Source organism: Gilvimarinus sp. 2_MG-2023 (assembly GCF_030547685.1).
GTDB lineage: Bacteria > Pseudomonadota > Gammaproteobacteria > Pseudomonadales > Cellvibrionaceae > Gilvimarinus.
On sequence record NZ_JAUOQM010000048.1, the window covers coordinates 464,340 to 522,010 of the forward strand.

The following is a 57,671-nucleotide window of genomic DNA, read 5'->3' on the forward strand; positions in this document are numbered from 1 at the left end:
TTTCGTTTAAATAGGGGCGAATTGAATCCGGCACATTGGCTTCCGTTGCACTCATTACACTCTTCCTTCTTTGGCTAGCGCCCGCATTTTCAGCTATTTTGGAGCTCAAAAAATGGGGTCAGATGAAACTTATGACAATTAGTTATGTTAACCACTCTACAGCGTGATCTTGAGATCTTTTGTAGCCAGCTCCTTTACTTGGTCAATTAAATCTGCCACATTCTTTTTGCATATTGAATAATGAGAAAGAAGCCGTTCGAAATAATCGCGTTTATCTTCTCCGCCCTCGTAATCCTGCTCAATTTCCCGTTCATACAACTCAAATTTTAAGGCAATAACTTTATCACGGATACCACTCAAATTTGGGTGCAAGTATATTGACTTCAACACAAACAATTCGTCTAGATGTGAGATGCTATCTTTTGCACTCTCGAATAGTCGCTGTCGATTTTCAGTTGACTGCTCGTTATCATATTTCTTTTTAAAAGCCTCCTGCTCTCCTTCAATATATTCTTGATAGGAGCGAAAGTACTCTTCTTCTCCGGGTAGTTCATAAGGACAACAGGGTATATTTGTTTCTATAAAAACGAAATTACCTGAATACTCATGATAATAAAAATAGATTATTTCTAAGTATCTATTAACCACATATAAACCAGCGATCAACTCTTCATACGCCGATCGTTTTGTTTCCCAGATCTGTTGCTTGACCCAGTACTTCTCTCCCAATTCAATTTTAATTTTTTCTACTGCTTTCGTGCTCGCTCTAAGCTGTTCCAGTGCAATATTAAAGTCTTCTTTTGAAGCTAAATTTTCAAGACGCTTTTTTACATACCACCCCAAAGGCGCCACAATAAGAGCAGTTAAAAGAGCTGGAAAATATTCCATATAATTTACATCCATTAGGTACCCCTTCATATTCAGACAGTGAGAACATAAATTTGTATATCATGCATGAGCATTATCACGCCTTGAGAAAAGGTCAGGAACACGTCACAAACTTTTGATTTTTAAGCGATTTACTTATTTATTAGTTCCAGGAAGGGAGAGCAAAGCGTGCGTGCGCATTATCTCGCACACGAGAGTCTTATTATCTAACCTTCCGATTTGGTTAAGACACTGACTATAAAGGTTTTTTTATATATTGAAAACCGCAAAGCATGCACACAGGTGTGGGCAAGCGTGCGAAGCCAACAATTGGGGTTGAGCGTCTGATGAAAAATGAAAGCCTGATGTCTGATGAAAGTCTGACGTCTGACGCCTGATGTCAGATGCAAAAACAAAACCCACTACGAAGTCCCCTCCCCCATCTCATCCAGCCGAATTTGAGTTAATTTTGTGGGTTAATTGCACATGGAGGTGCAATTAAGGAAAAACGCTGGGAAGCGATTTTTTCCGACCCTCAAAATTGGCTTGAATTCAGGAACCCGAATAGCTGCATGGACGTAGTGTATTAGAGCAACGCAGGAGCAGTTGCCGAGGGCTGAGATGTGCGAGGTTGATTTTGACGTGAATGGATTCACTAATGTCGTGGGCGCATGGAAGCGCAGGAACGACCGGGTACTTCTTTGCTCACCAAAGAAGTACCTCGCCCGCCCGGCGACCGAGGGCAAAAGGTTAAAATACAGTCTGATGTCTGACGAGAACTGAAGGTCTGACGTCCGACGTCTGACGCAAAAAAAAGCCCCTTCAAAAAGGGGCTTTTTAGAAAAAACACTAACCGTTACGGATTCCCGTAACTCATCAACCGCTCATAGCGCTTCTCAAGCAACTCCTCAATCGGAACCCCAGACAAACGATCAAGCTGATCGGACAAACGCAGACGCAGGTTATCGGCCATGACATCAATATCGCGATGCGCACCGCCCAGTGGTTCAGGGATGGTTTCATCGACAATACCCAGCTCTTCCAGAACACTGGAGGTAACCCCCATTGCCTCGGCAGCCAGCGGCGCCTTGTCGACGGTTTTCCAGATGATATTGGCGCAGCCTTCGGGCGAGATGACAAAATAGGTGGAGTATTGCAGCATGTTGAGGTGGTCGCCCACGCCAATAGCCAAAGCACCACCGGAGGAGCCTTCACCAATAACGGTACAGATAATCGGAGTTTTTAAACGTGACATGACCGCCAGATTTTGGGCGATGGCCTCACTGATGCCGCGCTCCTCACTGTCGATGCCAGGATAGGCCCCGGGGGTGTCGATCAGAGTTAGCACTGGCAGTTTAAAACGCTCGGCCATTTCCATCAGGCGCAGCGCTTTTCGATAGCCTTCAGGTTTAGGCATACCAAAGTTGCGGGCAACCTTTTCGCTGACGCTGCGGCCCTTCTCTTCGCCGATAACCATAACCGGCTTACCATCTAAACGGGCAACGCCGCCGACAATGGCCTGATCGTCACCGAAGTGACGGTCGCCGTGCAACTCGTCCCAATCGGTAAAGATCCGCTTAATATAGTCGGTGGTATAGGGGCGCTGAGGGTGACGAGCCACCTGCACAATCTGCCACGGGGTCAGATTGCTGTAGATGCTTTCGGTCAGCTTAGTGCTTTTTTCCTTCAGCTTGGAGATTTCATCGGTAATGTTCAGGTCGTTATCATTGCCGACAAGCTGCAGCTCTTCGATTTTGCCTTCGAGAACGGCGATGGGCTGTTCAAATTCTAGATAATTCAGATTCATAATTGTCAATGAAGCCTTGTCGGGCCACCGTAGCAGCCCCAGATTTAATCGGTTTTAGGCCGCATAAGATACGCGAAATAGCGTTAATAGTCGACCCTTGGCGCATTTATCAACAGCCAGCCTCAACAAGCCGCCCACCGCCTTAGCTTTACGTACAAAGGTGTGCATAAATTATACAAAACAGGGCGCACCGGTCCTGCCCTGGCCGACCCATCGAAATAGCTCTGCTTTATAGGTAAACCGATTAACCCACTAGCGGTCTTCCCGATCGCGTCGCTCGCCCATACCGCGCAAGTAGCGCGATACAACCCAGTACCCCACCAGTAAAAAAGCCACCAAGGCAAAGCTTGCGATGGAGAAGTGAATATGGTCGGACACATCACTGCTGTGATGTGGATGTGCTTGCGCCACGCAGGTCACCAATAAGGTCATTAAGCCGGCAGCGATTTTTATTACAGTGTTCATAAAAACTCCTAACATCAAATATAAGGGCAATAGGTTAAAGCTTAAGCCGATAACATGCCGGCTTGCTCAATAAAGGCAATCACATCGGCCACACCGGTTTCGTCTTTTAAATTAGTAAAGATAAAGGGTTTGTCACCGCGCATTTTTTTCGCATCGCGATCCATTACATCGAGATCGGCGCCCACCAACGGTGCCAAATCAATTTTATTGATGATCAATAAATCGGATTTGGTGATGCCCGGCCCACCCTTGCGGGGAATTTTATCGCCGGCCGATACGTCGATGACGTAGAGGGTTAAGTCGGACAATTCTGGGCTAAAAGTTGCGGCCAAATTGTCGCCACCGCTTTCAATTAAAATAACATCCAGCCCCTCGTGGCGGCGCTGCAATTCGGCCACGGCGGATAAGTTCATGGAGGCGTCTTCGCGGATCGCTGTGTGCGGGCAGCCGCCGGTTTCAACCCCCATAATACGATCGTCTTCCAGCGCTTTGTGACGCTGTAAAAACTCCTGATCTTCGCGGGTATAAATATCGTTGGTGATAACCGCGATGTTGTATTTATTTTTTAAATGCGCGCACAAGGATTTTACCAATGCGGTTTTGCCCGAGCCTACCGGGCCACCAATGCCCAGTCGTAATGTGGGTTTTTGCATAACAGTTCCTAAATTTACTCTTTTAATAAGATTAGAATTATCTCGCGTTACGATCTAAATAATCGCGAATATTGTCTTTCGTGCAGGCTGGAGGCGAGCGCCACGCCGGGCAAACTTTGCCCCAAAAGCTCATCGGGCACATCACTTGCCCCTTTACACACCGCTGGAATATGGGGCAATAATGCCACCAATATTTTTTGCGCCTGTGTTTGCCCCAAAGGCACTATTTTAGTCGCCGCGGCCACTTGGTTTTCCAGCCAACTCCACACAAAACCTTCGGCCAAATCTTCGATGGCAATATTCCAATGCACGCCGGCCAATGCAAACTGACAGGTAAAACTGGGCGTGGCGCGATAAAGGTTAATATCCGCTTGCGCTACTTCTAGTGATTGCAATAAACGGTTTAGGGCAACGCCTAGCTGCTCGTCTTCCAACAACAGTTCGCGGGTTTCGCGGCAGGCGCGCAGGTAATCGTTAAGCCGATTAATCTCGTCAATATTATTAGATTGCCAGGCGGCGTAAAAGCGGTGCAGCAAGGGCAAATCCAAAGTCGCTAAAGAACGCTGCATCAGTGACAGCATCCAATCTTCCAGCTCGTTTTGCTCCTTGAGCCAGCCGCTGTCAATGGCGTACTCCAACCCTTGCGAATAGGCATAGGCACCGACCGGCAGCGCTGGGCTCACCAAGTGCATTAAATGCAATAGCGCCTGGCCCGCCATTTATCCGACGGCCTCATCATGGCTATGTGAATGGTCGTGGCTGTGTCCGTGTCCGTGTCCGTGTCCGTGTCCGTGTCCGTGTCCGTGTCCGTGTCCGGAGCCATGATAGGCACCGTTTTCAGGGTGAAATGGCAATTGCGCAACGTTTATCGTCAACCCGAGTCCGTACACCATATCATCCAGAACATGATCGTGCTGGTAGCGCAGAAAACCCGCGCCAATTTGCAAGGGCACATGCCGGTTACCCAAATGGTATGCGGCACGCATTAGGGCCAAGGCGTCATTCGACTCCACCTGGCTGACGTTTTCATTGGCAGCAACGATTTGCACTAAGGTGCCATCGCGACACTCCAGCACCTCGCCATCGGCCAAAACGTGGCCGCGCTCTAAAAACCAGCCGAGGGGTTGTCCGCAGCGAGTTTGACAGCGGTGACGACTTTTTTGCCGCTGCTCAAAGGTCAGCTCGGCTGTGGGCATAGTGGGCTCGGGCTGGCGCTCGACAATATGAAAAGCTTCTAGCATAAAAACCTCTAAAACAAACTGTAGCGCTGAGCCAAGGGCAACTCGGTGGCCGGCTCGCAGGTTAGCAACTGGCCATCGGCCCGCACTTCGTAGGTTTGCGGGTCGACTTCCATATGGGGCTGATAATCGTTGAGCACCATACTCGATTTGGTCACCGAACGGCAGGCTTTAACACCAACCAAACGGCGCTCCAACTCCAGCGAACCTTTAATACCTGCCTCTATTGCGGCCTGACTGACAAAAGACACCGAGGTGCCGGTACAGGCCTTGCCGTAAGCGCCAAACATGGGCCGGTAATGCACCGGCTGCGGAGTTGGGATGGACGCATTGGGGTCGCCCATGGGCGCTGCGGCAATGGCGCCACCTTTAATAATCAGCGATGGCTTGCTGCCGAAAAACGCCGGCTTCCACAACACCAGATCAGCCAGCTTACCCACTTCAATTGAGCCCACTTCGTGCGATATGCCGTGTGCGATGGCTGGGTTAATGGTGTATTTGGCTAAGTAACGTTTTACTCGAAAGTTATCAACGCTGGAGGTTTCACCTTCCAGGGCGCCACGCTGTTGCCGCATTTTGTGTGCGGTCTGCCAGGTACGGCACACTACCTCACCCACTCGCCCCATGGCTTGCGAGTCGGAGCTGATCATGGAGAAAGCCCCTAGATCGTGCAGAATATCCTCGGCGGCGATGGTTTCTTTGCGAATACGCGAATCGGCAAAGGCGACATCTTCTGGAATGTTAGGGTCCAGGTGGTGACATACCATCAGCATATCCAAGTGTTCGTCGATGGTGTTGACGGTATAGGGCCGAGTCGGGTTAGTGGACGATGGCAAGACGTTGGACAGACCACAGGCTTTAATAATATCCGGCGCGTGACCACCGCCAGCACCTTCGGTGTGGTAAGTGTGAATGGTGCGGCCGCCAAATGCGGCGATGGTGTCTTCGACAAAACCCGATTCGTTTAAGGTGTCGGTATGAATAGCCACCTGCACATCGTACTGCTCGGCGATATTCAAACAGTTATCAATCGAGGCCGGCGTGGTGCCCCAGTCTTCGTGCAGCTTTAGGCCGAGCGCACCGGCGCGCACCTGTTCTTCCAGTGCCAGTGGCAAGCTGGCGTTGCCTTTACCGAGCAAGCCGATGTTCATCGGAAAGCTTTCCACCGCTTGCAACATTTTACCCAAGTGCCAGGGGCCAGGGGTACAGGTGGTGGCGTTGGTGCCCGTCGCCGGGCCGGTTCCGCCGCCAATCATGGTGGTCACACCACTCATTAATGCTTCATCGATTTGTTGCGGACAAATAAAATGAATGTGGGCGTCGATGCCACCGGCAGTAAGGATCTGCCCTTCACCCGCAATCACCTCTGTGCCTGGCCCGATAATAATATCCACGCCCGGTTGTATATCCGGGTTGCCCGCTTTGCCAATCGCTTCAATGCGGCCGTTTTTCAGGGCGACATCGGCTTTAACAATGCCCCAGTAATCCACAATAAGCGCGTTGGTAATAACGGTGTCGGGGGTGTCGGCGCAACTGGCCTGAGACTGACCCATGCCGTCGCGTATCACTTTACCGCCGCCAAATTTAACCTCTTCGCCGTAGATAGTGTGGTCTTTTTCCACCTCAATCCACAGACAGGTATCCCCCAAGCGCACTTTATCGCCCGTGGTGGGACCAAACATATCGGCGTAAGCCTTGCGATCTATTGTAGCCATGTTTTAAAGCCCCCCCATGACGTCGCCACGGAATCCGTAAATGATTTTATCGCCGCTCACCGCTACCAATTCAACCTCGCGCTCTTGGCCGGGCTCAAAGCGCACGGCGGTACCGGCGGCAATGTTTAAACGAAAGCCACGGGTGCTATCGCGATCGAAAGTCAGCGCTGGGTTCACTTCAAAAAAATGATAGTGCGACCCCACCTGTATGGGGCGATCGCCGGTGTTTTCCACCATAACCGTGACCGTTTCGCGGTCCGGGTTCAGAGCAATACTGCCCTCGGCAATTTGATATTCTCCTGGAATCACAAGCGCCTCCTAAACAATGGGGTTATGGACGGTTACCAACTTGGTTCCGTCGGGAAAGGTGGCTTCAACCTGTACCTCGTGCACCATGTCGGCAATACCATCCATAACATCTTCACGGGTTAGGATTTGCCGACCGTAATCCATCAACTCCGCCACGGTTCTCCCGTCGCGGGCGCCTTCCATAATCTCGGCACTGATCAGGGCGATGGATTCCGGGTAGTTCAACTTTACCCCGCGCGCTTTGCGCCGCTCAGCCAAAAGCGCTGCGGTAAACAGCATCAACTTATCTTTTTCTCTCGGATTTAATTCCACCGCTCTCTCCCCTGTATTATGTATGCCAAATACGAGGCTCAACCGCCTCGCGACCACAAACCTCAGGCCGGATTGCCTGCCAAATGTGAATAAAACCTTTGCGACATTCATAGGCACTGGGGCCTATATAACGCGCGATAAATAAATCTTCTTTTTGGGTTAAACCCCAATTGGGTTGACTGCCGCTGGCGGCTTGGTTGAGCTCTTCAAGCAATTGATCCACCAAATCGCGACTGGGGCTACCAGAAGCCACCAAGGTACCCAGACTGCCGGCGCCATTAAGGCCCCAGGGTTGCTGCATAAACGCATCACCACCGGTAATATGGTTGCGCTCAATTAGCCGGGGCACGCCATCTACCCACACCTCTAAATCCTGATGCACGCTGCCGGTATCAAACACCTCCTGACAAGCCGGGCGCCCCAGACAAGCTATATCCCACGCGATAAACGTAGCCCCAAGTGCGGCGGTTAACTTGGTGTGTAGCCGTGCGTTAGCCCCATTAAACACAATGGTTTCTTGTGGCAACCATTCCAAATGTCCGTTCTGGGCCACAGTAATATCAATGTGTTGCGATTGCGTGGTGGTACTATCACTGTGCTGTAAACCCGCGAGCGAGTAGACCTTACCCGCGGAGGGCGTGGTGACCAGAGCGGCAGCACCACTTTCGGCACCGAGAGAAATATGCAGCGCATCCCCCACCACCAATCCACCGGGCGGATGCAATAAATACACATGGGCACAGTCGCCCTCGGGGTAAAAGGGGCGCTGAATTCTCAACGGGCCATAATGCTGCGCCCGGGTGACCGCTGTTTTACCGGCCCTGTGCGCAAAGCGCAGCGCGAGACTTGCCTGCCAGGAGCGCGAGACACGAGTGGTGTCCACAGCGCCGGCAGGCTCCGCGACTTGTCGATGTGACGTAACTGAGGTCAATGGCTTAACTCTAATGTTTTTACTCGGGCGCTCGGGGCATACCGCGCCAACTTTTTTCGCGTTTTATCAATCCAGTGTGGCTAATCCGCCGACATTTGCCCCAGACATCAACAAGAAGCATGCCAAAGGCTCAAGGGGCCACACAGCCCACGGCCACAGGGGCCGGACAAGTATCTTACACCGTAACGCCAACAATCAATGCACCGTTATTGATCACGATTTCGGTTTTGCCCACGAGTGTGCCCCATTTTAGAACAGCGTGCGCTATTGATACCAAGCCTTAACACAAAATAGAGTACACTTAAGTAAAACCCGTGCACGGTTACCGCTAGCAGGCTTTTGAATGCTCAGCGAGACCTGCGGGACTTTCAGGCTGTCCCGTAGTCGTTGTTGCCACTTCTCGATGGGTTGACGCACCTACAAAGCGGCGCCTAGATTACGAACCAGCCAGAAAGTGTTCATAAATCTGTGTCAACTCCCTAAACTGTGCAAAGCAAAACACTAGATGACAACTGTCTTGTAAAGATATCTGTTTTGACCTCTGCCATGCTCTTGAGAATGCAAACCAATGAACGGACAAGACGGCTTACTGACCCCGCTGAACACTATGATGATGCAATCCTGATAAAATAACGCTCGCCTGCCTTGGCATACAACCACTCCTTGATTTTATCTACAAAGCATAAACCTACCGCATCAAATCAGTAAAAATAAATCTTTCACTTTTTTAAAGGTGAAAGATTTATTTTCGGGATCTCAGGCATTTTTCTTTTCCCCTAAGAAACTCCAAAACCTCAAAAGACTCATCAATTTTTAAATCATAGCCAGAATTCAAATAAAACTCTTTATACTTTTGATGCCTATAGAACACCCTCATCGCCCCCAGACCCAAATAATACTCATGAATACTTTTTATATAATTAAAAGGAAACCCCACGGACCTATTTACTCTATCAAAATAAAATCCAGGAAAAAAATAATTTCCTTCGCAATCATCATAATACGAAGAAACTTTGTCGGAACACAAGGAAGCATACTCACTTAAAACCAGAAGATCATTAATAATCCCATCATCAAAAAAATCATCCTCCTCAATAAATTTAAGACCTGCGTCTTTAATCTCTAAAACATACACTTCGTGCTTATCAATGCAATCTGAGTAAACTTTAAATGACTCAGAAAAACACAAATTAGGAATAACATATAAAAATATAACAATATAAGGTTTCACTAGAACCACCTACTATGCTTTCTTTAGCTTTGGAACACCTGAAACAAAACAACATACAGGAGGCTTTTCATACGGATTACCATCGTCAACGGCCACATAATATTCATTAGACATCCTATCCTCTTCATTTTTCCAAATTGTAGCGGTCAACTAAAACTCCTTTTCCCGCTTGTCTTATTTTTTGCTTTGGTTACAAATTCCAACTCGATCTTTTTTGCAGAATACACCAACGGCAGTATTGCAATAAGAAACATAATATATTTTAATAATTCCGGAGCGTCTTTCGCACATCCATAAACATAATCTAAGACCTCTATAACTAAATAAACAAAAACTAGAGATGCCAGCATCATAAGGACGGCTTTTACTTTACCTACATTTCGATAAATAAACTTCATTTCCACCCCAAACATTAACAAGATTCACAGGCCAACGTACTATTTAAGGCTGCATTGCTCGAAGCATTTGACAACCCTTTAGGCTCCTGGATAGCTCCGCCAAACAATCCAGATCCAAAACTAGCCCCTCCGTTTGCTCCTGCCGCGCCAGTAATATACCCTCCAACAGCTCCGGAGACTCCCCCTTGCAAATTGTCTATTCCAACTCAGCCGCTGTTGCCAAGTGCGTGCATAACTGGCAGTGGATCCAACCAGGGACAAGGCGTCAGCTCGACTCTCGCTCTATAGCTCGACCAAATGTAATCGCGCGCGCTTTCTACCATTTCCGCCTTTACTGGGTTTAACTCCACATACCGGCAACACTGGAGCAGGTATGAATCCGTCTCAATTGGGCTTATTTTATAGCGACTCTCCCACAGTGAGCCGGTTCGCCCTTCCATTTTGTTGACAAATCGGGTTTGTCTGCCAGCCAAGCGATTCATCAACCCGCCAATATCTCCGGGGCGGTCATTGGCACCGACTATCAGGTGTACATGGTTCGTCATCAAGCAATAGCTGTAGACTTGCAAACCAAAATAAGTCTTCCATTCCGCCAAGTTTTCCAAATAGTACTCATAGTCACGATCCTCAACAAAGACCACCTGACGATTATGGCCCCGCTGCACAATATGGTGGGGCAACCCCGGCACTATCACCCGCGCCCGCCTTGGCATATAGCCCCCTCCTTAAACCCAACTTCCAACTCCACTGGCCCCAGCTGCATACATCACTAGAAAAAATAAATCTGCCCCCTTTTTCCAACGATATGATGGGGCAATCCTGGCACAATCACCCTCGACCGCCTTGGCATATAAACCACTCCTTGACTTTATCTACAAAGCATAAACCTACCGCATAAAATTAGTAGAAAATAAACCTGTCACCTTTTTCTTTTGGCCGCCTTTCTCTGAAGGCATTTTTTTTATCTTTAAGAAAGGTCAAAACATCTAGCGCCCCCTCCAACTCCGAGTCATAATTGGAGACCAAATAATAATTCTTATATTTATCATGTCGGTAAAATATCTTCATCCAGCCTAAATTTACATAATGAAAATAAATATTCTCCATAAATCGCATAGGAAAATTAACAATTAAATCAACCCTACCCAAATATAAACTTGGGGAAAAATATTTATTTTCACAGACATCATAATATATAAAGGTCTCACCTTCACAAAACGATACACTGCCCCTCAATGATTTGAAATATTCAGGCACATTTTCTTCAAAAAAGTCATGATCACTAATAAATCTAGAACCAACTTTCCTAACCTCTAAAACAAGATCTTCGTGCCTCATTATACATTCATCGTACACATCAAAATCCTTAGAATAGGATAGGCCGGAGACCAAAATCATCAAAAAAAACAAAATTATTTTCATTACAAACATTACCCACTCCCCCACTTACTTATTGAAACACTTGGAATAAAAATACAAACAGGAGGACTTTCATATGGATTTCCACCAGCGACCTCATCAAGAAAAACATCTGATATTACGTCTTCCTCTCTTCTCCATATAGATACAATATCAGACTTACATTTTTCAATATCTTCTTCACAAACCAATTTCTCATATTTCTTTAATTCTTCTTTTGTTCTTTCTAAATTCTTTTTCTGCTTCTTTTCTTTATCCGCCATAAGTTCGTCAAACCATGCGTCACGATACGATCGCCCGTCCGAATGTCTTAAAGCACGACTTTTGAAAACACAATGAATATAAATAGAGACTTCAACTACAGTTACCCAAGCAGTCAAACCGCTCGGATCAACCCAAACAATAGGACTCCCGTTCCCATAAGAAAAACATTAACCCTACCACCCAACCCAATCGGGTCCCTCTGCAAATACCGCCCAATCCCCGAATCATAATCCCGAAAATAGTTATGATGCAGCCCACTCTTCCCATCAAAATACTGCCCCGGAAACCACAAATTATTAGTCACATTTTCAGTAACAATCTCCACCTCACCAAACGCGCTATAACGCGCCTCCCACACCACTTCACCGCTGGCGTTAACCATCCGCTGCGGCGTACCCAAATAATCATTCTGATAGTAATACACCGGCCCATTTCGACGCTGAAACAACGGTTCGGTCATCCAGGTGCTGTAAGGCGTAAACTGGTACTCGGCAATAAGATTACCCTGTCCATCATACTCAGCCGCCAGACCTTCATCGTTATACAGGTACCAAGTAGTCTGGCCGTTAACAGTTTTCTTGATGCGCTGGCCTAACGGGTTGTAATCGTATTCACCCACGATAGCGCCGTTCTTTTTAACGGCAATTAACCGCTCCTCATGGTTGTAAATATATTCTGTGGTTTCACTACCGGTTGTTTTGGTGACGGTGTGGCCATTGGTTTTATAGGTGAAAGTGGTTCTCACACTGTTTATGTTTGGCTCACCCAGTGACTGAGGCTATTGAAGGTAGCCGTGATTTTCACGAACAACTAACAGGGGGTGGGATTTTAGAAAGGATTTATGTCGTATCTCTGAGAAATCCACCAAGTAGGGATAATCAGGACTAACTGTAACTTGATGCTCAGACGTCTGCAGTGCCAAGTCTTGCTTCTTACAATAGCTTTTAAAACCCCCTGCGACAGAGGCAAACAAGCACCACATCCCAGAAGCACTTACCATGGACGCCATTCCGATTGGGCGCAGCTCTTCCTTAAAAAACTTCATACATATTCCCTGTTTTTATTTAATATCCAGCAAAAACCTTATATAACTTTCCTGTTTCAAGAGGTGAATCCTACCTTTGCCTGTGATAGGTTTCAAAAAAAGGAGGCGGCCTTGTGACATACCTCACACTACTTGCGCGGTCCGCTTTCATTCAACGGATCAATTCGGATTCACGACTTATTGGCCAATTGATGCGCTGGGCGAACCACTATCGAGCACGCTTCTGGCTTCGCTCGCGCCCCATTTTAGACCAACCTACTCTATTGATACCAAGCCTCAACACAAAATAGAGTACACTTAAGTAAAACCCGTGCACGGTTAACGTCAGGTGCCCGACCCTAGAATACGATCAGTCTGAGCTGTAGAGGACGCGATGCCAAATACTCAATTACCCTATCAACACGCCCACCAAGAAAACGGGCAGTACGACACCATAGACGCTATAGTCTCTCCCCAAAACCAACTCAATATACTCTCTAAAACCGAGGCCTCTCGTTTATTGGACGCCAGCCAGGGCGGCCTGTACACGCTGTTTCGCAGCTGTGCCCTGGCTGTACTCAATAGTGGCAACACCCTGGATGACGGTAAAGAGTTGCTGGAGCGCTACCCCGACTTTGCCATTCGGGTCATTCAGGAAGAGCGCGGCATTAAGTTGGAAGTAAATGGGGCTCCCAGCAGCGCATTTGTTGATGGCAAAATGATTCACGGTATCAGTGAGCATTTGTTTGCCGTATTGCGCGATGTGTTATTTGCCAGCGGCGAACAAAAGTTATTGTCTAGCGAGCAAACCAAGGCCCCTGCAGCGATTACCGACGCGGTGTTTCATATGCTGCGCAATGCCAAAATCATCCGCCCCAAGGTCGACCCCAATATTGTGGTGTGCTGGGGCGGCCACTCGATCAGCGTGGGTGAGTACGACTACACCAAAAAAGTGGGCTATGAAATGGGCCTGCGCGGCTTGGATATTTGCACAGGCTGTGGCCCGGGCGCCATGAAAGGCCCCATGAAAGGTGCCACCATCGGCCACGCCAAACAGCGCCTGGGGGTTGGCCGCTATATCGGCATTACCGAACCGGGCATTATCGCCGCCGAAGCGCCCAATCCCATCGTCAACGAATTGGTGATTATGCCGGATATTGAAAAACGCCTGGAGGCGTTTGTGCGCAGTGGCCACGGCATTGTGGTATTCCCCGGTGGCGCCGGTACGGCCGAGGAGATTCTCTACCTATTGGGCATTTTACTGCACCCAGACAACCAGCAACTGCCCTTCCCCCTAATATTTACCGGGCCCGAATCGGCCCGCAGCTACTTCGAACAAATCGACAATTTTATTGGCCTGACTCTAGGGGCTGAGGCGCAAAGCCGCTACACCATGATTATCGACGATCCGGCTGCGGTAGCACGCCATATGGTTGAGGGGATGGGCGAGGTTCGGGCATTCCGTAAAGACACCGACGATGCTTATTACTTTAACTGGCAGCTAAAAATTGCACCGAATTTTCAACTGCCGTTCGAACCCAGTCACGAGAATATGCGCAACCTCACCTTGCAGCCACAACTCCCTAAACACGAGCTGGCCGCGAACTTGCGCCGCGCCTTCTCGGGCATTGTCGCCGGTAATGTAAAAGATGCCGGCATTCGCGCTATTGAGGAACACGGCTTATTTGAGATCTGTGGTGACGCTTCCATAATGGGCCCTGTAGATGAGTTGCTGGATGCTTTCCAGCAGCAAGGGCGAATGAAGTTGCCGGGCAGTAATTACGTCCCCTGCTATCAAATCATTCGATGATGGCATCAAAATCCACTTTGTAGGAGATGTCTCACAAAAAGTAACGTCATACACCACTGTTCGTCGTCACGAGGTTTGGCGATACTGTTTAACACAGGGACGTTACACGGATGACCAAGGGGCCAGGAAGGTTCACAGGATGTTAGCTACGGACTAGCCAGGGAAAATAAAATTTAATAGGGAACGACAACGGATTTGTCTTATCGAGCAAACCAACACCCAAGTGTAGGAATCTCGAATAAACCACCGCGACAGGGGTTTAAATAATTTTTAGGCAGGATGCCAAGCCGCAGGAAGCGGACTTATAGGGAGAAACGGCCAAGGATGCCGACACGAACAAGGATTGGATATCGTTCACCAAAAGGTCCACTTTAGTGGGCCTTTTTTTTCGCCCCACTTTTAACCACGGCCTCGACACACCCAAGTAAAACCATGTAAATGCTTAAAATGCCACTACCCACCACACTGACACCACTTTCGCCTCTCATAGTGAACGCCCATAAAAAAACCAGCTCGAAAGCTGGTTTTTAACGATCTAAAACGCTAATGCTCAGAAGTTGTCTTGCAAATACCGCTGAGCCAGACGCGATGCATCCGCATTGCTGGCTGCGACAATATTTAAAAGTTCTTCTGCGCGGGCGCTATCGCCCTGCAAGTGGTAGACCTTACCAAGCTTAAACTGTGCGTCAGACACTTTACGACTATCGGGAAATTCAGCCAGTAAATCGCCAAACCAACGCTGCGCCTCGGGCAGGTTATTCTTTAACAGGTAGATTTCACCCAGCCAATAATAGCTATTACTGGCGTATTCACCGCGTGGATACGCTTGCAAGTGACCTTTAAAAGCCTCAATAGAAGCGTCTATTTGCCGCTGCTTAAGTAAATCGTAAGCCGCGCCATAGACATCCGCTTCGTTGGCATCAGAGACTGTAGGGGTCTGTGAGAGCGCCGAAGGCGCCGTCACGGGCATGCTGAGCGGTGCTTTCCCGAGCTCAGACTGGCCGTTTGCTTGTGTAGATTCACCCGATGTGTTTGTCATTGGATTAGCAGTCACTGCAGATGCACCACCGGTTGAACCACCTGTGGTTAACGCACTGATGCGCTGATCCAAATTCAAATAATCATCCAACCGTTGTTGCTTGAGCCGTTTAATCTCAAACGATTGCTCCTCCACCATACCGCGCAGGTTCATAACCTCTTGCTGCAGGGTTTGTAGTTGGAAAAATAACTGTTCGGATTGCTCAGTCGCTTGCCCCGATGATACCGGTGCACCTCGAACGGGAGACGATACAGACTGCGGCGAAGAGTCAATCACTTGCACCTGCGCCACAGCCGCTGTACTGACAGCGGCCGCGATTGCGGCCGCCAACAACAGGGTATTTTTCATACCGCGACTCTTAGTAGTCGATTTCTACACGACGGTTTTTGCCCCATGCAGACTCACCGCTACCCATAGAAAGAGGACGCTCTTCACCGTAGCTGATCACTTCCAGGTTACCGCGGCTTACACCTTGCAGAACCATAAAGTCACGAACCGCATTGGCACGACGCTCACCCAGGGCCATGTTGTACTCGCGCGAGCCGCGCTCATCAGCGTGACCTTCTAAACGTACAGCAGTATCAGTACCGCGCAGCTTCTCAGCGTGCGCCAGCAGCAGTGAACGCGATTCTGGCAGCAGTACCGCCTGATCAAAGTCGAAATAAATAACAGTTTCTAAGGCTTCCATAGACTCTTCAGAGCCATCAGCCGAGCCCAGCGAACCACTACCAGAAGTACCGGTTGTTACACCACCGTTAGCATCTGCACCAGCAGCGTCTGAATCTTTAGTGTCTGTGCTAGAACAGCCCACTAAGAACGCCATTACAAAGGCTAAAGTCAGACCCTGTTTCATTGCTTTAGTAATCATGTTTGACTCCGATCAAGTTGTTGATTTTTTGGCTTACTAAACGTTTAAAAAAACGGTGACCAAGCAGGCTCCCTTACATCACCCTGCTTGGATGGCAAACGATACTTCGTGCCTGCGTCGAGCGAGACCGCAGCCAGTATACCTTTTCCCCCAAATCGTGTCGCGTACAGCAACATAGCCCCGTTAGGTGCTATAGTAGGCGATTCATCCAGGTTTGTCTCGGTCAGTATACGCAAGGTGCCTGTGGTCAGGTCTTGAGCGGCGATATGAAACACACCTCCGCGCTGATGCACCATGACCAAAGTCTTGCCATCTCTCGAAACTCGCCCGCGAGCGTTGTACTCGCCGTCAAAGGTTAAGCGTTCTACCCGCCCGCTGGCAAGTGTCACTTTATAAATTTGTGGTTTACCACCTCGATTTGACGTAAAAACCACCCCTTTTCCGTCTGAAGTCCAGCTCGGCTCGGTATCAATAGCGTAATGATTGGTGATTCGGGTAAACCGGCGGCTGTTTAAATCCAGTGTATATACCTCAGGATTTCCGTCTTTTGACAGAACCATAGCCATTTTTGTGCCATCTGGAGAAAAGCTTGGAGCGCCATTTAGACCGGTAAAGTTGGTTAATTGCTCGCGCTGCCCAGTGGCTAGATCTTGCATAAAGATAGCCGGACGGGTGGTCTCAAAAGACACATAAGCCACTTTGCGACCATCAGGTGACCAGGTAGGCGACAACAGTGGCTGGTCAGACTCCAGCAATTGTCTCGGCCGAGCGCCGTCGGCATCGGCCAACATCAGGCGGAATTTATCCTCGCTGCCGGTATTTTGAAAGGCTTCAACATAGAGCACCTGTGTGGCAAAAGCGCCGCGAATACCGGTGATTTTCTCGTACACTTTATCGGAGATATGGTGGGCTATATCGCGTAACTGGGCGGCGCCACCATCCACCTTACCAGCACTTACCACTTTGCGCTGAGCGAGAATATCGTATAAATGATAAGTGACATAATAGCGGCCGGCTTCCTCTTTAATATCGCCAATCAATAGAAACTCGGTGCCCATCACCCGCCAATCGCGGTAAAACACATCGGCCTCAGAGCTGGGAAAAGACAGCATACTGGTACGGGGCACAGGGTCAAATTGGCCACTGCGCTCCAGATTAGAGGAAATAATTCGACTGACATCTTCCGGCAATGGCTGGCTACCACTCCAGCCCATAGGCACCACGGCAATACGAGTGGGGTTGTCTACCCCCTGAGTAATTTCAATGGTCAGCTGGGCCTGGGCGGCCGACACAAAACAAAAAAGTAAAAGTGATACAAGTTTTCTCACAGTCGCAAGTCCTTGGGGTCAAATACCAGTTTCAATTGACGGAAATTTTCTTCAAATAATGTAGGTGGCATATTGCGCAACTCGCTAAAGCGATCAATACGTCTTACCGCCTGCTCAGCGGAGCGATCAAAAGCGGCATTACCGCTACTGCGCACCACAGTAACATTAACCACCTGTCCGGTGGGCACTAACTGTATCAAGAGCTCGACTTTCATGCCACGTCGCGCTGAGGGTGGCCGGCTCCAGTTTTGCTCGATGCGCGACGAGATCATATTGACGTAACTTTGCGTCTGCTGGGCTGCCAACTGCGCCTGGCGCTGCTGCTCTTCTTTGCGCATGGCGTCGTCTAGTCGCTCCTCGGCAATACGCTCTTGGCGTTCACGCTCAGCTTTTGCCTTAGCGGCGTCTGCTTCGGCACGGCGCTTAGCTTCTAGCGCCTGCTGACGTTTGCGCTCGGCTTCTTGGTCGCGTTTTTTCTTGGCCTCAGCTTTGGCTTTGCGCTCGCGTTCAACGCGGCGCTGGCGAGCGGCCTCCTCTTTCGCTCGCTTAGCGGCCTCGGCACGCTGTTGTTCAAGCTCGCGCTTTTTGGTTAGGTCAATCACATTGTTCTTTTTTTGTGCAGGTGCTTTAGTATCTTGCGCCTTAAGCTCTACCAGTTTGGCCTCAACATAACGAGGCTTAAATACCCGTGGCGTTGGATCAGAGGTACTTTCCCAGCCCAGAGTAATACCAGCCAACAGCAGCGCATGTAAAAACACACTGACAATGGCAGCAATGACAAACTGGCTCTGATTATTCATAGGGCATCTAACATTTATTGTGGCGGCTCAGTGACCATGCCCACCGAAGGGGCACCAGCATTTTGCAGCTCCGTCATCAGCTTGATAACCACACCATAATTCACGGCCGTATCACCCCACACCAGCACTGGCGTGTCAGGCTTTTCGCCCAAGACTTTAGACACCATTGCGGTAATTTGCTCCAGCGGCTTACCTACTTTAGGATCGCCACCAAGCTCTACGTAATAGTTGCCGTCTTTATCCACCGACACAATTAAGGGCTCATCGTCTTTGTCGTCCATCGGTGCCGACGGTGCCTGCGGCAGATCAACTTTCACCCCTTGCATTAACATAGGCGCGGTGACCATAAACACCACCAACAGTACCAACATCACGTCGATGTAAGGCACCACGTTGATTTCCGCCATGGGTTTCTTTTTTACTTTGGGTCCGAATGCGGCCATTAGACTACCCTACTTAACGGTTGTTCGAGGTTCACGACGAGACTTGTTTGCTGTGCACCTGGCGGTGCAATATCGAGGAGAATTCCTCGGCAAATGTCTGGTAGTGATTTTCCATCGACTCGGCGCGGGCCGAGAAACGGTTGTAGGCCAGCACTGCGGGAATCGCGGCGAAAAGACCCATGGCAGTTGCCACTAGCGCCTCGGAAATACCGGGCGCCACCGTTGCCAAGGTGGCCTGATGCACATTGGCCAAACCGCGGAATGAATTCATAATGCCCCACACGGTACCGAACAAACCGATGTACGGGCTAACCGAAGCGACACTGGCTAAAAACGGCAAGTTGGTTTCGAGCTTTTCTTCTTCGCGGGCTAACGCCACACGCATAGCGCGCTGACAACCTTCCATGACCGCGTCGGAGTCGGCGCTGCTTTGCGAGCGCAAGCGCATAAACTCTTTAAAACCGGCCCGGAATATATTCTCCACCCCGTCGACAGCGTTATTGCCATTGCTTTGTCGGTAGAGCTGGTTCAGGTCAATCCCCGACCAAAACTTTTTCTCGAAAGCGAGAAATTTAGCGCGAGCCCGACTTTGGTACATCCCCCGTTGAATGATCATCACCCAAGAGACGACCGAGGCTAAAAACAAAATTGCCATGACCAGTTGCACCAGCAAACTGGCGTTGGCGATTAACCCCCAAATAGATAAAGAGTGTTCGTTCGGCATAGCGACTCAACTTTTGTCAGTGATTGTATTGGTAGCCAACTGCTCACGCATGGCGGCAGGCATGGCACAAGGTTTCATGGTTTCTGGTGCAATACAGGCAATGCGTATTAGACCTGCGCACATCAATTCGTTCCCTTTGAGTATACGTTGGCGGAACACTACATTGGTGCGCGCCAGCTTTTCAATTTCGGTGGTGACACTTAGCAAGTCATCAAGCCGGGCCGAGCGTTTGTAATCCACCTCGGCGCGATGCACAACTAACAGCTTGCCATCATCCAATATGGCGGGCTTATCATAACCGTATTGGCGCAAAAATTCAGTGCGCGAGCGCTCCATAAACTTGAGGTAGTTAACGTAATAGACGATACCACCGGCGTCGGTATCTTCAATATAAACACGCACAGGAATGGAGAAGATGTCCGAGGTCACGAAGGGTCCTTAAATCGATCCGGTGTGGGCACGCCAAAATGCTGGTAAGCCAAGGCGGTTAAAGTGCGCCCGCGCGGCGTGCGGCTGATAAACCCCTGCTGAATCAGGTAGGGTTCAATCACATCTTCAATAGTGCCCCGCTCTTCGCCAATAGCGGCAGCGAGAGAATCCACCCCGACCGGGCCGCCGGCAAAGTTGTCCATTAAAGCGGCCAACAGGCGGCGGTCCATATGATCAAATCCGCGCACATCTACATTAAGCATATTGAGCGCTTTGTCGGCCACATCACAACTGACACGTCCGTCGGCCTTAATTTGAGCGTAGTCGCGCACCCGGCGCAGTAATCGGTTGGCAATACGCGGGGTACCACGCGAGCGCTTGGCCACTTCGGCCGCACCGGCCTGATCCATCTCCACCCCGAGCAAACCCGCCGAACGGCCGACAATGTGAGTCAGATCAGCGATATTGTAAAATTCCAGACGCTGTACAATACCAAAGCGATCGCGCAGTGGTGAGGTCAGAAGTCCCGCACGGGTAGTGGCACCCACCAGAGTGAAAGGCGGTAAATCCAGTTTAATTGAGCGCGCTGCTGGCCCCTCACCAATGACAATATCCAGCTGAAAATCTTCCATCGCCGGATACAAAATTTCCTCAACCACGGGGCTTAAGCGATGGATTTCGTCGATAAAAAGCACATCACCAGGCTCTAGATTGGTCATAAGTGCCGCCAAATCCCCGGCTTTTTCCAGTACGGGACCAGAGGTGCTTTTGAGGGCTACGCCCATTTCTTGAGCAATAATATTGGCCAGCGTGGTTTTACCCAATCCGGGGGGGCCAAACACTAAGGTGTGATCAAGCGATTCCCCGCGCTGATGAGCCGCCTGAATAAATATTTCCATTTGCTCACGAACGACAGGCTGCCCCACGTATTCGGCCAGAGATTTAGGGCGAATGGCGCGGTCTATTTGTTCTTCCTGTGGAATCGCATCGGGGGCGATAAGTCGGTCGATTTCAATCATGGCGTACTAGCCTGCCACCTTTTTTAACGATAAGCGAATCAGTTCTTGCGCACTAGCTGCGGGTTGAGCTTTTTTGGCCGCGTTTACCATGCGACTCGCCTCGGTGGGTTTATAGCCTAATGCCACCAAGGCGCTTTCGGCTTCGCTGTCAGCATTGGTCGTCAGGCGAGCCCGAGGCTCGGGATTAAGCAAATCACCTCCGGCTGGCGCGGGCAGTTTATCGCGCAGTTCAATCACTAAACGCTCAGCGGTTTTTTTCCCCACGCCCGGCACTTTGACCAGCGCGCCGACGTTGTCTTCATGCACACAGTGAGCAATTTGCATCGCATCCAAACCCGATAAAATAGCCACTGCCATCTTGGGCCCTACGCCATTTACTTTAATTAAGGTTCTAAACAGGTCGCGCTCGCTGCGCTGGGCAAAACCAAACAGCTGTTGGGCAGTTTCACTGACGGCCAGATGGGTAAACAAGGTGGCGGGCTGATTGAGTTCGGGCAAGGCGTAAAATGTGGTCATTGGAGCCTGCACTTCATAGCCCACACCGCCCACATCCAAGAGCAAAAATGGAGCCTGCTTTTCGAGCAATGTGCCGTGTAATCGTCCAATCATAATGTCGCGCGTTCACCCAATCGTTAAAAGCCCTTTATACCATACGGCCACGGCGAAAGCTGCGCGCGCGCGCGGTTTTTAACAAATGTTGTTGGGAGTTTACATGGCACAGAGCGATGGCCAGTGCATCGGCGGCGTCCTCTTGAGGCGTACCAGGCAACTTCAGTAATGTTTTCACCATATGCTGCACCTGTGATTTATCCGCCGCACCAGTGCCGGTGATTGCCTGTTTGACTTTGCGCGCCTCGTATTCGCTAACCGGTAAATTCTGATTAACCGCAGCCACAATCGCCGCGCCGCGCGCTTGCCCCAATTTAAGAGCCGAGCCGGCGCTTTTAGCCATAAACACTTGCTCAATAGCAAACTCTTGCGGGATATATTGCTCAATCAATTCGGTAACACTGTCAAAAATCAGTTTTAAACGCTCAGGAAAGGCGATATCCGGTATGCGAATCACACCGCTGGTGACATATTCTGTGCGCGAGCCTACCGTATTGACGATACCAAACCCGGTTTTGCGAGAGCCTGGGTCTATGCCCATTACTAGCGTCATAAGAATACGGCCTTAAATGAATCTAACTGCCCTACCCTTGTCATCGGCGGCAGGAGTGCGAACCCTTATAATACGGCAATACGGTGCTCTACTCCATCGGCGGGCCGAAACCCACCGGAGCACTGAAAACAGCCTGAGCTGTTTTGCGTTGTTTACGATGGATCTCTTAGCTGCGTTTGGCGATACAGAGCAATTATGTTACTTAAAAAAAAGCCGGGCATAAGCCCGGCTTTTTGGGTCGTGCGGTAATTACTCGGCCGCTTTTTCTTGCTTTTCTTTCTGACGTAAACGAATGTGCAGTTCGCGCAACTGGGTGGCATCAACCGCACCCGGTGCATCGGTCATAACACAGGCCGCACTCTGAGTTTTAGGGAAAGCGATGACATCGCGAATGGAGCTGGTACCCGTCATCAACATAATCAAACGATCCAAACCAAAGGCCAGGCCGCCGTGTGGTGGCGCACCGTACTTCAAGGCGTCGAGTAAGAAGCCGAACTTTTCGCGCTGCTCATCACTGCTAATACCAAGAATTTCAAATACTGCCTGCTGCATGGATTGGTCGTGAATACGAACCGAGCCACCGCCCAATTCAGTACCGTTAAGCACCATGTCGTAAGCGCGTGACAGCGCTTCGGCGGGACTGTCTTTTAGAGCGTCGGGTGAGCACGATGGTGCGGTGAACGGATGGTGCAGCGCCTGCATGGAACCGTCATCGTTTTCCTCAAACATGGGGAAGTCCACTACCCACAGCGGCGCCCACTCGCAGGTGTAGAGATTAAGGTCTTCACCCAGCTTACAACGCAGTGCACCCAATGCTTCAGTGACGACATTGGCTTTGTCGGCACCGAAGAAAATCAGATCACCGTTAACCGCTTCAACACGATCCAAAATAGCTTTGCGCACATCGTTGGGCAGGAATTTCACAATGGGTGACTGCAAGCCATTTTCCATATCGCTGGCGTCATTGACCTTGATGTAAGCCAGACCTTTGGCGCCGTAGATACCGACAAATTTGGTGTAGTCATCGATTTGCTTACGGGTTAAGGCTTCGTTACCGCCAGGCACTTTCAGTGCAGTAACACGACCTTTAGGGTCTTTGGCAGGGCCGGAAAAGACTTTAAACTCAACCTCGGTCATCAGATCTTTGATATCAACCAACTCCAGCGGGATACGCATATCCGGCTTATCGGAGCCGTATTTGGCAATAGCGGTAGCGTAATCCATACGCGGGAACTCACCCAAATCAACGCTGAGCATATCGTTAAATAAGGTTTTGATCATGCCTTCAGTGATCGACATGATGCCCTCTTCATCCATAAAAGAGGTTTCGATATCGATTTGGGTGAACTCAGGCTGGCGGTCCGCGCGCAAATCTTCATCGCGAAAACACTTAGCAATTTGGTAGTAGCGGTCAAACCCCGACACCATCAGCAATTGCTTAAACAGTTGGGGTGACTGAGGCAGTGCGAAAAATTTGTTCTCGTGGGTGCGCGAAGGCACCAGGTAATCACGCGCACCTTCTGGGGTGGCACGGGTCAAAATGGGGGTTTCTATATCCAGAAAGCCGTTTTCGTCCAGGTAGTTGCGAATGGCAATAGTCACCTTGGAGCGGAACTGCAAACTTTTTTGCATCTCGGCACGACGCAAATCTAAGTAGCGGAACTTTAAGCGCACATCCTCGCCCACACTGGAGTGTTCCGACAACGGGAACGGCGTGGTTTCAGCCTCATTAAGAATTTCCAGCCCAGTGCCGTAGACTTCAACTTCACCGGTCGCCATATTGGCGTTTACCGTGGCGGCATCGCGAGCGCGTACTTTACCGGTCACCTGCAAGACATATTCACCGCGAACCTTATCGGCCAGGGCGAAGTTTTCTTTGGCGTCCGGATCAAACACTACCTGTACAATGCCGTCGCGATCGCGTAGGTCGATAAAAATGACACCGCCGTGGTCGCGGCGGCGATCAACCCAGCCGCACAGGGTGACTTCTTGATCGATAAAAGAGGCATTCAGAGCGCCACAGTATTGACTGCGCATAATTGTATTCCCGTCTATTCGCTTAGGGGGTGTCCCCGATTTAACTGGCCGGCGCTGCCGGTTTCGATTCACTTTTGCCGGCAGCCGGTTTGGCGGCATCGCCCGCAATATTTTTCTTTTTGCCTGACTTAAAGTCCGTTTCGTACCAGCCACCACCTTTTAGGCGAAAACCGGCCGCTGAAATCTTTTTGATTAAACTCGACTGCTGACAAGCTGGGCAGTCGGTTAGTGGCGCATCACTGAGTTTTTGCAGTGCTTCGAGCTCGTGGCCACAACTTTCACAACGGTATTCATAGATAGGCATAGTCTGTTACTCCGCAAATAAACCTACCAACAAACAGCGCTCCAGGAGACCTGGCCGCCAAAAAGGGCGCAATTATACCTCAGTGACAAGCTTCGAGAAACCGCGTAAACACGCTTATGGGGGCGATAGGCAAAATAAACCCATGAGCGGGCACCACACTGGCGCAAGGTACGCTTAGGGCGGTGGCTAATCCACCTCTACTCCCACTGAGTTACCTTCATAAACTAGAGGAAATGCCTGTAGGGCCCCCTGGCAGGTAGCCGGGTTGGCGGCACGGCCGGTATCGAGCGAGAATTCCATGCCGTGGGCCGGGCAGCGCAGCCAAGAACCATGGATCGTCGCTTGATCGAGGCGCGCCTGCTGGTGTGGACACTGATTCAGCAGCAGTAAAAGCCGCCCATCCTCTTGCAGCAGCAGTAAATCTACGCCCTTAATGCGCAGCGATTGGCGATAACCATCGTAAAGTTCGTGCAATTTTGCCAAAGGAAGATAAGCCATAAATACCACTATGCCTCATAGTTGTACGCCAACAGAAGATTAAATTGGGCTCGATATACCCCTAGTGGAATACCATTTAACCACGACCATGTCTTAATTTGCAGAAATACAGGCGCCAATGACTTAGCTATAGCCCTAGGTTCCGACTAGACTTTCAGCTATGATGCCGCCCGCCCAAGTATCACCGACCCGTGTGGTCGCTAAATTTATGGGCACTGGCTGTGGAAAGCCCCCCTTACGAACTCAACCTGGAAGCTTTCGCAGCACTAGGTCTGGCGCGCTCAAGGGATTTTACTACAGCCGGATAGACCGCCATCCATGCAGTTTGACAACCAAGGTTTCTCGACAACTATGCCCAAGCTATTCGACGTGATTGTCTGTGGTAGTGAAATTTTTTTTGAAAACCATACCGAGAGTGCTATTACCGGCTTTCTTACCTGCCGACGAATTGAAGCGACCGATGAACAACAAGCAGCGGTTCACGCCTGCCATAAAGTGCTTATTGACTGGAACCAGAATCACAACAGTGATCGCAAGCTTGGGGTTCCCAGCCTGCATGTTGAGCTCATCAAAAATGCAAACCGCTGGGTAAACCGCGCCCCCACCGACGAGTATTATTTTTACGATAGTCAAGCGCGCAAACGCGAACACTTCCAGCACTTATGCCAAAGCACCCGTCCCTGGTATCGGCTCAGCCGTCCTGCTCGTAAACCTGAGTAACCTCCTGAGCGATAATCTGTGCCGCTCGCTCAATAACATCCGCTGGCTGTGCGTAGCTTAACCTTATACACTCGTAACGGTGGCGCCAGGGCTCGGTCAATCCCGGAAAAAAATGCTCGCCGGCGATCACTAACACCCCTTTCGCTTTTAAGCGCTCATAGAGCGCCTGCGAGGTGATTGGCAAGCCCTCAAACCACAACCAGAGAAAGATTGCCCCTTCCGGTTTGTGCAGACGGTAAGGTAAATGAGCCAGTGCCCGCTGGAGCACCTGCACGGCCTGATGGCAGCGCTGCTGGTAAAAAGGGGCAATACTCTGACGCCCCATGGCGAGCAGCTGTTCGCGCTTAAGGAGCTCGTGGGCCACCGCCGGGCCGATATTGCCTGCGGCCAAACTAATGACCGTATTGGCTTTGGCGAAGGCTTCAATCAATGGCTCGGCGGCAATCACAATAGAGGTTCGAGCGCCGGGAAACCCTAGCTTAGAGAGGCTTAAGACCAAAATCGTATTGTCATTCCAGCGACAGCTGGCCTCGGTAAAAACAATACCGGGAAATGGCAGCCCGTATGCACCATCGATTATTAAAGGCACTGCGGCGCTTTGAGCGAGCCTATCCAGCGCAGCCATCTCGGTATCGCCAATCATATTGCCCGTGGGGTTAGTGGGCCGCGAAACACACAATGCTGCGCTATTGGGCTCGACCGTCAGACTGTCGAGATCGAGATGGTATTTAAATTCGTGCTCACTTAAGCGCTCTATGCTGGGCCGGTTGGCATGAAAAAAGTCCGGCGTAAGCCCCAGCTCGCTGTAGCCCAAATACTCAGGCACCAGAGGTAATTGTATTTGCCGGTTAGAGCCGTCGCTGTGGCGTCCGGCCAAGAGGTTGAACAGGGTAAAGAAAGCGCTCTGACTGCCGTTGGCTAATGCAATATTGGCAGCACCTACCCCCCACTCGAACTGCTGATTTAAGTGCTCGGCCAGGCTCTTGCGAAAAACAAGATCACCCGCGGGCGACTGATAAACGCCAAACATCTCGTGGGCTCGCTCAGGCTGGTCCAGCACATGACGGGCCGCATCACTCAACAAGGACTCTACCGCCTCAATCCGAGCCGGATTACCACCGCCGAGAAATAGCATATCGGGGTTTTCACGCAAAGCTGTGCCAAGATCGTCCATCAGCGAGACAATACCGGAGCCGGCGGTCAAGCGCTGACCAAATTCAGAAAACTGCATGTGAAAAGATACTTCTAGATAAGCCCAAAACGGCGCAGTGTATCTTGCAACTTATCGGCGTTAATGGGTTTTTGAATAAAATCGAGGGCGCCTAAGCCGGTCACCCGCTCTAGTGCGTCGGGTTGAATATCACCCGAAATCACGATGATCACGCTTTTTAGATTTTCCTGTTGAACGGTCTCAAGTACTTGATAACCGTCCATTTCAGGCATGGTGAGATCTAAAAAGACCATTTCACCTTGACCGGCACGTATAGCCTCCACCGCCTCAAGACCATTAGTGGCGAAGGTAATGTCTACCTCCCACTCAGGGGGCAGTGAGCGCGCAACCTGCTTGCGGGCCATTTTCGAGTCATCACAAATTAACAGCGGTGTACTCATTGAGGCTTTTGAGTCCATTTAAATTTATCTTGAGGGCGACTGCGTATTATTAAAGATGCCCTTCGCAGTATAGCGAAGAGATACTGTCCAATAACAAGACAATATACGGTTTTTAACACTGTGCGCAAGACTCAAGGGAGCAATAAGACTTTTAGCCGGTTACGTTAAGCGCCCGCTTACCGATATAATCGGCTTTTACACTCTTAGCTTGAGCTGGAATTTCTCTATGCAACTTTATCACAACCCTCGCTGCTCCAAGTCTCGGCAGGCACTGAGCCTACTAGAAGAGCGCAGCGTTAGCCCCCAAATCATCAAGTACCTAGACGAAACCCCCAGTGTGTCGGAGCTGGCCGAGGTTATTAAAAAATTGGGGATTACTCCGCGCGAACTTCTACGCAAGGGAGAGGCGGCCTACAAAGAGCTAAATTTGGCCGATCCGGCACTCAGTGACCAACACATTATTCAAGCGATGCAGCAAAACCCAAAGCTGATTGAGCGCCCTATTGCGATTGTCGGCAACAAGGCCGTCATTGGCCGCCCACCAGAAAACGTGCTGGAGTTATTGTGACACCCTACGTTCTTGTACTGTATTACTCGCGCCACGGTGCCACCGCCGAGCTGGCCCAAGCGATAGCGCGCGGAGTTGAGTCGGTTTCTGGCATTGAGGCCAAGCTGCGCACCGTGCCAAGCGTCTCCCCTGACACCGAGGCAAGTCTGCCCCAGGTGCCAACTGACGGCGCCGTGTATTGCAGCAAAGACGAGCTTAGGCACTGTAGCGCTCTGGCACTGGGCAGCCCCACCCGCTTCGGTAATATGGCCGCTCCGCTTAAATATTTTCTCGACGGCACCAGCGATTTGTGGCTCAACGGTGACCTGATTGATAAACCCGCCGGTGTATTTACCTCCACCGGCAGTTTGCACGGTGGCCAGGAAACCACTCTGACCAGCATGATGCTGCCGTTACTGCATCACGGCATGCTAATCAGTGGTATTCCCTACAGCGAAGCTGAGTTAAACAACACTCGCCACGGCGGCACACCCTACGGCGCCAGCCACTGGAGTGATGCGAGCACCGAGCTGAGCGACTCCGAGCGAACGCTGTGTCATGCTCAGGGCGCGCGCTTAGCAAAGCTGGCTTTGGCACTGGGGGCTCAGCGATGAAAATCCCCCAGTACGAAGCTCACGATATTGCCCCTTTAACCCGCAAATACCACATAGCGCGTTTGGTTTGTCTGTGCTCGCTGTGCCTTTTGAGTGCTCTTTTCACCTGGGTTAACTTAACCGAGGCAAATGGCAGTTGGGTGCGATGGAGCATTCAAACTCTGCCACTCGCGCTGTTTATTCCCGGCTGTTTTAGAGGCCACTATCGCACTTACAGCTGGCTATGCTTTGTGGTGTTGTTTTATTTTATGGGGTTTGTCGTCAATGCTATGTCGCCCACGGCCAGCGTGCTCGATTACCTCGGAGTTTTGGTTACCGTGGTAGTGTTTTGCGCCGCCATGATGGGCAGCCGCTGGCGCCAACACAGTTTATTGGCAGCTCGACAAAATCCGAACGCCGCCCCCCTTTAACCCGCTAAGAAAGGACTCATTCTGTGAGTGATACACATTCTTCACGCAACCCCGTTGCTCGGTTCTTTTCCTTCATTTGGCGGGGACTAACCTGCTTGCGCCGCGCCCTGGCCAACTTGATATTTCTCGCTATTATAGTGGCCATTATTGTCGCCATCAGCCAGCGCGAAGCGGATATATTGCCCGACAATTTTGCGCTTTATATCGCCCCCTCAGGATTTTTAGTCGATGAGCGGCAGCCCGTCGCGCCACTGGCTGCGCTAAACGGGAGCGATCCTTATGAATCGGAAACTTTGGTCAGTGATCTGGTACAAGCCATTACCAATGCCCGCACGGACGAGCGTATCACCCATTTAGTATTAGATCTTAACTACCTCGCCAGCAGCGGCATCAGCAAATTGTATGAGGTTGGCCAAGCCCTGCAGAGCTTTAAAGACAGCGGCAAAGAGATCATCGCCTATAGCGATCATTACAATCAGGCTCAATATTATTTAGCCAGCCATGCCAACACCATTTATTTACACGATATGGGCCATGTAATGTTAATGGGCTATGGCAGCTACCGCAGTTATTTTAAAGAAGCCATCGACAAGCTCGGCATTAACTTTCATATTTTCCGTGCCGGAAAATTTAAAGATGCGGTCGAGCCATTTATGCGCAATGACATGTCCGATGCCTCGCGTCAGCATAACCGTCAATGGATCAATCAACTATGGAACCTGTACACCAGTCGGGTGGAAACACAACGTTCATTGCCCGTTGGCGCTATTGATAACTTAATTGAACATATCCAACAGCGTCTCGAAGTGGCCGCAGGTGACCCCGCCCAAATGGCACTGACAGCAGGCTTAGTGGATCACGTGCACAGCCGCCAGCACCTTCGTGCCGAACTGATCGATCAATTCGGTTACGACCGGCAAGCCGACAGTTTTAAAGCCGTTAACTGGTACCGCTATTTAGATCATCAACATTCTTTACCTTTGCCTGGTAAGTCCTATGTTGGGGTCATCAATGCCAGTGGTACTATCTACGACGGTGAGCAGCCACCGGGTACTGTAGGCAGCGATTCCTTTATCAATTTATTACGTCAAGCCCGTGATAATGGCGACATAAAAGCCTTAGTGATTCGTATCGACAGTCCCGGTGGCAGCGCATTTGCCTCCGAAGTTATTCGAGCAGAAATTCAAGCGGTGCGCGATTCCGGCATTCCCGTTTTAATCAGCATGGGGGGCGTTGCCGCCTCGGGCGGGTATTGGATGGCCACCAGTGCCGATGAAATTTGGGCGCTCCCCAGCACCATCACAGGCTCAATCGGAGTATTCAGTGTGATTCCCACCCTCGATCAATCGCTGGATAAGCTCGGCATCCACACCGATGGTATCGGCAGCACGTCACTGGCCGGAGCCATGAACCCCGCCCTGCCTATGGATAAGCAAACTGCTTTTATTATGCAAAGTAGTGTCGATGGAATATACCGCCGGTTTATAAATACCGTTGCCGAGGCGCGCGGCCTCAGTGCAGAGCAGGTGGATCAAATTGGTCAGGGGCGGGTTTGGAGTGGTGCCAAAGCACTAGAAATAGGATTGGTGGATAAGTTGGGCACCTTAACCGATACCCTTGAAGCGGCAGCGGCCTATGCCAAGCTAGAGCAGTGGGAGGTAAAAACCATTGAACAACCGCTCACGCCCTTCGAGCAATTTATGCAACAGCTATCAAGTGTGAGTATTCCACTACCCGAGAGCGCCGAGCGGGCGCTATCAAGTTTAGCGCAACTGGACTCCGCCACCTCAATCGGCGCAGCCCTGCAGCTTGAGCCCAACCGTGTTTACGCCCAGTGTTTAGACTGTACGGTATGGTCTGAACAATAAACCCGACTATCAGGCCCCGCCCCCCAGCGTGTGGACGGGGCCTGATCAAGTAATCTGAGAGACTAAGACTGGAGAGTCAGCCGAAGCCACCCCTGAAAACCGTACAACGGTTTGGAGGTGGCAGCGACAACAGTTTTACCCACCCCTACTTCAGACCGCGCTTATTTCCCATCAACTTGCAGAATAAACTTTGACGTCTTCCAGGGTTGGCTAATGCGGTGCTCGATCAGGTCGCAACCGAATTTATCTTCACAAAGATCGAACAAACTCAAAAAGGGTGTACGCCCCGGATCGGCAATCAATATATTCTTCACGCCCGCGGCCCGCGCTCTTTTTATAAGATTAAACAGCGGCTTGGTCATTTCATCCCAGAAACAAATCTCACTGCCAATCAGTGTATGGACACCCTCAAGATCTTTTTTGGTGATTTTCTCAAAGCGCTTCGTCATAAACTCAACACGCTTCACCTGATTGGCCGATTTTACAAATTCAACGTAAGGCGCCAAGGCACCGTCGGCGTCCAATGCCGTCACTCGGGCGTCAAAGTGCTTTGCCATAAAACAGCTCAGCCCACCCCAGCCACAGCCTATTTCCATAACACGGGCACGCTTTTTAATAGGGTTATCCAGCAAATAATCCATTAACACCGCGCTGGAGCGCCACACTTTATTACCGTGCAGCGAAGGCTCCTCCGCCTCGCGCTTTAAGCGACGAATTTCCGGGTGCTGGCCTTTGGGCAACAGTATGCCGTGCAAGGAGTGAAAGTGCTTCTCGGTACTGTCCGACTTATTTGTTTGCGTTTTTTTTGTTTGCGACTTCTTTTTTGCGGCCACGATTTCCCCCAAATAAATCAAATTAGCCAAGCAGACTGTTGAAAAATTCTATGCATGCTCAGTGTAAAAGCCTGAGTACGTATGGGGTTTTTCAACAACCTGCTAGCACTGCATGTTAGCACGCACAGGCACAATGGTTCTATCTCACTGAATTTAACTGCGACGCCATAACAATCGGTCGCCGAATGATTTGCTCATTAAACAGAGACAATAAAGATGGATGCGATTGCCGCGCTCATCATATTGGCAAAAAAACCGGCAAACACAGCCTTAAGCCCCATGCTGGCAACTTCGGCGCGACGGGTTGGTGCCAGCGTGGCAAAGCCACCCAGCAACACCGCCAGCGACCCAAAATTGGCAAAGCCACATAGAGCAAAGGATGCGATGGCTTCTGAGCGGGCCGATAAAGCATCGCGCTGAGCGGCGAGATCAATAAAAGCCACAAACTCATTTAGTACTAACTTCTGCCCGATCAAACTGCCCACGATTCGGGTTTCTTCCCAGGGCACACCCAGCAAAAAAGCTAAAGGCCGAAAAATTCCACCCAACACCCATTGCATACTGAGATAGTCCATCCCCAACCAGCCGCCAACCACAGCCAACATTCCATTTACCATCGCAATAAGGCTGATAAACGCCAGTAACATAGCCCCGATATTGGCGGCCATTTTCATACCATTACTGGCCCCTGTGGCCGCAGCGTCAAACACGTTAGCATTGCCCTCAGAATCTTCGGCAATAGCCAGGTCGTCGCGCGGTGTTTCGGTTTCGGGCACCATCAGCTTGGCCATCAAAAAACCGCCGGGCGCCGCCATAAAGCTGGCCGCAAGCAGATACTTAAGCTCCACACCTAAACCGACATACCCAGCCAGTACCGACCCCGCAACGGTCGAAAGCCCCCCAACCATTACCGCAAACAACTCAGACCGTGTCATGGTGGGCAGGTAGGGTTTCACCACCATAGGAGCCTCGGTATGCCCCACAAAAATATTCGCCGTCGCGGATAATGATTCGGCGCGGCTTGTATTCAATAAAAACCGCAATGCGCCCCCGAGCAAGCGAATAACCCACTGCATTATGCCGAGGTAATAAAGTACGGAGACAAAAGAGGCAAAAAAAACGACCACTGGCAACACATTAAAGGCGAAAATAAAACCGACAGAATCCCCGCTCAAGCCACCAAACATAAATTCAATACCAGCGCGGCCATAGCCAATCACACTGTAGACACCATCAGACAAATGTTTAAGCGCAGATCGCCCCCAGGAGGAGTACAACACCAGCGCTCCCAACCCCAACTGAGCCGCAAAAGCCACCAGAATCGTGCGCCAGTTAATTTGAGAGCGGTTTTCACTCAAAGCAAAGGCCAGCAACAGCAAAGTCGCCATACCCAACAGACTAATCAGAACGTGCAAGTCACATCTCCTTAAGGAGTGAATCGTATACCCAGCGGTTTGAACCACCGTCACTGGCCACTATATCGGCCCACTGTCGCTGCGGAGCAACATATTGCTCAAACATTGGCTCTACATGGTTTTTAAATTGTGCCCGGACCGATGACTCTACTCGCCCCCGCTGCTTCACATCCCGCGCCAGTCGGCGTTCAAAACAAGTCTCAAGCGGCGTTTTCAGGTACACACCAGTGTCAACTAAGCTTCGTATTTGTGGCCAGTGCAACGCCAGAATACCTTCAAAGATAATGATATCCACAGGTACTTGCTGGCACACTTTGGAAGCGCGTTTGTGTTCGGCATAGTCGTATTGTGGCATCTCAATCGATTGACCGGCTTTCAATGATTGCAGAGACTGAATCAATGTCTTATGGTCGAAACTGGCGGGATGATCAAAATTGATAGCCGCGCGCTCAGTGAGACTGCGGGCAGAAAAATCACGATAATAACTGTCCTGAGCAAGGACACAACAGCTGTATTGCCCCTGCTCCGTAAAGGCAGTCTTTAGATAGTGAGCCAGGCTTGTTTTTCCCGAACCTGATACGCCGGCGACGGCAAAGAGTAAACTACGCAAACAATATTCCCCCAATGAAACGTCATTATAGAGGTCGTTGCGCTGTGAATGATGACAATTTGATTGCAAGTCACTGTAAAACTCTATTGCACAGGGTGCGCCAGTGTACGGAATGCGCCGAACACTTGCCCTTTCCACCCCGTCCAATCCTGCAGGCCAGTAGCCGTTCGCGTATTCTAATTGCCGCACAGGCCCCGGGGAAACTGGCTCACGACTCTGGCTTGGCGTTTAACGACCCGAGCGGTGACCGCTTGCGCCGGTGGTTAGGTGTGGACTCTACAACATTTTATAATTCGAACAATTTTGCGCTATTGCCTATGGGGTTTTGTTTTCCGGGGGCAGGTAAAAGCGGTGATTTAGCGCCGCGGCCAGAGTGTGCCCCGCTCTGGCGACAGCCCCTGCTGGATCATTTAAGTCATATTAGACTCACACTGGTTATCGGGCAGTACGCCCAAGCCTGGCACCTGCCCAACAGCGGCAAAAGCGTCACCGAGCGCGTACAGCAATGGCACGTACTCTGGCCCGATATACTGCCCCTGCCCCACCCCAGCGGCCGTAACAATCGCTGGTTAAAACGCAACCCATGGTTTGAGCAAGAAGTCGTTCCCATGCTACAGGAGCGGATCAAAACCTTATTATCAGTTTAAGATCATCATTAACGGCAGGTTTCAACGCAACAACACCGTCATCGATGGCGTCTCTTTTTGTTCACCGCAATCCGTTTCCCGCCAGCCTAACTTCCTATGACAACCGAGATTTAAAGTCCTCGTAGCCAAACTCACGTATCACCTGCAACTCTTCGGTGCGCGAATCCCAAATGGCGATAGCCGGCAGGTTAATGCCGTTAAATGTCGTGGTTTTAACCATGGTGTAGTGGGCCATATCGTCAAACACAAGGCGCTGGCCGACTTCGAGCGGGGCGTCAAAGCTGTAATCGCCAATCACATCCCCGGCTAAGCAAGTCATCCCTCCCAGACGGTAGGTATGGGCTTTTTCATCGGGCATGCCCGCGTTCAATATATCGGCACGATATGGCATTTCTAAGGTATCCGGCATATGGCAGGTAGCGGAGGTATCCAGTATGGCTTGGGGAACCGTACTGACAAAAGTATCCAACACCTCGGCCACCAAAACACCGCTGCGAATGGCTGTGGCCTCACCCGGCTCAATATAGACCTGCACGTTATATCGCTGGGCAAAGCCGCGAATTAATGCAATCAGCTCGTCCACTTGATAATCTTCACGAGAGATATGGTGGCCACCGCCAAAGTTTACCCACTGGGCTTGATGCAGGAGCGTGCCAAACTTTTCTTCGACCACTTTAATGGTTCGCGCTAAGGGCGGCACGTCATGTTCGCACAAGGTGTGAAAATGCAAACCGGTAATGCCCTCGGGTAAATGTTCGGAAAACTGGGCGCGGGGAATGCCCATACGCGATTTGGGGGCGCACGGATCGTAAATAGGAACATCCCCCTCCGAGTGCTCCGGATTGATTCGCAGCCCAAATTGCATTGATGGTCGTTTTTGTTTGGCCGCCATGGCAGTGGCTTGAAAACGCTCCCATTGCGATAACGAATTAAACAATACATGGTCCGACAGCTGTAGTACCTGTTCTAAGTCTTCAGGTTTATAGGCTGCCGAATAGGTGTGCACTTCGCCACCATAGTATTCGCGGGCCAGCCTCGCTTCGTTCACCCCACTGGCACAACTGCCGGATAAATAGCGCTGAAATAAATCGCCTAAAGACCAACAACTAAACGCTTTAAGTGCGGCTAAAACTTTGGCACCACTGGCCTCGCCGACGCGATGCAATATTTTTAAATTGTCCTCAACTGCGGCTTTGTCTATGACAAAACAAGGGGACGGCACTCGGGTCGGGTCGAAATTATCAAAGTATCGGCGCTTATGCATAATTTACTCACTGATAAAAAAGCCCGTCTTAGACGGGCTTTAAAACACGGTTGGCAGGCAAAAACGTTAATCTTCCATGCCGGTCGCTTGATCTAACTCAACCACCTGCCAGGGCAAGCCGTACTGGTTTAAATCTTCCATAAAGGGGTCCGGGTCTAGCTGTTCCATATTCCAAACTCCGGCGCCGGCCCATTTTTTCTCCAGCATCATCTTGGCGCCAATCATCGCCGGCACCCCGGTCGTGTAAGAAATGGCTTGAGATTGCACCTCGGCATAGCAGGCTTCGTGATCGCAAATATTGTAAATATAGTAGGTTTTTTCTACACCGTCTTTCACCCCGCGCGCCAGGCAGCCAATGCAGGTTTTCCCCTTGGTCAGAGGCCCGAGGCTGGCCGGGTCGGGCAAAAGTGCCTTAAGAAATTGCAGAGGTATAATTTCTTTACCTTCAAACTCGACCGGATCAATGGATGTCATGCCAATGTTACCCAGCACTTCTAAATGCTTTAGGTAATTATCAGAGAAGGTCATCCAAAAGCGGGCCCGCTTAATTTCCGGCAGGTGCTTGGTTATAGACTCCAACTCTTCGTGATACATCAGGTAGATTTGTTTGGGGCCGATGCCGGCGGGAAAGTCAAATGAGCGATTTTCTTCCAGTGGACCGGTTTCTTGCCAGTTGCCGTCTCGCCAATAGCGACCATTGGCGGTCACTTCCCGAATATTAATTTCGGGGTTAAAATTAGTCGCAAAGGGCTGGCCATGATCACCGGCATTGCAATCTATAATATCCAGATAGTGAATTTCATCCAGGTAATGCTTCTTTAAATAGGCGGTGTATACGTTAGTTACCCCCGGATCGAAGCCCGAGCCCAACAGCGCCATACGCCCGGCACTTTTGAACTTATCCTGATAGGCCCACTGCCACTTATATTCAAATTTAGCTTCTTCCGGTGGCTCGTAGTTAGCCGTGTCTAAATAATCCACGCCGGCTGCCAAACAGGCATCCATAATGGCCAAATCCTGATAAGGCAAGGCCACGTTTATGACCAGATCAGGTTTTTCTGCTTTGAGCAGTGCGGTCGTTGCCTCGACATCATCGGCATCGATTTGCGCCGTTGTGACCGGGCGCGGCAATTGCGCGGCAATTGCCTTACATTTTGCCTCGGTGCGACTCGCCAGTACGATTTCGGTAAATACATCGGACAATTGAGCACACTTGTGTGCCACTACACCACCGACACCGCCGGCGCCAATAATCATTACTTTAGCCATAATTTCCTGACCCTTTTACCGTATTGAACTTATCGTTCAAAGTAAGTGTAACCACGCAAACTTTCAGAATAAGCCGCCAGCATATTCTGACGCTCTGATACTGTTATCCGGCCATCGCGAACGGCTTGTTCGGCCGCCATTCGGAACTGGCGAAACATAGACTGTGGATCGTACTCCACATAGCTAAGTACATCGGCGATACTATCACCATGCAACTCATGCACAAAATCAAGACTGCCATCACTGTTGATTCGAACGCTGGCCACGTTGGTGTCGCCAAATAGGTTGTGCAAGTCACCCAGGGTTTCTTGATAGGCCCCAACCAAAAACACCCCTAAATAATACTCTTCGCCGCTGTTAACCGGGTGCAGGGAAACCGTATTGGTCTCCCCCTCGGGACCAGCAAAACGGTCTAGCTTACCGTCGCAATCACAGGTTAAATCCGCGATAGTTGCCTGCCGGCTAGGCTGTTCATTTAACCGGTGGATGGGCATAACCGGGAACACTTGATTAATCGCCCAGGAATCCGGCAGCGATTGGAACACACTAAAATTACCGTAGTAGATGTCGGCCAACTGTTCTGGCAGCTGCTCCAATTCAGCGGGTATTCTTTTCATTTCTGGCAGCAGTTGCATAATACTTTGCAACCCCGACAAACACAGATTTTCGGCAAATGCGCGGTCACGCAGGTTAATTTCACCGCTAAAAAAGCAATCGCGCACCTGATCCCGGTAATAAATAACGTCGTTATAGCACTCTTGCAGTTTTTCCAGACGTACACCCTTGACGGTGTACCACAGGTTAGAAATTTGCTCGTGCAAGTTTTCCGGCAGCTGTTCAGGCACCGGGCCCGGTTTGAAATGGCCGACGTCGAGTATGTTAAACAAGAGTACTGAGGTGTGGGCAACTGTGGCCCGCCCAGATTCGGTGACAATAGTCGGGTGTGGCAACTGGTGGGCATCAAGCTGTTGGGCGATTGCCTCAACCACATCGACACAATACTCCTCTACCGAGTAGTTGCGACTGTGCCCACTGGCACTGGAGGTGCCGTCATAGTCGATTGCAAGCCCACCGCCCAAATCCATATAGCTTAAGGGAGCGCCCTCACCCACAAGCTCGATATAATAGCGGCAAGCCTCCAGTACTCCGGTTCGAATATTGCGAATATTCGGTATTTGCGAGCCCAGATGAAAATGCAACAGTTGCAAACAGTGCAGCAACTGGCTGGCTTTGAGCTGATCAATCACTTCAACCAGATCTTTGGTCGTAAGGCCAAACAGACTGCGATCACCGCTGTCCTCTGCCCAGTGACCATCAACCTTAGTGGATAGTTTTAGGCGTACACCTATCATCGGGTCAATATCGAGAATCCGGCTGCGCTCAATGACCAATTTAACCTCAGCCAGAGTTTCCAGAACAAAAATGCATTTAAAGCCCAGCTTGCGTGCCTGCAGCCCCAAATCGATAAATTCGGCGTCTTTATAGCCGTTGCAAATAATCAGGCTTTCGCGGTTTTGCAATACCGACATGGCAATCATCAGTTCGGCTTTACTGCCCGCCTCCAAACCGTGATTGTATCGCTCGCCAAAACGTGCGATCTCTTCCACGATATGGCTTTGCTGGTTTACCTTAATCGGAAAGGCGCCGCGATACTCGCCTTGGTAACCCGTAGTCGCTATCGCCTGAGCAAAGGATTCATTGAGAATACTGAGGCGGCTATCCACTAGGTTTTCAATGCGCAAGAGTACCGGCATTTCCAGACCACGCTGGGACAAGCCATCAATAATATCGGTCAGGGCGACAGCCACTTCACCGTTGTCACCCGAAGCGCGCACCTCGACATTGCCTTCGGCACTGACGCCAAAATAGCCACTGCCCCACTCATCGATACCATAAAGCTCTGCCGACTGCTTGGCAGACCACCGGTTAACTTGTGAGTCGTTCAATCGCATATCTCCTTTGAGGGCAGCACGAGCGCAATGAGCTCGCTAAAGTCGCGCAATTTCCCACACTTTCAGATAAATGAAAAGCGGTTTTACACCTTTTTATAAGCTGTACAGAGTATTGCGGCGGATACAAAAAAGGCGGCCCAAGGCCGCCTTTTTGACTGCAGGTTAAAACTTACCAACCCGTCAGCTCTTTCAGTGCATCGCCGATACCGGCCAGGCTGCGCACAGTTTTTACACCGGCGTCTTCCAGGGCGGCAAACTTATCATCAGCGGTACCTTGACCACCAGAGATAATAGCACCGGCATGGCCCATGCGCTTTCCTGGAGGCGCGGTAACACCCGCAATGTAAGAAACAACCGGCTTAGTGACGTTGTCCTTGATGTAAGCGGCCGCTTCTTCTTCAGCGGTACCACCGATTTCACCGATCATAACAATCGCTTCGGTTTGTGGATCTTCCTGGAACAACTTCAAAATATCGATGAAGTTAGAGCCCGGAATTGGATCGCCACCAATACCGACACAGCTAGACTGGCCATAACCGAAATCTGTGGTTTGTTTAACCGCTTCATAGGTCAAAGTACCAGAGCGAGAAACAATACCAACCTTACCTGGCTTGTGAATGTGACCGGGCATAATGCCGATTTTACATTCGCCTGGAGTAATCACACCTGGGCAGTTAGGGCCGATCAGGGTAACACCCAGCTCGTCACACTTCACTTTACAGTCCAGCATGTCCATAGTGGGCACGCCTTCGGTAATACAAACGATCAGCTTAATGCCGCCGTTGGCCGCTTCCAAGATTGAGTCCTTACAAAAAGGCGCTGGCACGTAGATAACAGAGGCCTCGGCACCGGTTTCGGCAACCGCTTCGGCTACTGTGTTAAACACAGGCAGACCCAAGTGCGTTTGACCGCCTTTACCTGGAGTTACACCACCAACCATTTTTGTACCGTAGGCAATCGCTTGCTCGGAGTGAAAGGTACCCTGAGAACCGGTAAAGCCCTGACAGATAACCTTAGTCTCTTTATTGATCAATACGCTCATTTATTTACCCTCCGCTGCTTTTACCACTTGCTCGGCAGCGTCAGTCAGACTGGTCGCAGCAATAATGTTCAAACCGCTGTCTGCCAATACTTTAGCACCCAGCTCCGCGTTGTTACCTTCCAGGCGCACAACCACGGGGATTTTAACACCCACCTCTTCGACTGCTCCGATCACACCTTCAGCGATCAGGTCACAGCGAACAATACCGCCAAAGATGTTAATCAATACGGCTTTTACGTTGTCGTCAGACAGGATGATTTTGAATGCTTCAACAACACGCTCTTTGGTAGCACCGCCACCTACGTCGAGGAAGTTAGCAGGCTGACCACCGTGCAGTTTAACGATGTCCATGGTACCCATGGCCAAACCAGCACCGTTTACCATGCAGCCAATGTTGCCATCCAGAGCAACGTAGTTCAGCTCCCACTGGGCTGCGTGCGCTTCGCGCTCGTCTTCCTGGCTAGGGTCGTGCATTTCGTGCAGATCTGGGTGGCGATACATAGCGTTGCCATCCACGCCCACTTTGGCGTCCAGACAGTGCAGATCACCGGCCGGGGTAATAACCAGCGGATTGATTTCAACCAGAGCCAAATCTTTTTCTTTAAACATTTTGCCCAGACCCATAAAGATCTGTACAAATTGTTTGATTTGCTTGCCTTCCAGACCCAGCTTAAACGCTAAATCGCGCGCTTGGTATGGCTGTGGGCCTACCAGTGGATCGATGGTTGCCTTGAGGATTTTCTCAGGGGTTTCTTCGGCCACTTTTTCAATTTCAACGCCACCTTCGGTCGACGCCATAAATACGATACGACGGCTGGAGCGATCAACAACAGCGCCCAAGTACAATTCTTGGTCAATGTCGGTGCAGCTCTCAACCAAAATACGGCTGACCGGCTGGCCTTTTTCATCAGTTTGGTAAGTAACCAGATTTTTACCCAGCCACTGCTTAGCAAAGGCTTCAATTTCACTTTTCGATTTAACCAGCTTTACACCACCGGCTTTACCGCGGCCACCAGCGTGTACCTGGGCCTTAACAACATACTCTTCTCCACCGATGGTATCGGCAGCGGCTACAGCCTCAGCAGGTGTCTGCGCAGCAACACCCTGGGAGACGGGCAAACCGTATTGTGCAAACAATTGTTTGCCTTGGTACTCATGCAGATTCATGATGCTCTTCCGTTTATTAACGTGAATTAAATAACGACAGCGAAACTAGGCTTGCGCCCTTTTCGCCCCTTGTTTCTTCCCAGCTACCGGTGCCTTGTGGCTCTAAGGTTCGGCAGCCACAGGGCCCAAGAGCATTGACTCATGGGACCTGCATTTTTCTTTGTTGTTGGAATAATTATTACTTGCGCTTTTTGCGATTCGGCATGTGAATGGCGTGACCGCCAACCGCCAAAGCGGCCTCTTTCACAGCTTCAGAGAAGGTCGGGTGACCGAATACGGTCATGCCAATGTCTTCAGCACTGGAGCCAAACTCCATCGCAATCGCTACCTGCTGAACCAAGTCAGAGGCGGCGGGACCGACAATATGAGCACCCAAAACGCGATCGGTTTTAGCGTGAGCGATGATTTTCACCATACCTTCAGCTTCATCCGAAGCTACGGCACGACCTACCGCCATAAAGGGGAAGGTGCCTACTTCATACTCTTCACCTTCGGCTTTAAGTTGCTCTTCGGTTTTACCCACAGAGGCGACTTCAGGGTGAGTGTAGATCACGTTAGGAATAATGTCGTAGTTCACCAGAGGCTTTTGGCCGGCAATACGCTCAGCAACCATAACGCCTTCTTCTGAACCTTTGTGAGCCAGCATCGGACCACGAACAACATCACCCACAGCCCAAACGCCCGGGGCGTCGGTTGAGCACAAATCGTTAACGTAAACGAAACCGCGCTCATCCAGATTCACACCACTGTCTTCCGACAACAGACCTTCGGTGAAAGGTTTACGGCCAACACACACGATCAGCTTATCGAACACTTCTTTTTGCTCGTTGCCGTCTTTATCGGTGTAAGTCACTTCGACTTCTTTTTTCTTGCCTTTGCCCTTAACTTCGGAGCCCGTTACACGGCTGCTCAGACGAATATCAAGACCTTGTTTGGTAAAGATTTTTTGTGACTCTTTGGCAATCTGTTGATCCATCATGGCCAGGAAACTGTCCATGGCTTCGAGCAACACGACTTTTGAACCCAGACGCTTCCACACACTACCCAGCTCAAGACCGATAACACCGGCACCAATAACACCGAGGCGCTCAGGCACTTCTTGAAATTCCAAAGCGCCAGTAGAGTCAACGATAACGTCGTTATCAACCGGGGCCACTGGAATGTTCACAGGGATAGAACCCGAGGCCAGAATAACGTTGTCAGCTTCCAATACGGTGGTTTTACCATCGTTATCGGTAAACTCAACTTTTTTACCTGCCAGTAATTTACCTGTGCCATACAAGCTGGTGACCTTGTTGGACATAAACAAGCCAGCAACGCCGCCAGACATTTGCTTAACAACAGCTTCTTTACGTTTGATCATGGCCGGAACGTCAATGGCCAGTTTGCCAGTGCTGATACCGTGCTTCTCAAAACCATCGTGGGCGTAATGGTATTTGTGGGAGCTATCGAGCAGTGCTTTCGATGGGATGCAACCGGTGTTTAAGCAGGTACCGCCATTAATCCCTTTACCGTCTTTATCTTTCCACTTTTCGATACAGGCAGTTTTTAAGCCCAGTTGAGCACAGCGGATAGCACCTACATAACCGGCAGGGCCAGAACCAATTACAATCACATCGTATTTGTCAGACATAGTCTTCTTCCCAATTGTTTTGCGTAGCCGGCGTTGGTGTTCCGGCACTTAAATTTTCCGGCGACGGGTAAGCCGCCGGTAGCCTCTGCTATTAGATTTCCAGCAGGATACGCGCTGGATCTTCCAGAAGCTCTTTAATCGCCACCAAGAATTGTACAGCTTCTTTGCCGTCAATTAAGCGGTGGTCGTAAGACAGAGCCAAGTACATCATTGGCAAGATTTTCACTTCGCCATTAACCGCCATCGGACGCTCTTGGATTTTGTGCATACCCAAAATAGCGGTTTGCGGCAAGTTCAGAATCGGCGTTGACAACAGTGATCCGAACACACCGCCATTGGTGATGGTAAAGGTACCACCGGTCATTTCATCGATCGACAGTTTGCCGTCACGAGCGCGCAAACCGAAATCGCGAATGGTGGACTCGACCTCAGCCACACTCATTTTTTCGCTGTTGCGAAGCACCGGTACAACCAAACCTTTTTCGGTCGATACGGCTACACCGATATCTTGGTAGCCGTGATAAACAATGTCGTCACCATCCAGTGAAGCATTAACCGCGGGGAAACGCTTCAGCGCTTCGGTCGCAGCCTTTACAAACAAGCCCATAAAGCCCAAACGAGTACCGTTATGAACTTTTTCAAACTTGTCTTTGTATTGCTTACGCAGCTCCATAACCGGTGCCATGTTCACTTCGTTAAAAGTGGTCAACATGGCCGTTGAGCTAGTGGCATCGAGCAGGCGCTCTGCAATGCGCTTACGCAAACGCGTCATAGGCACACGTTTTTCAACACGATCGCCTTCGGCCGCAAGTGGTGCAGGTGCCGCGGGTGCACTGGCAGGAGCAGCGGCGGGTTTACTGCTGGCAGAGCTGATGTGGTTCATCACATCTTCTTTGGTCACTCGACCATCTTTACCGGTACCGGCAATTGAGCTTGGCTCAATATTATTTTCTTCCGCTAACTTGCGCGCCGCCGGACTCAGAATTTTATCATCGGCTGAAGCCGATTCAGCCGCTGGGGCTTCATCTTTGGCAGGCTCAGAAGTCTCTGTAGAGGCTCCTGTGCTACCGGCGGCACCGGCTGTAAATACCGCAATAACTTCATTTGACAGGACGGTATCGCCCTCGCCTTTCATCACTTCGCTCAATACACCATCAGCGGGAGCGACAACTTCCAAAACCACTTTATCGGTTTCAATATCAACAATCAGTTCGTCACGTGAACAAGCTTCACCGGGTTGCTTGTGCCAGGTCGCAACGGTCCCATCCTGTACGGATTCGGGGAATGTAGGGGCTTTAATTTCTGTGCTCATTACGTTTCCTTAGCTTTCGCTAGCTTTCTCTATTCAGTTGCGTGCTTATACACTCAGCGCTTCATTGATAAAGCGCTTTTGCTCTTCAAGATGCACCGAAGCGTAGCCGGATGCAGGTGCCGCTGAAGGATCACGCCCTACATAACCGAGGTACAAGTTCGGGTTCAGGTCATAAACCACACGGCGCATATGGTGTTGGCTCGAATACCAAGCGCCTTGGTTCATGGGCTCTTCCTGACACCACATGATGTCTTTTATGTTAGTGAAAGGCGCTAATGCGGCTTTCAATTCCTCTTCCGGGAATGGATAAAGTTGTTCTAAACGCACCAAGGCGACATCGTCTTGCTCGCGCTTGTTGCGCTCTTCCAGTAAGTGGTAGTAAACCTTACCACTGCACAATACCGCGCGCTTCACCTTAGCAGGATCCAGATCATTGTCGCCAATGACATTCTGGAAGCTGCCGTGGGCCAAATCTTCCAGACTGGAGGTTGCCAATGGGTGGCGCAAAATCCATTTCGGGCTCATTACCACCAACGGGCGACGCATAGGTCGAATCGCCTGACGACGCAGCATGTGGAATACCTGAGCCGGCGTGGTGGGTATAACCACTTGAATATTGTGCTCGGCGCACAGCTGCATAAAGCGCTCAAGGCGAGCCGATGAGTGCTCTGGCCCCTGTCCCTCATAACCGTGCGGCAGCAACATAGTCAGGCCGCACAAACGTCCCCACTTATGCTCACCGCTGGTAATAAATTGATCGATCACAACTTGCGCACCGTTGGCGAAGTCACCAAACTGCGCTTCCCAAATAATCAGGGCATTGGGTGTCGTCGTGGCGTAACCGTATTCGAAGGCCAGCACCGCTTCTTCAGACAAGTAAGAATCGTACAAATCGAAAGCGGGTTGATTGTCATACATTTTCGCCAATGGCGTGTAGCGCTTGCCTTCTTTTTGGCTGTGCAGTACGGCGTGACGATGCGAGAAAGTGCCACGACCGACGTCTTGCCCGGTCATGCGAATTTGATGACCCTGCTCTAACAATGTTGCATAGGCCAGTGTTTCCGCAAAACCCCAGTTAATGGGCAATGCACCACCGGCCATTTTGCGGCGATCGTCGTATATTTTCGACACTTGGCGTTGCAGCACTATGCCGTCGGGCACATCGCACATTTTGTGTGCCACTGCCTGCAAGGCTTTTAATTCGAAACCGGTTTCCGCGGGCGTTTTCCAGTCGTGGCCAATATAAGGTGACCAGTCGACAAACAGTGAGCTGTCAGGTTCGCTGACCAGTCCACTGGCTACGCTTTCGCCACGATCCAGCGAGGCGCGGTAATCGTTCATCATTTTGGTCGATTCTTCGGCACTTAACACACCGCTATTGACCAATAAGTCTGAGTACAGGGTGCGCGCGGTTTTTTGCTTGCGGATGGCCTGATACATCAAAGGCTGAGTCGATGAAGGATCGTCCGCTTCGTTGTGACCACGACGGCGATAACACACCAGATCGATAACCACGTCTTTTTTAAACTCATAGCGATAATCCATCGCTAACTGAGCCACAAACAGTACGGCGTCTGGGTCATCTGCATTGACGTGGAAGATCGGTGTTTCGATCATCTTGGCCACATCGGTACAGTATTCGGTAGAGCGAGCATCTTCGCGGAAACTGGTGGTGAAGCCCACTTGGTTATTGATCACCAAGTGCAGGGTGCCGCCAGTTTTGTAGGCGCGGGTTTGCGACATTTGGAATGTCTCCATCACCACACCTTGACCCGCAAAGGCCGCGTCGCCGTGAACCACAATAGGCACTACGGTTTTACCCGATGCGTCTGAGCGCCGATCTTGACGGGCCCGTACCGAGCCTTCAACTACAGGCGAAACAATTTCCAAATGCGATGGGTTAAACGCCATCGCCATGTGCAGCTCGCCGCCGGGAGTCATAACATTGGAGGAGAAACCTTGGTGATACTTTACGTCGCCCGAGGTATCCACCAAGCGCTTGCCCTCAAACTCGCCAAACAGTTCGGCCGGGCTTTTACCAAAGATATTAACCAGTGTGTTCAGACGACCGCGGTGGGCCATGCCCAACACAATTTCTTTGGCGCCGTAGCCACCTGCACGTTTCACTAGTGCATCGACCAACGGAATAAAGCTTTCGCCACCTTCCAGACCAAAACGCTTGGTGCCTGGGTATTTGCTGTCCAGATGGCGTTCAAGACCTTCAGCGGCGGTTAAGCGCTCGAGCACGGCTAAGCGCTGTTCGGGGCTGAAGGTAGGTTGAGAACGAACGCTTTCGAGGCGTTGCTGCAACCACTGCTTTTCCGACAGGTTGGTAATGTGCATTATTTCTGGGCCGACATGGCCACAGTAGGTTTGTTCTAGCGCAGCGATGATCTCTTTTAATGGCGCCTCTTCACGGCCAATAAATAGAGGGCCGGTTTGAAAAACCGTGTCCAGATCAGCGGAGGTTAAACCATGAAAAGCAATATCGAGGTCGGGAACGTGCTCGCGCTCCATCAAACCGAGGGGGTCGAGCTGGGCTTTTTGGTGCCCGCGGAAACGGTAAGAGCTGATTAATTGCAGCACTTTAACTTGTTTGCGCTCATGTTCGACGGAAATTGAGCTTGCCAGAGTCGGAGAGGCAGCCCTGGATTTAGACTTGGCTAGTTGAGCAAACTGCTCGCGAATCACCGAGTGTGGTGTATCTTGGGAAACGACGCCCTCTACCCGAGGCAACTGATCGAAGTAATCACGCCATTGCTCCGGTACACCATTGGGGTCGTGTAAATATAAATCGTAGAGATCTTCCACATACGAAGCGTTCCCACCAGAAATATGGGACGTGCTCCAAAGCTGCTCCATAATGCTGTCTTGCATTCCACCCACCTTGTCATGGAGATTTGGTCAGCCTCAGCCGACACAGCCCGGGCGATAACCTGGACTCCCCTGCTATATAGATATAGCCGTTAGCTTCCAAAAACGCGTTCAGCTTTTGGCCGAGCGCGCCGCTTAGTTTGTACCAAGTTTGAGTCTGGCACATACACAAATGCGCTGCATGCGAGTATTGCTCCCAGACAGCGCACTGTGTTACTCAAAGGCAATTAATAACTGCCTAGGTCGCACTGCGCAATAACATAGACCGGATATGACCGATGGCGCGCGTCGGGTTTAAGCCCTTAGGACACACAGCTACGCAGTTCTGAATGCCGTGGCAGCGAAATACGCTGAACGGGTCATCCAGTTTTGACAAACGATCCTCAGTGGCCTCATCGCGGCTATCCACCAAGAAGCGGTAAGCCTGCAACAATCCCGCGGGACCGATAAATTTGTCTGGGTTCCACCAGAATGACGGGCAGCTGGTTGAACAACAGGCGCAAAGTATACACTCATACAGCCCATCAAGCTTAGCCCGATCTTCGGGAGATTGTAACCGCTCAATGGCCGGTGCGGGGCTTTTATTCTGCAAATACGGCTCAATTTTCTTGTACTGAGCGTAAAATTGCGACATATCAACCACTAGATCGCGAATAACAGGCAGCCCCGGCAGAGGCCGCAGAATCAGCTTACCCTTTTTTACGCACTCAGACAGCGGCGTAATACAGGCCAAACCGTTCTTGCCGTTAATGTTTAGCCCATCGGAACCACAAACACCTTCGCGACAAGAGCGGCGGTAAGCCAGTGTGGAGTCCTGTGCTTTTAACAGCTCCATAACATCCAACACCATCAGGTCTTTGCCCTGTGTATCCACCTCGTAAGACTTCATATAGGGCGCGGAGTCTGTCTCCGGGTTATAGCGATAAATTTCTACTTTCAACATAACTTATCCACCCTATTAATAAGTGCGAGCTTTTGGCTCGAATGCATCCATCGATTTAGGCGCGAAGTTTACACTGCGCTTACCCACCCGCTTCTCAGCTGGAAAAAATATAGAGTGACACAACCAGTTTTCATCGTCTCGCTCCTGGAAGTCATCGCGAGCATGAGCGCCGCGTGACTCTTTGCGCTCTTCAGCAGCAATGGCGGTCGCCTCAGCTACTTCCAATAAGTTTTGCAACTCTAGCGCTTCAATTCGGGCGGTGTTAAAGGCATTACTTTTATCGTCCAGAGTGACATTGGCGATACGTTCACGCAAATCCGCCAGTTTTTTAATGCCCTCTTCCATAAACTCGCCTTTGCGGAACACACCGAAATGATTCTGCATAACATTTTGCAGCTCGGTACGCAGCGCAGCGGTCGATTCACCACCCTCAGAAGTATTGAGGCGATTGAGTCGTGACATGGCAGCTTCGATATCCGCTTGGCTAGGCTCGCGCAACTCGATGCCCTCGCGCAGACTCTTCTCAATGTACTGGCCCGCAGCGCGACCAAACACCACCAAGTCCAACAGCGAGTTACCACCCAAACGGTTGGCACCGTGCACAGAAACACACGCCGCCTCACCACAGGCGTAGAAGCCTGGAATCACCTGATCATTGCCATCGGCATCAAGCGTCAGGGCCTGGCCGCTTACGTTGGTTGGAATACCGCCCATCATATAGTGACAGGTTGGCACCACAGGGATTGGCTCTTTAACCGGGTCGGCATGGGCAAAGGTACGCGACAACTCAAGAATACCGGGAAGCTTAGCGTTTAGCGTTTCTTCGCCCAAGTGATCAAGTTTGAGGTAAACGTGATCGCCGTTCTCACCACAACCGCGTCCCTCAAGAATTTCCAAGACCATGGAGCGCGCCACAACATCGCGGCCCGCCAGGTCTTTGGCATTAGGTGCGTAACGCTCCATAAAGCGCTCGCCGTCTTTATTGACTAAGTAGCCACCTTCACCACGACAACCTTCGGTCACCAAGGTGCCCGCACCGTGAATACCGGTGGGGTGAAATTGCCACATTTCGATATCTTGTACCGGGAAGCCCGCGCGCAGTGCCATACCAATACCATCACCGGTATTGATGTGGGCATTGGTGGTCGAAGCATAAATACGACCCGCACCGCCGGTAGCGAAAACAGTGGCTTTTGATTTTACAAAAACAACCTCACCGTCTTCGATATTGATAGCGATAACACCAACAACCGCACCATCTTCGTTCTTAACCAGATCAACGGCGAACCACTCGTTCAAAAATACGGTGTCGTTTTGCACATTTTGTTGATACAAAGTGTGCAACAGCGCATGACCGGTACGGTCAGCCGCCGCACAAGTGCGAGCAGCCTGGCCACCGCGACCAAAATCCTTCGACTGACCGCCGAAAGGACGCTGATAAATACGGCCATTATCGGTGCGCGAAAATGGCAACCCCATGTGCTCCAGCTCGAATACGGCCTCGGGACCTACCGAGCACATATACTCAATAGCACTCTGGTCACCGATGTAATCCGACCCCTTAACGGTGTCGTACATATGCCAACGCCAATCATCTTGCGGGTCATCACTGGCAATCGCACAGGTGATGCCACCTTGAGCCGAAACCGTATGAGAGCGAGTTGGGAATACCTTGGTAATAACAGCGGTTTTATAACCGGACTGAGCCAGTTGCAGCGCAGCGCGCATGCCCGCTCCGCCACCGCCAATGACGATACCGTCAAAAGTAATTGTACGCATATTAGCCATTGATCAAAGCCCCCAAAGAATATCGAAACCCCAGACCACATAAGTGACTGCAACTAAGGCCAGCATCAGCTGGACAAAGACGCGCACTGCAGTAGCTTTGCTACCGAGGGTCTGAGTAGTAATGTAATCGGTCAGAACCGCCCACAGGCCGATCCAGGCGTGAGCGACAATCGACAACAGAGTAATCACGCTAAACACACGCATCCACAACTGAGCGAACAGCGCGCGCCATTGATTGAAATCGAGATCCGGGTTGATGACCAAATAGGCCACCAAAAATACAATATAAGCCACCATAACGACGGCGCTTATACGTTGAATAAACCAGTCAGATAGGCCACTACGGCCTAAATTAGTAATCGAGGTTACCATACCCAAACTCCTGCCAATACGATCAGTACAACAGCCACCACCAGTGCAAGCTTGGCACCCAGGCGACCCCCTTCATAGGACTCACCGACACCGCAATCCATAATCAGGTGACGTACACCCATGGCGGTGTGGTATCCCAGGGCGGCGAGTACACCCCAGAGAATCAGTTTGCACACCGGGCTTGCCAGTGAGTCTTGAACAGAAGCGAAGCCTTCGGCAGAGCTTAGGCTGGCGTCAAGCATCCACAACAACACTGCGACACCCGCAAAAAGTGCCACCCCGGTTACGCGATGCGTAATCGAAACAAGTGCTGTGATTGGAAATTTAATGGTTGAGAGCTCGAGATTGACAGGTCTTTTTTTGTTCACGGTAGCTATTCACCTTTATGCCCAAGGGCCGGTTTTAAGAATCGGTGTCCGACGGCAAATCCCAATCAATAAGGAGGGCAAGTATTGAATGCGCAACATAAGTGCACCAAAGGCTGCCGCCAGCCACATCCTGCAAGTCGCGGCGTATTATAGGGATTCGACTTGCGAAACACAAATAATTTGGCCCGACCACAATTTGGATTTTTTACTGATATTCCAATCACTTCGCCCCCTAAACACCAACATCAAAACATCGAAATTTATGCCTCACAAGCGTGCAGTTTTGCGCCACCGCCCCATTCTGGACGCAGCAACCGCCCCAAAACAGGACAGCACTTCTGTCCATACCTAGCTTGGGAGCAATAATTTGGCAAAAAAAACCTGTTTTCACGCCCAACGCTATGCCTGTATAGCAAATCTCATCTATAATGCCGCCTCCTCAACGAAGTAGTTACTGCCGAATTGGGGAATGCAGTGCCTCACAAAGCAATGTCTAGGGGCATTACAACAGAGCCGCCGAAGCGTAAGTTCGACCCATCTCGGGCTCGAAACCAAGAGCTGGCAACAGCGAGAGAGCCCTCCAGGGGCCGGAAAATACTCGAGGTAAGTCTAGACAGTAGCCGCACAGGCTGCGAGCTTACCCTCAACACTAATAAGCAGTGCACCCTGCCGCCGGCATCCACAGGACGCCGTATGGGGCAAACTTGTGCCACTGACTCATGAGCCCGGCCATACTTGCCGAGCCCGCAAAGTAACTACAGGAGTCCGTAATGACTGACAAAAAAGCACGTTTAACGGTCGACGGCCAGGATACGTCGGTAGAGCTGCCAATTTACGCAAGCACTGCCGGTCCTGACGTTATTGATGTTACCAGCCTGACCAAGAACGGTTTTTTTACTTACGACCCAGGCTTTATGTCAACAGCTTCATGCGAGTCTAAAATTACCTTTATCGATGGCGGCAATGGCATTTTGCTGCACCGGGGTTACCCCATAGATCAGCTGGCCGAGCACTCTGACTACTTGGAAACGTGCTACCTACTGTTAAAAGGTGAATTACCCAGCGCAGACCAAAAGCAATCGTTTGTAAAAGCCGTCAAAGAGCACTCTGCCGTTGACGCCTCCATTGCCAAGTTAATTCAAAGCTTCCCCAAAAATGCTCACCCCATGGCGGTACTTTGCAGCGCTGTTGCCGGTCTGGCCGCGGTGTACAATGACGACATCGACATCACCAAAGCCGAAGATCGCGACACTACCGCTTACCGCTTGATCGGACAGATGCCAACCTTAGCGGCCATGAGCTATAAGCATTTGAAAGGCGAAGATTTTGTTGAGCCTAACGAAGCTCTGGAGTATGCGGAAAACTTCCTCAACATGACTTTTGGCAGCTCAGCGGCCAGCAAAGTAAGCCCGACACTCGCCAAGGCAATGGACCGCATTTTCTTGTTGCATGCCGATCACGAGCAAAACGCATCTACCTCTACGGTCCGTTTGTCTGGCTCATCTGGCACCAACCCATTTGCTGCTATCGCAGCCGGTATTTCTACCCTTTGGGGGCCAGCACACGGTGGTGCCAACGAAGCGGTATTAACCATGCTGGAAGAAATCGGCTCAGTGGACAACATTGACACTTATGTTGCCAAAGCCAAAGACAAGGCTGACCCTTTCCGCCTGATGGGCTTTGGTCACCGCGTTTACAAAAACTTTGACCCACGCGCCAAAGTTATGAAACAAGCCGCCGACGAAGTTCTGTCGGAACTGGGGCTGGAAAACGATCCCCTATTGGCCATTGCCAAGAAGCTGGAAAAAATCGCACTGGAAGATGAGTACTTCATTCAGAAGAAACTCTACCCCAATGTGGATTTCTACTCGGGCATCATCATGAAGGCCTTGGGTATTCCCACCGAAATGTTTACCGTTATTTTTGCCACTGGACGCGCCGTTGGCTGGTACGCCCACTGGGACGAGATGGTAAGCAGCTCGTACAAAATTGGTCGCCCACGCCAGCTCTACACCGGCTACGCAAAACGTGACTACCCCGCCTAAGGTTTCAGCCTTTTTGTGCTGAAACCTGCCGTACGGCCACAAAAAAGCCAACCTGAAACAGGTTGGCTTTTTTTGTTTTAAGGTGAGGCGCATACCAGAACCACCTACCACTGTCTCATTAATGTAACAAACCACCCTTGCCATAAGCGTAGGGCTTTATCTACAGATCCAAAAAAACCGCCCGAAGGCGGTTAAGAGAGAGACGAGAATTCTTTTTAACATTGACGGTTTATAATTCTAACTACCCCGTCAAAATTTAATCCTGGCAGCTAATAGTCGCATCGGCGGCTTGATATTTCTCAACTCGAACATTGGCAAAGGTAAAATCCAACTCACCCTCGGTGTAGATGCTAAATGGGCGAACCACTTGCGTGATAAACTCTTCTAACGGTTGTCGAACACCAAAACGTTCGCCCGAATCGGGGAAGCAGCTCAAATCAACGGACACTGTCTGCCAACCATTACCTGCCAAGTGTTCATTCAAGCCGGTGGTGACATCCAAATCAGAGGCGCAGTAGCTGCCACAACCCAAGCGTAAAAAGGCTTCTTTTGTGGCTGGGCTGTCGACTTTTATATCTAAGATCAACGCCGCGTTGTCACTGACATATTCGGTCCAATCTTGAAGCTCTTCGGTAAACAAAGCCACATGACCTGGGCCACGACCATTAAACACAACCCGGCGAGCGTCTTCTTGCTCGTTGCGGTCAACTGCGGTTACGGTCACTGTGGATGTACTCATGGATTTGCCTTCCATCACTAAGCGATCATTTTCGGCACCCACCGCCTCAATGGCCCAAGGCTCAATAGGACGACGTTCAAACAACTTAAGCACATCGGTGGTTGTGGCAACGCTAAGCCCCTGCTCAGAAAGATTATCGCCTAGCGAATCGGTATCTTGATAAGTCAGACCAAAACCGTATGCGAACAAAGGATCGTAATGGCTATCACCGATATTAAGTGGTGTTTGATCGGGTAATTTGGGCCATGAAAAAGATAACTTGCCGGACATCGGCACATTAACTTCGCCCTGGTTGTTCCGAAAAATCACATCAGAAACACCGATGCCTTCTGTTCCTGGATGCCAAATTACAGCAAAAGCATCGGAGGCATTGAGTTCGCGGTTAATCCAAAGAGGACGACCGGTAATAAACAACGATACCACTGGAATACCAGCATCCTTAAAGCTTTGCAAAAGCTCTAAATCCGTGGTTTTGCCGCGATTGTAAGCCAAGTGTGCAACATCGCCCTGCATTTCTGCGTAAGGGTTTTCGCCGAAAACGACAATCGCGACATCCGGTTTATCGGTAAAACTGCCGTCTTCACTTAACGTGACACTACCACCACCGGCTTCAACGGTTGTTTTTATGCCGTCGTAAACAGAAGTAGCCCCGGGGAAGTCAGAGTTTTTATTGCCTGTACCCTGCCAGGAAATCGACCAGCCGCCCGCCTGTTTTCCGATATTATCAGCACCATCTCCTGCCACCAGCACGTCTAATTCGCGCGACAAAGGCAATAGGTTATTGCTGTTTTTAAGCATCACTAAGGATTCTTGAACAGCTTGTCGAGCGATAGCGCGATGCTCCGGAGCACCAAGCAACTCAGATTTTCCGGCGAGTGGACGAGCCGAAGGCTTTTTAGCCTCAAACAACCCAGCACGTAATTTAACTCGCAAAATACGACGCACAGCATCGTCGATGCGAGCCATGCTGATTGCCCCATCCCGGATATCCTGCAAAGTGTTGGCATAGAGCTCTTTCCAATCGGCATCTGGCGCCATGAAAATATCCAGGCCAGCATTAACAGATTGCGGACAGTGAACTGATGTACAGCCTTTGACAAAACCATGTCCGGCCCAGTCACCAACCACTAACCCGTCAAAGTTCATTTGGCCCTTTAGCACGTCGGTCAAAAGGTACTTATGACCATGCATACGCGTACCATCCCAACGAGTAAACGATGCCATAACTGTCTGCACCCCGGCCTCAAGCGCTGTAAAGTAGCCAGCACCGTGGATATCGCGCAAATGAACTTCATCACCGGTGGTATCACCGCGGTCAATACCATCTTTGGTGCCGCCGTCGCCAATAAAGTGCTTGGCCGTGGCTATAATATGCCCTTCTGCCATAAAGTCTTGGCCGTACTGCCCCTGTAAACCGCGCACCATTTCACCGGCATAGGCTCCGACAATATCAGGGGCCTCAGACCAAGACTCGTAAGTGCGTCCCCAACGATCATTACGCGCAACAGCAACCGTAGGGGAAAAATCCCAATCAATACCTGTAACGGAGAGCTCACGGGCAGTTGCCCAACCTATTTTCTCCAATAATTCGGGGTTGTTGGTGGCCCCCAAACCAATATTATGAGGATATAAAGTTGCCCCAATCACATTCCCTACGCCGTGTACGGCATCTGTGCCCCACATAATGGGAATTCCGGCGCGTCCGTCGGTTTTATCTACCGAGGCTAGATAATAGTCATCAGCTAATGCCAGCCAATCTTCGACTTTGGCATGCTTATCTCCATTGGGAAAACCACCGCCGCCATTAAGCACTGAACCAATATGATATTTTTTCACATCTTCTGCGGTCAAATGGCGAATTTCGGGCTGGATCATCTGTCCCACTTTCTCTTCCAGTGTTAACTGAGACAAGATTTGATCAATTCGGCTCTCTAGAGCAGGCTCCTTCTGTACCTCACTTTGAATGGAAGGCCAAATACTAGCGTCATACTTCCTAGCGTCGGTTAGATCTGCTGATTGACGATCAGATGTAGGGCTACATGCCCCGAGAGTAGCTACAACTGCGCCCGCAAGCGCAATACTGTTAAGAGTCTTTATTGCCATTCAACGGCTCCTATAATTTTATAACACTCGAACAATCGGTAAATTAACAACTACCACTACTCAAATCGCCCCACATCATGCAAAACGTGAAAAGTGGTCTACTATTCAAAGCCATGCAAAAGTAGTCATCTTTTTTATTTAAGTCTTAAAACAATAACTTTATCGGTTTAACCGGTTGATCAGCCATGCTCTAAGCTGACGCGCTTTAGCATCGTCTAGCGGTGCCAGCTCCCCCTGCACCTGAGATGGGATGTGAGAGCGACTATTTTCAGTATCTCCAAAAATATAGTAATCAAATAGGGCCTGCCAAGCTTTACGCTCGTTAAGCGGCCGGTCTCGCAGGGTCAAAATAGCGTGTTTTAAAACATTGGCCGGCGTGCCCATAAAAGCGGGAACAGTATTCCACCAATAATTAATCATCACATTAAAGCGATCGATCCCCTCAACCTGGTGCCACCACATACTGGGGTAAAAAAGTGCGTCGCCCGCCTCCATATCGGCTACTTGTCCAGCCTCTAAGGCATGGCGAACCTTGGGAAAGCGCTCGAAATCTGGATTATTTAAGTCCACCAGACTTATCGCCTGCCCACCGGGAGTTGGCTCCAGTGGCCCCGGATACAAATTGTCGACCTGTTCGGGCGGGAATAAGGTGAAACGACGCATACCGGTGACACAACAGGCCAGATTATTGGGGGCATCGTAATGCGCCGAAATAACTGAGGGGTTACCCAACCAAATACTGGCCAGCGGGTCATTATCGGCAAACATAGGGTGATTAAAGCTAAGATCATTGTCTTGGCGGAAGCCGGGCAAACAGGCGTCAATGGTGGTGGAACCTACGTAGCGACCCGGTGGATTATCATCCTCTAAATGCTGCGCAATACTGTCCAGCACATCGGTCAGTGGCACTCGCTTTTTCTCAAAATTGAAGCCTGAAAAATCGTCGGTATAGGTATATCGCCCTCTAATAGTAGAGTCTGCCCAGAATGAACCGACATTGAGTCCAGCATAGAATGACTTTAAATAATCCATCGCGGCCAAAGGTGAGTGCTGGCTGGCTTCAACAAGCCCCCACTTTTTTGTCAAACCTTTCAACAAGACAGGCTCACCGGCTTCAACCAATTCTTCCCAGGGGATGGTCTCGGGCGTAATACCGTTTAACTCACGGGTTTTACGCGGCACTAAGGACGCATGAAATTGAGTCATAGGAGTACCCCTCGCATTAAAGCGCGGCTCGTTTTCTTTCCACCAAGCTTTTGATGTTTGATAGAGATGATTTCAATAGGTAAACGCCTTCTAAAAAGCCCATTTTGTTCAGCTTTTCAAGATTGGCCGCGTCTAAATCACGCAATTTATCTTCATTGATCGCGTAATAACCGGTTAAGTTATATTGGGCTTCAGGGGTGATTTGTATTTCCAAGTTAACAGGCTCAATCAGCTCTAGGTCTGCCAGCGCCTCGTACATCACCTTGCCGTAACCTAGCCCTTCGTGAATGGCGTTAAGCGTTTTAACCACTTTCTCAAGGTATGGAGAATTACCACCATGCTCTAAAAATACGGGCTCCCCTTCACTTTGGCTGACCCGCGGGTTGTCCATGTCGACATGAATAACCGTCTCGCGCTGCAGCTCGCCATCCATCTCTTTTTCTTGAAAACCAATCAGAAAAGGACCACGGGCAACGATCGCGGGAACATAGCTCGCATCCCAATTGTCATTGTTTAAATATAAGTTTTCCCCGGGCTCAAACCCCAACACAGCATGGGTTTGAAACTCTCCCGTTTTATCATTTTTACGCAATAAAATCGGATATTCGCGCTGCATATCCGCAAATTCAGTGGGAAAGGTTAAAACCGAACTTAGGTTGTCACCAAACTCTGCACCGTATCGATTAATAACCTTAAGATCTTTATGTGCGACATTATTAAGTAATACTGCATTGGGCATTAGAACCACCATCTATTTTTTATTTTCAATTGTCGGCCCATTTATTGGCAAATAAGTAAAACCGACGTCAATGACTTGAAGCTTAAACTGAACCAACCTTACTCGGTCGAGCAGTACTGGCTAATAAATTGTTTATGACTGGGCATCTTATCGACAAACCCAGCGATGGATTTGCGATAGTTTTGCATCATTGCAGAAAACTCCGCCTCAGGTATATGATCCGCCGCCGGATGATAATGCTTAGGCATAACGCCCTGCCCTAGTAATACCTGGTTCCAGGAGTTAACGGTAAAGAGTTCATGGCTATCCCAGTAGATTCGACCAGAATCTCGGTAAATTTCCATCCGGGTACGCAAGCTATCGGGAATATCCATTGCCTGACAGTATCGCCAAAATTCACTGTCATTGCGCCCGGTGGCCTTATAGTGCAGTAAAATAAAATCTCTTAGACCTTCAAGCTCCATACGGCTTTGTCGGTTAAATTCA

Annotated in this window: 60 protein-coding genes (2 of these 60 cut by a window edge); 8 read left to right on the forward strand and 52 right to left on the reverse strand. The window is 50.3% G+C overall.

The window, feature by feature from the left end:
* The 18 genes from dsr2 to Q4526_RS13925 form a co-directional block, all read right to left on the reverse strand.
* Window positions 1-55, reverse strand: partial view of an anti-phage defense-associated sirtuin Dsr2 gene (gene dsr2, locus Q4526_RS13840; RefSeq protein WP_215977668.1) — the beginning only. It extends 3,869 nt beyond the left edge of the window; 55 of the gene's 3,924 nt are visible here — the first part of the coding sequence; the start codon lies at window positions 53-55; its stop codon lies beyond the left edge, outside the window.
* A gap of 101 nt (window positions 56-156) precedes the next feature.
* Window positions 157-903, reverse strand: a complete 747-nt coding sequence (locus Q4526_RS13845) for a hypothetical protein (RefSeq protein ID WP_215977669.1) — start codon at window positions 901-903, stop codon at window positions 157-159.
* A gap of 820 nt (window positions 904-1,723) precedes the next feature.
* The gene (gene accA / locus Q4526_RS13850; protein WP_215977670.1) at window positions 1,724-2,674 is read right to left on the reverse strand and encodes an acetyl-CoA carboxylase carboxyl transferase subunit alpha; all 951 of its coding nucleotides are present in this window, start codon (window positions 2,672-2,674) and stop codon (window positions 1,724-1,726) included.
* 252 nt (window positions 2,675-2,926) lie between these two features.
* Window positions 2,927-3,139 carry a hypothetical protein gene (locus Q4526_RS13855; protein ID WP_215977671.1) on the reverse strand — a complete coding sequence of 71 codons (213 nt, stop codon included), beginning with the start codon at window positions 3,137-3,139 and terminating at the stop codon, window positions 2,927-2,929.
* A gap of 41 nt (window positions 3,140-3,180) precedes the next feature.
* Window positions 3,181-3,792: an urease accessory protein UreG gene (gene ureG / locus Q4526_RS13860; protein WP_215977672.1), complete on the reverse strand. Its 612-nt coding sequence runs from the start codon at window positions 3,790-3,792 to the stop codon at window positions 3,181-3,183.
* A gap of 47 nt (window positions 3,793-3,839) precedes the next feature.
* Window positions 3,840-4,511: an urease accessory protein UreF gene (locus tag Q4526_RS13865; protein ID WP_215977673.1), complete on the reverse strand. Its 672-nt coding sequence runs from the start codon at window positions 4,509-4,511 to the stop codon at window positions 3,840-3,842.
* Window positions 4,512-5,033: an urease accessory protein UreE gene (gene ureE, locus Q4526_RS13870; RefSeq protein WP_215977674.1), complete on the reverse strand. Its 522-nt coding sequence runs from the start codon at window positions 5,031-5,033 to the stop codon at window positions 4,512-4,514.
* An 8-nt stretch (window positions 5,034-5,041) separates the two neighbouring features.
* Complete coding sequence (gene ureC, locus Q4526_RS13875; RefSeq protein ID WP_303603481.1) at window positions 5,042-6,745, reverse strand: urease subunit alpha; 1,704 nt, start codon at window positions 6,743-6,745, stop codon at window positions 5,042-5,044.
* Window positions 6,746-6,748: 3 nt separating this feature from the next.
* Complete coding sequence (locus Q4526_RS13880) at window positions 6,749-7,054, reverse strand: urease subunit beta (RefSeq protein WP_303603482.1); 306 nt, start codon at window positions 7,052-7,054, stop codon at window positions 6,749-6,751.
* Window positions 7,055-7,063: 9 nt separating this feature from the next.
* Window positions 7,064-7,366, reverse strand: coding sequence for an urease subunit gamma (gene ureA, locus Q4526_RS13885; RefSeq protein ID WP_215977675.1), 303 nt, complete (start codon window positions 7,364-7,366; stop codon window positions 7,064-7,066).
* A gap of 16 nt (window positions 7,367-7,382) precedes the next feature.
* Window positions 7,383-8,297, reverse strand: a complete 915-nt coding sequence (locus Q4526_RS13890) for an urease accessory protein UreD (RefSeq protein WP_303609664.1) — start codon at window positions 8,295-8,297, stop codon at window positions 7,383-7,385.
* 742 nt (window positions 8,298-9,039) lie between these two features.
* Window positions 9,040-9,528 (reverse strand): hypothetical protein, encoded by a 489-nt coding sequence (locus Q4526_RS13895; protein ID WP_215977676.1) that lies wholly within the window; start codon window positions 9,526-9,528, stop codon window positions 9,040-9,042.
* Window positions 9,529-9,540: 12 nt separating this feature from the next.
* The gene (locus tag Q4526_RS13900) at window positions 9,541-9,678 is read right to left on the reverse strand and encodes a hypothetical protein (RefSeq protein ID WP_215977677.1); all 138 of its coding nucleotides are present in this window, start codon (window positions 9,676-9,678) and stop codon (window positions 9,541-9,543) included.
* Window positions 9,675-9,926, reverse strand: a complete 252-nt coding sequence (locus Q4526_RS13905) for a hypothetical protein (protein ID WP_215977678.1) — start codon at window positions 9,924-9,926, stop codon at window positions 9,675-9,677. The genes Q4526_RS13900 and Q4526_RS13905 overlap by 4 nt, the downstream gene beginning before the upstream one ends.
* A 206-nt stretch (window positions 9,927-10,132) precedes the next feature.
* Entirely contained in the window at window positions 10,133-10,639 is a 507-nt protein-coding gene (locus Q4526_RS13910) for a transposase (protein ID WP_215977679.1), read from the reverse strand.
* 187 nt (window positions 10,640-10,826) lie between these two features.
* Window positions 10,827-11,357: a hypothetical protein gene (locus Q4526_RS13915; protein WP_215977680.1), complete on the reverse strand. Its 531-nt coding sequence runs from the start codon at window positions 11,355-11,357 to the stop codon at window positions 10,827-10,829.
* Window positions 11,357-11,608 carry a hypothetical protein gene (locus Q4526_RS13920; RefSeq protein WP_215977681.1) on the reverse strand — a complete coding sequence of 84 codons (252 nt, stop codon included), beginning with the start codon at window positions 11,606-11,608 and terminating at the stop codon, window positions 11,357-11,359. The genes Q4526_RS13915 and Q4526_RS13920 overlap by 1 nt, the downstream gene beginning before the upstream one ends.
* 113 nt (window positions 11,609-11,721) lie before the next feature.
* The gene (locus Q4526_RS13925; RefSeq protein ID WP_215977682.1) at window positions 11,722-12,354 is read right to left on the reverse strand and encodes an RHS repeat-associated core domain-containing protein; all 633 of its coding nucleotides are present in this window, start codon (window positions 12,352-12,354) and stop codon (window positions 11,722-11,724) included.
* Between the two features lie 673 nt (window positions 12,355-13,027).
* On the opposite strand from Q4526_RS13925, the gene ppnN reads away from it, so the two are divergent.
* On the forward strand, window positions 13,028-14,443 hold the full coding sequence (gene ppnN, locus Q4526_RS13930; RefSeq protein WP_303603484.1) for a nucleotide 5'-monophosphate nucleosidase PpnN: 1,416 nt from the start codon (window positions 13,028-13,030) through the stop codon (window positions 14,441-14,443).
* 550 nt (window positions 14,444-14,993) lie between these two features.
* On the opposite strand, the gene Q4526_RS13935 is transcribed toward ppnN, so the two are convergent.
* From Q4526_RS13935 to Q4526_RS13995, 13 genes are all read right to left on the reverse strand, one after another.
* Complete coding sequence (locus Q4526_RS13935) at window positions 14,994-15,830, reverse strand: YbgF trimerization domain-containing protein (RefSeq protein WP_215977683.1); 837 nt, start codon at window positions 15,828-15,830, stop codon at window positions 14,994-14,996.
* Between the two features lie 10 nt (window positions 15,831-15,840).
* Window positions 15,841-16,350, reverse strand: coding sequence for a peptidoglycan-associated lipoprotein Pal (gene pal / locus Q4526_RS13940; RefSeq protein ID WP_215977684.1), 510 nt, complete (start codon window positions 16,348-16,350; stop codon window positions 15,841-15,843).
* Window positions 16,351-16,394: 44 nt separating this feature from the next.
* Window positions 16,395-17,678, reverse strand: a complete 1,284-nt coding sequence (tolB, locus tag Q4526_RS13945) for a Tol-Pal system beta propeller repeat protein TolB (RefSeq protein ID WP_215977685.1) — start codon at window positions 17,676-17,678, stop codon at window positions 16,395-16,397.
* The gene (tolA, locus tag Q4526_RS13950) at window positions 17,675-18,478 is read right to left on the reverse strand and encodes a cell envelope integrity protein TolA (protein WP_215977686.1); all 804 of its coding nucleotides are present in this window, start codon (window positions 18,476-18,478) and stop codon (window positions 17,675-17,677) included. Before tolA ends, tolB begins: the two co-directional genes overlap by 4 nt.
* Window positions 18,479-18,492: 14 nt before the next feature.
* Window positions 18,493-18,921 (reverse strand): protein TolR, encoded by a 429-nt coding sequence (tolR, locus tag Q4526_RS13955; RefSeq protein ID WP_215977687.1) that lies wholly within the window; start codon window positions 18,919-18,921, stop codon window positions 18,493-18,495.
* A gap of 31 nt (window positions 18,922-18,952) precedes the next feature.
* Window positions 18,953-19,645: a protein TolQ gene (gene tolQ / locus Q4526_RS13960; protein WP_215977688.1), complete on the reverse strand. Its 693-nt coding sequence runs from the start codon at window positions 19,643-19,645 to the stop codon at window positions 18,953-18,955.
* A gap of 6 nt (window positions 19,646-19,651) precedes the next feature.
* On the reverse strand, window positions 19,652-20,074 hold the full coding sequence (gene ybgC, locus Q4526_RS13965) for a tol-pal system-associated acyl-CoA thioesterase (protein ID WP_215977689.1): 423 nt from the start codon (window positions 20,072-20,074) through the stop codon (window positions 19,652-19,654).
* Window positions 20,071-21,093, reverse strand: a complete 1,023-nt coding sequence (gene ruvB, locus Q4526_RS13970; protein ID WP_215977690.1) for a Holliday junction branch migration DNA helicase RuvB — start codon at window positions 21,091-21,093, stop codon at window positions 20,071-20,073. The genes ybgC and ruvB overlap by 4 nt, the downstream gene beginning before the upstream one ends.
* Window positions 21,094-21,099: 6 nt before the next feature.
* Window positions 21,100-21,702, reverse strand: coding sequence for a Holliday junction branch migration protein RuvA (gene ruvA / locus Q4526_RS13975; RefSeq protein ID WP_215977691.1), 603 nt, complete (start codon window positions 21,700-21,702; stop codon window positions 21,100-21,102).
* Window positions 21,703-21,736: 34 nt separating this feature from the next.
* Window positions 21,737-22,255: a crossover junction endodeoxyribonuclease RuvC gene (ruvC, locus tag Q4526_RS13980; protein ID WP_215977692.1), complete on the reverse strand. Its 519-nt coding sequence runs from the start codon at window positions 22,253-22,255 to the stop codon at window positions 21,737-21,739.
* 249 nt (window positions 22,256-22,504) lie between these two features.
* Window positions 22,505-24,292 carry an aspartate--tRNA ligase gene (gene aspS / locus Q4526_RS13985; protein ID WP_215977693.1) on the reverse strand — a complete coding sequence of 596 codons (1,788 nt, stop codon included), beginning with the start codon at window positions 24,290-24,292 and terminating at the stop codon, window positions 22,505-22,507.
* Between the two features lie 40 nt (window positions 24,293-24,332).
* Window positions 24,333-24,596 carry an FmdB family zinc ribbon protein gene (locus Q4526_RS13990; RefSeq protein WP_215977694.1) on the reverse strand — a complete coding sequence of 88 codons (264 nt, stop codon included), beginning with the start codon at window positions 24,594-24,596 and terminating at the stop codon, window positions 24,333-24,335.
* A 186-nt stretch (window positions 24,597-24,782) separates the two neighbouring features.
* On the reverse strand, window positions 24,783-25,094 hold the full coding sequence (locus tag Q4526_RS13995) for a Rieske (2Fe-2S) protein (protein ID WP_215977695.1): 312 nt from the start codon (window positions 25,092-25,094) through the stop codon (window positions 24,783-24,785).
* A gap of 351 nt (window positions 25,095-25,445) precedes the next feature.
* On the opposite strand from Q4526_RS13995, the gene Q4526_RS14000 reads away from it, so the two are divergent.
* Complete coding sequence (locus Q4526_RS14000; protein WP_215977696.1) at window positions 25,446-25,814, forward strand: hypothetical protein; 369 nt, start codon at window positions 25,446-25,448, stop codon at window positions 25,812-25,814.
* On the opposite strand, the gene Q4526_RS14005 is transcribed toward Q4526_RS14000, so the two are convergent.
* Together Q4526_RS14005 and Q4526_RS14010 are read right to left on the reverse strand one after the other, a co-directional pair.
* Window positions 25,786-27,045, reverse strand: a complete 1,260-nt coding sequence (locus Q4526_RS14005; RefSeq protein ID WP_215977697.1) for a valine--pyruvate transaminase — start codon at window positions 27,043-27,045, stop codon at window positions 25,786-25,788. The genes Q4526_RS14000 and Q4526_RS14005 overlap by 29 nt on opposite strands.
* A 14-nt stretch (window positions 27,046-27,059) precedes the next feature.
* The gene (locus Q4526_RS14010; RefSeq protein ID WP_215977787.1) at window positions 27,060-27,425 is read right to left on the reverse strand and encodes a response regulator; all 366 of its coding nucleotides are present in this window, start codon (window positions 27,423-27,425) and stop codon (window positions 27,060-27,062) included.
* Window positions 27,426-27,651: 226 nt separating this feature from the next.
* Here Q4526_RS14010 and arsC point away from each other — a divergent pair, with 226 nt between their 5' ends.
* From arsC to sppA, 4 genes are read left to right on the forward strand one after another with little or no spacing between them, the layout of a single operon-like run.
* The gene (arsC, locus tag Q4526_RS14015; RefSeq protein WP_215977698.1) at window positions 27,652-27,993 is read left to right on the forward strand and encodes an arsenate reductase (glutaredoxin); all 342 of its coding nucleotides are present in this window, start codon (window positions 27,652-27,654) and stop codon (window positions 27,991-27,993) included.
* Entirely contained in the window at window positions 27,987-28,586 is a 600-nt protein-coding gene (gene wrbA / locus Q4526_RS14020; protein ID WP_368411110.1) for an NAD(P)H:quinone oxidoreductase, read from the forward strand. Before arsC ends, wrbA begins: the two co-directional genes overlap by 7 nt.
* Window positions 28,583-28,996 carry a DUF2069 domain-containing protein gene (locus Q4526_RS14025; RefSeq protein ID WP_215977700.1) on the forward strand — a complete coding sequence of 138 codons (414 nt, stop codon included), beginning with the start codon at window positions 28,583-28,585 and terminating at the stop codon, window positions 28,994-28,996. The genes wrbA and Q4526_RS14025 overlap by 4 nt, the downstream gene beginning before the upstream one ends.
* Window positions 28,997-29,019: 23 nt before the next feature.
* The gene (gene sppA / locus Q4526_RS14030; protein WP_215977701.1) at window positions 29,020-30,864 is read left to right on the forward strand and encodes a signal peptide peptidase SppA; all 1,845 of its coding nucleotides are present in this window, start codon (window positions 29,020-29,022) and stop codon (window positions 30,862-30,864) included.
* 161 nt (window positions 30,865-31,025) lie between these two features.
* Here the strand turns inward: sppA and Q4526_RS14035 are convergent, their stop codons facing one another.
* The 3 genes from Q4526_RS14035 to udk form a co-directional block, all read right to left on the reverse strand.
* A complete protein-coding gene (locus Q4526_RS14035; protein ID WP_215977702.1) occupies window positions 31,026-31,697 on the reverse strand; it encodes a methyltransferase in 672 nt (223 codons plus the stop codon).
* Window positions 31,698-31,894: 197 nt separating this feature from the next.
* Window positions 31,895-33,112 (reverse strand): NupC/NupG family nucleoside CNT transporter, encoded by a 1,218-nt coding sequence (locus Q4526_RS14040; RefSeq protein WP_336623026.1) that lies wholly within the window; start codon window positions 33,110-33,112, stop codon window positions 31,895-31,897.
* A 1-nt stretch (window position 33,113) separates the two neighbouring features.
* Window positions 33,114-33,722 (reverse strand): uridine kinase, encoded by a 609-nt coding sequence (gene udk, locus Q4526_RS14045; RefSeq protein ID WP_215977703.1) that lies wholly within the window; start codon window positions 33,720-33,722, stop codon window positions 33,114-33,116.
* A gap of 44 nt (window positions 33,723-33,766) precedes the next feature.
* Here udk and Q4526_RS14050 point away from each other — a divergent pair, with 44 nt between their 5' ends.
* Complete coding sequence (locus tag Q4526_RS14050; protein ID WP_303609665.1) at window positions 33,767-34,369, forward strand: uracil-DNA glycosylase family protein; 603 nt, start codon at window positions 33,767-33,769, stop codon at window positions 34,367-34,369.
* Window positions 34,370-34,463: 94 nt separating this feature from the next.
* Here Q4526_RS14050 and nspC read toward each other — a convergent pair whose 3' ends face one another.
* The 12 genes from nspC to sdhC form a co-directional block, all read right to left on the reverse strand.
* Window positions 34,464-35,633 carry a carboxynorspermidine decarboxylase gene (gene nspC / locus Q4526_RS14055; RefSeq protein WP_215977705.1) on the reverse strand — a complete coding sequence of 390 codons (1,170 nt, stop codon included), beginning with the start codon at window positions 35,631-35,633 and terminating at the stop codon, window positions 34,464-34,466.
* A gap of 66 nt (window positions 35,634-35,699) precedes the next feature.
* Window positions 35,700-36,902 (reverse strand): saccharopine dehydrogenase family protein, encoded by a 1,203-nt coding sequence (locus tag Q4526_RS14060; RefSeq protein ID WP_215977706.1) that lies wholly within the window; start codon window positions 36,900-36,902, stop codon window positions 35,700-35,702.
* Window positions 36,903-36,931: 29 nt separating this feature from the next.
* Window positions 36,932-38,848, reverse strand: coding sequence for a biosynthetic arginine decarboxylase (gene speA / locus Q4526_RS14065; RefSeq protein ID WP_303603495.1), 1,917 nt, complete (start codon window positions 38,846-38,848; stop codon window positions 36,932-36,934).
* Window positions 38,849-39,023: 175 nt separating this feature from the next.
* Window positions 39,024-39,896 carry a succinate--CoA ligase subunit alpha gene (gene sucD, locus Q4526_RS14070; protein WP_215977708.1) on the reverse strand — a complete coding sequence of 291 codons (873 nt, stop codon included), beginning with the start codon at window positions 39,894-39,896 and terminating at the stop codon, window positions 39,024-39,026.
* Window positions 39,897-41,063 carry an ADP-forming succinate--CoA ligase subunit beta gene (gene sucC / locus Q4526_RS14075; RefSeq protein ID WP_215977709.1) on the reverse strand — a complete coding sequence of 389 codons (1,167 nt, stop codon included), beginning with the start codon at window positions 41,061-41,063 and terminating at the stop codon, window positions 39,897-39,899. It lies immediately after the preceding gene.
* Window positions 41,064-41,241: 178 nt separating this feature from the next.
* On the reverse strand, window positions 41,242-42,696 hold the full coding sequence (gene lpdA, locus Q4526_RS14080) for a dihydrolipoyl dehydrogenase (protein ID WP_215977710.1): 1,455 nt from the start codon (window positions 42,694-42,696) through the stop codon (window positions 41,242-41,244).
* A gap of 91 nt (window positions 42,697-42,787) precedes the next feature.
* Window positions 42,788-44,008, reverse strand: coding sequence for a 2-oxoglutarate dehydrogenase complex dihydrolipoyllysine-residue succinyltransferase (gene odhB, locus Q4526_RS14085; RefSeq protein ID WP_215977711.1), 1,221 nt, complete (start codon window positions 44,006-44,008; stop codon window positions 42,788-42,790).
* A 45-nt stretch (window positions 44,009-44,053) separates the two neighbouring features.
* Complete coding sequence (locus tag Q4526_RS14090; RefSeq protein WP_215977712.1) at window positions 44,054-46,885, reverse strand: 2-oxoglutarate dehydrogenase E1 component; 2,832 nt, start codon at window positions 46,883-46,885, stop codon at window positions 44,054-44,056.
* A gap of 235 nt (window positions 46,886-47,120) precedes the next feature.
* Window positions 47,121-47,825, reverse strand: a complete 705-nt coding sequence (locus tag Q4526_RS14095; protein ID WP_215977713.1) for a succinate dehydrogenase iron-sulfur subunit — start codon at window positions 47,823-47,825, stop codon at window positions 47,121-47,123.
* A gap of 15 nt (window positions 47,826-47,840) precedes the next feature.
* Window positions 47,841-49,613 (reverse strand): succinate dehydrogenase flavoprotein subunit, encoded by a 1,773-nt coding sequence (gene sdhA / locus Q4526_RS14100; RefSeq protein ID WP_215977714.1) that lies wholly within the window; start codon window positions 49,611-49,613, stop codon window positions 47,841-47,843.
* Window positions 49,614-49,616: 3 nt separating this feature from the next.
* The gene (gene sdhD, locus Q4526_RS14105) at window positions 49,617-49,985 is read right to left on the reverse strand and encodes a succinate dehydrogenase, hydrophobic membrane anchor protein (protein WP_215977715.1); all 369 of its coding nucleotides are present in this window, start codon (window positions 49,983-49,985) and stop codon (window positions 49,617-49,619) included.
* Entirely contained in the window at window positions 49,979-50,353 is a 375-nt protein-coding gene (gene sdhC, locus Q4526_RS14110) for a succinate dehydrogenase, cytochrome b556 subunit (RefSeq protein WP_215977716.1), read from the reverse strand. Before sdhC ends, sdhD begins: the two co-directional genes overlap by 7 nt.
* 770 nt (window positions 50,354-51,123) lie before the next feature.
* On the opposite strand from sdhC, the gene Q4526_RS14115 reads away from it, so the two are divergent.
* Window positions 51,124-52,398 carry a citrate synthase gene (locus tag Q4526_RS14115; protein ID WP_215977717.1) on the forward strand — a complete coding sequence of 425 codons (1,275 nt, stop codon included), beginning with the start codon at window positions 51,124-51,126 and terminating at the stop codon, window positions 52,396-52,398.
* A gap of 256 nt (window positions 52,399-52,654) precedes the next feature.
* Here Q4526_RS14115 and Q4526_RS14120 read toward each other — a convergent pair whose 3' ends face one another.
* From Q4526_RS14120 to Q4526_RS14135, 4 genes are all read right to left on the reverse strand, one after another.
* Window positions 52,655-55,048 carry an exo 1,3/1,4-beta-D-glucan glucohydrolase gene (locus Q4526_RS14120; RefSeq protein WP_368411109.1) on the reverse strand — a complete coding sequence of 798 codons (2,394 nt, stop codon included), beginning with the start codon at window positions 55,046-55,048 and terminating at the stop codon, window positions 52,655-52,657.
* Window positions 55,049-55,399: 351 nt separating this feature from the next.
* Window positions 55,400-56,446 carry a cupin-like domain-containing protein gene (locus Q4526_RS14125; protein WP_215977719.1) on the reverse strand — a complete coding sequence of 349 codons (1,047 nt, stop codon included), beginning with the start codon at window positions 56,444-56,446 and terminating at the stop codon, window positions 55,400-55,402.
* Window positions 56,447-56,462: 16 nt separating this feature from the next.
* Complete coding sequence (locus Q4526_RS14130; RefSeq protein ID WP_215977720.1) at window positions 56,463-57,185, reverse strand: SapC family protein; 723 nt, start codon at window positions 57,183-57,185, stop codon at window positions 56,463-56,465.
* A gap of 98 nt (window positions 57,186-57,283) precedes the next feature.
* Window positions 57,284-57,671, reverse strand: the 3' portion of a protein-coding gene (locus tag Q4526_RS14135; protein ID WP_215977721.1) for a tryptophan halogenase family protein. The gene runs 1,103 nt beyond the window's last position; the window shows 388 of its 1,491 coding nt (coding positions 1,104-1,491); the start codon falls outside the window, past its right edge — the gene reads right to left on this strand; the stop codon is at window positions 57,284-57,286.

Coding starts and splice junctions, on each gene's coding strand:
- Q4526_RS13845 (WP_215977669.1), bottom strand. CDS start 903: ATGGATGTAAATTATATGGAATATTTTCCAGCTCTTTTAACTGCTCTT.
- accA (WP_215977670.1), bottom strand. CDS start 2,674: ATGAATCTGAATTATCTAGAATTTGAACAGCCCATCGCCGTTCTCGAA.
- Q4526_RS13855 (WP_215977671.1), bottom strand. CDS start 3,139: ATGAACACTGTAATAAAAATCGCTGCCGGCTTAATGACCTTATTGGTG.
- ureG (WP_215977672.1), bottom strand. CDS start 3,792: ATGCAAAAACCCACATTACGACTGGGCATTGGTGGCCCGGTAGGCTCG.
- Q4526_RS13865 (WP_215977673.1), bottom strand. CDS start 4,511: ATGGCGGGCCAGGCGCTATTGCATTTAATGCACTTGGTGAGCCCAGCG.
- ureE (WP_215977674.1), bottom strand. CDS start 5,033: ATGCTAGAAGCTTTTCATATTGTCGAGCGCCAGCCCGAGCCCACTATG.
- ureC (WP_303603481.1), bottom strand. CDS start 6,745: ATGGCTACAATAGATCGCAAGGCTTACGCCGATATGTTTGGTCCCACC.
- Q4526_RS13905 (WP_215977678.1), bottom strand. CDS start 9,926: ATGAAGTTTATTTATCGAAATGTAGGTAAAGTAAAAGCCGTCCTTATG.
- Q4526_RS13910 (WP_215977679.1), bottom strand. CDS start 10,639: ATGCCAAGGCGGGCGCGGGTGATAGTGCCGGGGTTGCCCCACCATATT.
- Q4526_RS13915 (WP_215977680.1), bottom strand. CDS start 11,357: ATGTTTGTAATGAAAATAATTTTGTTTTTTTTGATGATTTTGGTCTCC.
- Q4526_RS13920 (WP_215977681.1), bottom strand. CDS start 11,608: ATGGCGGATAAAGAAAAGAAGCAGAAAAAGAATTTAGAAAGAACAAAA.
- ppnN (WP_303603484.1), top strand. CDS start 13,028: ATGCCAAATACTCAATTACCCTATCAACACGCCCACCAAGAAAACGGG.
- Q4526_RS13935 (WP_215977683.1), bottom strand. CDS start 15,830: ATGAAAAATACCCTGTTGTTGGCGGCCGCAATCGCGGCCGCTGTCAGT.
- pal (WP_215977684.1), bottom strand. CDS start 16,350: ATGATTACTAAAGCAATGAAACAGGGTCTGACTTTAGCCTTTGTAATG.
- tolA (WP_215977686.1), bottom strand. CDS start 18,478: ATGAATAATCAGAGCCAGTTTGTCATTGCTGCCATTGTCAGTGTGTTT.
- tolR (WP_215977687.1), bottom strand. CDS start 18,921: ATGGCCGCATTCGGACCCAAAGTAAAAAAGAAACCCATGGCGGAAATC.
- tolQ (WP_215977688.1), bottom strand. CDS start 19,645: ATGCCGAACGAACACTCTTTATCTATTTGGGGGTTAATCGCCAACGCC.
- ruvB (WP_215977690.1), bottom strand. CDS start 21,093: ATGATTGAAATCGACCGACTTATCGCCCCCGATGCGATTCCACAGGAA.
- ruvA (WP_215977691.1), bottom strand. CDS start 21,702: ATGATTGGACGATTACACGGCACATTGCTCGAAAAGCAGGCTCCATTT.
- ruvC (WP_215977692.1), bottom strand. CDS start 22,255: ATGACGCTAGTAATGGGCATAGACCCAGGCTCTCGCAAAACCGGGTTT.
- aspS (WP_215977693.1), bottom strand. CDS start 24,292: ATGCGCAGTCAATACTGTGGCGCTCTGAATGCCTCTTTTATCGATCAA.
- Q4526_RS13990 (WP_215977694.1), bottom strand. CDS start 24,596: ATGCCTATCTATGAATACCGTTGTGAAAGTTGTGGCCACGAGCTCGAA.
- Q4526_RS13995 (WP_215977695.1), bottom strand. CDS start 25,094: ATGGCTTATCTTCCTTTGGCAAAATTGCACGAACTTTACGATGGTTAT.
- Q4526_RS14000 (WP_215977696.1), top strand. CDS start 25,446: ATGCCCAAGCTATTCGACGTGATTGTCTGTGGTAGTGAAATTTTTTTT.
- Q4526_RS14005 (WP_215977697.1), bottom strand. CDS start 27,045: ATGCAGTTTTCTGAATTTGGTCAGCGCTTGACCGCCGGCTCCGGTATT.
- Q4526_RS14010 (WP_215977787.1), bottom strand. CDS start 27,425: ATGAGTACACCGCTGTTAATTTGTGATGACTCGAAAATGGCCCGCAAG.
- arsC (WP_215977698.1), top strand. CDS start 27,652: ATGCAACTTTATCACAACCCTCGCTGCTCCAAGTCTCGGCAGGCACTG.
- Q4526_RS14025 (WP_215977700.1), top strand. CDS start 28,583: ATGAAAATCCCCCAGTACGAAGCTCACGATATTGCCCCTTTAACCCGC.
- nspC (WP_215977705.1), bottom strand. CDS start 35,633: ATGCATAAGCGCCGATACTTTGATAATTTCGACCCGACCCGAGTGCCG.
- Q4526_RS14060 (WP_215977706.1), bottom strand. CDS start 36,902: ATGGCTAAAGTAATGATTATTGGCGCCGGCGGTGTCGGTGGTGTAGTG.
- sucD (WP_215977708.1), bottom strand. CDS start 39,896: ATGAGCGTATTGATCAATAAAGAGACTAAGGTTATCTGTCAGGGCTTT.
- sucC (WP_215977709.1), bottom strand. CDS start 41,063: ATGAATCTGCATGAGTACCAAGGCAAACAATTGTTTGCACAATACGGT.
- lpdA (WP_215977710.1), bottom strand. CDS start 42,696: ATGTCTGACAAATACGATGTGATTGTAATTGGTTCTGGCCCTGCCGGT.
- odhB (WP_215977711.1), bottom strand. CDS start 44,008: ATGAGCACAGAAATTAAAGCCCCTACATTCCCCGAATCCGTACAGGAT.
- Q4526_RS14090 (WP_215977712.1), bottom strand. CDS start 46,885: ATGCAAGACAGCATTATGGAGCAGCTTTGGAGCACGTCCCATATTTCT.
- Q4526_RS14095 (WP_215977713.1), bottom strand. CDS start 47,825: ATGTTGAAAGTAGAAATTTATCGCTATAACCCGGAGACAGACTCCGCG.
- sdhA (WP_215977714.1), bottom strand. CDS start 49,613: ATGGCTAATATGCGTACAATTACTTTTGACGGTATCGTCATTGGCGGT.
- sdhD (WP_215977715.1), bottom strand. CDS start 49,985: ATGGTAACCTCGATTACTAATTTAGGCCGTAGTGGCCTATCTGACTGG.
- Q4526_RS14115 (WP_215977717.1), top strand. CDS start 51,124: ATGACTGACAAAAAAGCACGTTTAACGGTCGACGGCCAGGATACGTCG.
- Q4526_RS14125 (WP_215977719.1), bottom strand. CDS start 56,446: ATGACTCAATTTCATGCGTCCTTAGTGCCGCGTAAAACCCGTGAGTTA.
- Q4526_RS14130 (WP_215977720.1), bottom strand. CDS start 57,185: ATGCCCAATGCAGTATTACTTAATAATGTCGCACATAAAGATCTTAAG.